Source organism: Rahnella aquatilis CIP 78.65 = ATCC 33071 (genome assembly GCF_000241955.1).
Taxonomy (GTDB): Bacteria; Pseudomonadota; Gammaproteobacteria; order Enterobacterales; family Enterobacteriaceae; genus Rahnella; species Rahnella aquatilis.
The window spans coordinates 288,358-346,028 of the sequence record NC_016835.1 but is presented as its reverse complement, the minus strand read 5'-3'; the positions used below and the strand labels follow the sequence as shown (position 1 = coordinate 346,028).

The 57,671-nt window shown below is 51.8% G+C and carries 52 protein-coding genes and 1 pseudogene (2 of these 53 only partly in view); 17 read left to right on the top strand and 36 right to left on the bottom strand.

The genetic code is table 11. The features are described 5' to 3' along the window. Positions 1 to 219: the beginning of a metal ABC transporter substrate-binding protein gene (locus RAHAQ2_RS23555; RefSeq protein ID WP_014341892.1), read on the bottom strand. It extends 723 nt beyond the left edge of the window; only the first 219 of its 942 coding nucleotides appear in the window; the start codon lies at positions 217 to 219; its stop codon lies beyond the left edge, outside the window. A gap of 187 nt (positions 220 to 406) precedes the next feature. On the opposite strand from RAHAQ2_RS23555, the gene mntR reads away from it, so the two are divergent. The 3 genes from mntR (at position 407) to RAHAQ2_RS23540 (ending at position 2,013) form a co-directional block, all read left to right on the top strand. Then, on the top strand, positions 407 to 850 hold the full coding sequence (mntR, locus tag RAHAQ2_RS23550) for a manganese-binding transcriptional regulator MntR (protein WP_013578199.1): 444 nt from the start codon (positions 407 to 409) through the stop codon (positions 848 to 850). A gap of 258 nt (positions 851 to 1,108) precedes the next feature. After that, positions 1,109 to 1,459, top strand: coding sequence for a hypothetical protein (locus RAHAQ2_RS23545; protein WP_014341891.1), 351 nt, complete (start codon positions 1,109 to 1,111; stop codon positions 1,457 to 1,459). Between the two features lie 14 nt (positions 1,460 to 1,473). Continuing rightward, a complete protein-coding gene (locus RAHAQ2_RS23540) occupies positions 1,474 to 2,013 on the top strand; it encodes a glycine zipper family protein (RefSeq protein ID WP_014341890.1) in 540 nt (179 codons plus the stop codon). Positions 2,014 to 2,077: 64 nt separating this feature from the next. On the opposite strand, the gene RAHAQ2_RS23535 is transcribed toward RAHAQ2_RS23540, so the two are convergent. From RAHAQ2_RS23535 to RAHAQ2_RS23520, 4 genes are all read right to left on the bottom strand, one after another. Then, a complete protein-coding gene (locus tag RAHAQ2_RS23535; RefSeq protein WP_014341889.1) occupies positions 2,078 to 2,905 on the bottom strand; it encodes a Cof-type HAD-IIB family hydrolase in 828 nt (275 codons plus the stop codon). Positions 2,906 to 2,934: 29 nt separating this feature from the next. Beyond that, complete coding sequence (locus RAHAQ2_RS23530) at positions 2,935 to 4,107, bottom strand: MFS transporter (RefSeq protein WP_014341888.1); 1,173 nt, start codon at positions 4,105 to 4,107, stop codon at positions 2,935 to 2,937. An 88-nt stretch (positions 4,108 to 4,195) separates the two neighbouring features. Next, positions 4,196 to 5,194, bottom strand: coding sequence for an ROK family protein (locus RAHAQ2_RS23525; RefSeq protein ID WP_014341887.1), 999 nt, complete (start codon positions 5,192 to 5,194; stop codon positions 4,196 to 4,198). A 184-nt stretch (positions 5,195 to 5,378) separates the two neighbouring features. After that, positions 5,379 to 6,266: a serine hydrolase domain-containing protein gene (locus tag RAHAQ2_RS23520; protein WP_014341886.1), complete on the bottom strand. Its 888-nt coding sequence runs from the start codon at positions 6,264 to 6,266 to the stop codon at positions 5,379 to 5,381. Between the two features lie 388 nt (positions 6,267 to 6,654). Between RAHAQ2_RS23520 and RAHAQ2_RS23515 the strand changes: the two genes are divergently transcribed. Next, complete coding sequence (locus tag RAHAQ2_RS23515; RefSeq protein ID WP_014341884.1) at positions 6,655 to 7,452, top strand: hypothetical protein; 798 nt, start codon at positions 6,655 to 6,657, stop codon at positions 7,450 to 7,452. A gap of 45 nt (positions 7,453 to 7,497) precedes the next feature. On the opposite strand, the gene kup is transcribed toward RAHAQ2_RS23515, so the two are convergent. From kup to tssB, 18 genes are all read right to left on the bottom strand, one after another. Continuing rightward, the gene (kup, locus tag RAHAQ2_RS23510) at positions 7,498 to 9,372 is read right to left on the bottom strand and encodes a low affinity potassium transporter Kup (protein WP_014341883.1); all 1,875 of its coding nucleotides are present in this window, start codon (positions 9,370 to 9,372) and stop codon (positions 7,498 to 7,500) included. A gap of 162 nt (positions 9,373 to 9,534) precedes the next feature. Next, on the bottom strand, positions 9,535 to 10,290 hold the full coding sequence (locus RAHAQ2_RS23505) for a M35 family metalloendopeptidase (protein WP_014341882.1): 756 nt from the start codon (positions 10,288 to 10,290) through the stop codon (positions 9,535 to 9,537). A 70-nt stretch (positions 10,291 to 10,360) separates the two neighbouring features. Beyond that, positions 10,361 to 11,698: a VasL domain-containing protein gene (locus tag RAHAQ2_RS23500; protein ID WP_014341881.1), complete on the bottom strand. Its 1,338-nt coding sequence runs from the start codon at positions 11,696 to 11,698 to the stop codon at positions 10,361 to 10,363. Between the two features lie 20 nt (positions 11,699 to 11,718). After that, the gene (gene tssH / locus RAHAQ2_RS23495) at positions 11,719 to 14,289 is read right to left on the bottom strand and encodes a type VI secretion system ATPase TssH (RefSeq protein ID WP_014341880.1); all 2,571 of its coding nucleotides are present in this window, start codon (positions 14,287 to 14,289) and stop codon (positions 11,719 to 11,721) included. Between the two features lie 45 nt (positions 14,290 to 14,334). After that, the gene (locus RAHAQ2_RS23490; protein ID WP_014341879.1) at positions 14,335 to 17,772 is read right to left on the bottom strand and encodes a type VI secretion system protein; all 3,438 of its coding nucleotides are present in this window, start codon (positions 17,770 to 17,772) and stop codon (positions 14,335 to 14,337) included. A gap of 3 nt (positions 17,773 to 17,775) precedes the next feature. Then, positions 17,776 to 18,399 (bottom strand): DotU family type IV/VI secretion system protein, encoded by a 624-nt coding sequence (locus RAHAQ2_RS23485; RefSeq protein WP_014341878.1) that lies wholly within the window; start codon positions 18,397 to 18,399, stop codon positions 17,776 to 17,778. After that, on the bottom strand, positions 18,396 to 19,790 hold the full coding sequence (tssK, locus tag RAHAQ2_RS23480; protein ID WP_014341877.1) for a type VI secretion system baseplate subunit TssK: 1,395 nt from the start codon (positions 19,788 to 19,790) through the stop codon (positions 18,396 to 18,398). Before tssK ends, RAHAQ2_RS23485 begins: the two co-directional genes overlap by 4 nt. Further along, positions 19,790 to 20,365 carry a type VI secretion lipoprotein TssJ gene (locus tag RAHAQ2_RS23475; RefSeq protein ID WP_049796162.1) on the bottom strand — a complete coding sequence of 192 codons (576 nt, stop codon included), beginning with the start codon at positions 20,363 to 20,365 and terminating at the stop codon, positions 19,790 to 19,792. Before RAHAQ2_RS23475 ends, tssK begins: the two co-directional genes overlap by 1 nt. Continuing rightward, complete coding sequence (tssA, locus tag RAHAQ2_RS23470; RefSeq protein WP_014341875.1) at positions 20,362 to 21,426, bottom strand: type VI secretion system protein TssA; 1,065 nt, start codon at positions 21,424 to 21,426, stop codon at positions 20,362 to 20,364. The genes RAHAQ2_RS23475 and tssA overlap by 4 nt, the downstream gene beginning before the upstream one ends. Positions 21,427 to 21,437: 11 nt before the next feature. Continuing rightward, positions 21,438 to 21,737, bottom strand: a complete 300-nt coding sequence (locus tag RAHAQ2_RS23465) for a PAAR domain-containing protein (protein WP_014341874.1) — start codon at positions 21,735 to 21,737, stop codon at positions 21,438 to 21,440. Then, positions 21,737 to 22,252, bottom strand: coding sequence for a DUF6931 family protein (locus tag RAHAQ2_RS23460; protein ID WP_014341873.1), 516 nt, complete (start codon positions 22,250 to 22,252; stop codon positions 21,737 to 21,739). Before RAHAQ2_RS23460 ends, RAHAQ2_RS23465 begins: the two co-directional genes overlap by 1 nt. Before the next feature lie 13 nt (positions 22,253 to 22,265). After that, positions 22,266 to 24,179, bottom strand: a complete 1,914-nt coding sequence (locus tag RAHAQ2_RS23455) for a type VI secretion system Vgr family protein (protein ID WP_014341872.1) — start codon at positions 24,177 to 24,179, stop codon at positions 22,266 to 22,268. A gap of 3 nt (positions 24,180 to 24,182) precedes the next feature. Then, positions 24,183 to 25,130, bottom strand: coding sequence for a type VI secretion system baseplate subunit TssG (gene tssG, locus RAHAQ2_RS23450; RefSeq protein WP_014341871.1), 948 nt, complete (start codon positions 25,128 to 25,130; stop codon positions 24,183 to 24,185). Continuing rightward, positions 25,121 to 26,923: a type VI secretion system baseplate subunit TssF gene (gene tssF, locus RAHAQ2_RS23445; RefSeq protein ID WP_014341870.1), complete on the bottom strand. Its 1,803-nt coding sequence runs from the start codon at positions 26,921 to 26,923 to the stop codon at positions 25,121 to 25,123. The genes tssG and tssF overlap by 10 nt, the downstream gene beginning before the upstream one ends. Positions 26,924 to 26,935: 12 nt before the next feature. Then, complete coding sequence (locus RAHAQ2_RS23440) at positions 26,936 to 27,352, bottom strand: GPW/gp25 family protein (protein ID WP_014341869.1); 417 nt, start codon at positions 27,350 to 27,352, stop codon at positions 26,936 to 26,938. A 53-nt stretch (positions 27,353 to 27,405) separates the two neighbouring features. Continuing rightward, positions 27,406 to 27,900 carry an Hcp family type VI secretion system effector gene (locus RAHAQ2_RS23435; RefSeq protein ID WP_014341868.1) on the bottom strand — a complete coding sequence of 165 codons (495 nt, stop codon included), beginning with the start codon at positions 27,898 to 27,900 and terminating at the stop codon, positions 27,406 to 27,408. A 24-nt stretch (positions 27,901 to 27,924) separates the two neighbouring features. Then, entirely contained in the window at positions 27,925 to 29,406 is a 1,482-nt protein-coding gene (gene tssC / locus RAHAQ2_RS23430; protein WP_014341867.1) for a type VI secretion system contractile sheath large subunit, read from the bottom strand. Next, complete coding sequence (gene tssB, locus RAHAQ2_RS23425) at positions 29,403 to 29,882, bottom strand: type VI secretion system contractile sheath small subunit (RefSeq protein WP_014341866.1); 480 nt, start codon at positions 29,880 to 29,882, stop codon at positions 29,403 to 29,405. Before tssB ends, tssC begins: the two co-directional genes overlap by 4 nt. A gap of 502 nt (positions 29,883 to 30,384) precedes the next feature. Between tssB and mntP the strand changes: the two genes are divergently transcribed. Beyond that, positions 30,385 to 30,960, top strand: coding sequence for a manganese efflux pump MntP (gene mntP, locus RAHAQ2_RS23420; protein WP_014341865.1), 576 nt, complete (start codon positions 30,385 to 30,387; stop codon positions 30,958 to 30,960). Between the two features lie 33 nt (positions 30,961 to 30,993). Here mntP and RAHAQ2_RS26065 read toward each other — a convergent pair. Both RAHAQ2_RS26065 and RAHAQ2_RS23415 read right to left on the bottom strand, forming a co-directional pair. After that, positions 30,994 to 31,182 (bottom strand): annotated as a pseudogene (locus RAHAQ2_RS26065) (hypothetical protein); the annotation flags it as partial. An 80-nt stretch (positions 31,183 to 31,262) separates the two neighbouring features. Further along, complete coding sequence (locus RAHAQ2_RS23415) at positions 31,263 to 32,198, bottom strand: LysR family transcriptional regulator (protein WP_014341864.1); 936 nt, start codon at positions 32,196 to 32,198, stop codon at positions 31,263 to 31,265. Between the two features lie 95 nt (positions 32,199 to 32,293). Between RAHAQ2_RS23415 and RAHAQ2_RS23410 the strand changes: the two genes are divergently transcribed. Next, complete coding sequence (locus RAHAQ2_RS23410) at positions 32,294 to 33,154, top strand: aldo/keto reductase family oxidoreductase (protein WP_014341863.1); 861 nt, start codon at positions 32,294 to 32,296, stop codon at positions 33,152 to 33,154. Positions 33,155 to 33,242: 88 nt separating this feature from the next. On the opposite strand, the gene RAHAQ2_RS23405 is transcribed toward RAHAQ2_RS23410, so the two are convergent. After that, complete coding sequence (locus RAHAQ2_RS23405; RefSeq protein ID WP_014341862.1) at positions 33,243 to 34,157, bottom strand: LysR family transcriptional regulator; 915 nt, start codon at positions 34,155 to 34,157, stop codon at positions 33,243 to 33,245. Between the two features lie 118 nt (positions 34,158 to 34,275). Between RAHAQ2_RS23405 and RAHAQ2_RS23400 the strand changes: the two genes are divergently transcribed. Further along, positions 34,276 to 34,719: an ester cyclase gene (locus RAHAQ2_RS23400; protein WP_014341861.1), complete on the top strand. Its 444-nt coding sequence runs from the start codon at positions 34,276 to 34,278 to the stop codon at positions 34,717 to 34,719. Positions 34,720 to 34,761: 42 nt separating this feature from the next. Here the strand turns inward: RAHAQ2_RS23400 and RAHAQ2_RS23395 are convergent, their stop codons facing one another. The 3 genes from RAHAQ2_RS23395 to RAHAQ2_RS23385 all read right to left on the bottom strand — a co-directional run bounded on the left by RAHAQ2_RS23395 (position 34,762) and on the right by RAHAQ2_RS23385 (position 38,431). Further along, complete coding sequence (locus RAHAQ2_RS23395) at positions 34,762 to 36,420, bottom strand: mechanosensitive ion channel family protein (RefSeq protein ID WP_014341860.1); 1,659 nt, start codon at positions 36,418 to 36,420, stop codon at positions 34,762 to 34,764. A 323-nt stretch (positions 36,421 to 36,743) separates the two neighbouring features. Beyond that, positions 36,744 to 38,009: a Y-family DNA polymerase gene (locus RAHAQ2_RS23390; RefSeq protein ID WP_014341859.1), complete on the bottom strand. Its 1,266-nt coding sequence runs from the start codon at positions 38,007 to 38,009 to the stop codon at positions 36,744 to 36,746. A gap of 2 nt (positions 38,010 to 38,011) precedes the next feature. Then, the gene (locus RAHAQ2_RS23385; RefSeq protein ID WP_037041002.1) at positions 38,012 to 38,431 is read right to left on the bottom strand and encodes a translesion error-prone DNA polymerase V autoproteolytic subunit; all 420 of its coding nucleotides are present in this window, start codon (positions 38,429 to 38,431) and stop codon (positions 38,012 to 38,014) included. Positions 38,432 to 38,856: 425 nt separating this feature from the next. Between RAHAQ2_RS23385 and RAHAQ2_RS23380 the strand changes: the two genes are divergently transcribed. After that, the gene (locus tag RAHAQ2_RS23380; protein WP_014341857.1) at positions 38,857 to 39,507 is read left to right on the top strand and encodes a hypothetical protein; all 651 of its coding nucleotides are present in this window, start codon (positions 38,857 to 38,859) and stop codon (positions 39,505 to 39,507) included. Positions 39,508 to 39,744: 237 nt separating this feature from the next. After that, a complete protein-coding gene (locus tag RAHAQ2_RS23375; protein ID WP_014341856.1) occupies positions 39,745 to 40,224 on the top strand; it encodes an Hcp family type VI secretion system effector in 480 nt (159 codons plus the stop codon). 4 nt (positions 40,225 to 40,228) lie between these two features. Here the strand turns inward: RAHAQ2_RS23375 and RAHAQ2_RS25640 are convergent, their stop codons facing one another. After that, positions 40,229 to 40,462 (bottom strand): hypothetical protein, encoded by a 234-nt coding sequence (locus RAHAQ2_RS25640; protein WP_037041005.1) that lies wholly within the window; start codon positions 40,460 to 40,462, stop codon positions 40,229 to 40,231. A 294-nt stretch (positions 40,463 to 40,756) separates the two neighbouring features. Between RAHAQ2_RS25640 and RAHAQ2_RS23370 the strand changes: the two genes are divergently transcribed. Genes RAHAQ2_RS23370 through yjiA form a run of 3 tightly spaced genes read left to right on the top strand, consistent with a single transcriptional unit; the run spans position 40,757 to position 44,192 of the window. Next, positions 40,757 to 42,910: a carbon starvation CstA family protein gene (locus tag RAHAQ2_RS23370; RefSeq protein ID WP_037041008.1), complete on the top strand. Its 2,154-nt coding sequence runs from the start codon at positions 40,757 to 40,759 to the stop codon at positions 42,908 to 42,910. A gap of 59 nt (positions 42,911 to 42,969) precedes the next feature. After that, on the top strand, positions 42,970 to 43,173 hold the full coding sequence (locus RAHAQ2_RS23365) for a YbdD/YjiX family protein (protein ID WP_014341854.1): 204 nt from the start codon (positions 42,970 to 42,972) through the stop codon (positions 43,171 to 43,173). A gap of 47 nt (positions 43,174 to 43,220) precedes the next feature. Continuing rightward, on the top strand, positions 43,221 to 44,192 hold the full coding sequence (gene yjiA, locus RAHAQ2_RS23360; RefSeq protein ID WP_037041032.1) for a GTPase: 972 nt from the start codon (positions 43,221 to 43,223) through the stop codon (positions 44,190 to 44,192). A gap of 21 nt (positions 44,193 to 44,213) precedes the next feature. Here yjiA and btsR read toward each other — a convergent pair whose 3' ends face one another. From btsR to RAHAQ2_RS23345, 3 genes are all read right to left on the bottom strand, one after another. After that, positions 44,214 to 44,933, bottom strand: a complete 720-nt coding sequence (gene btsR / locus RAHAQ2_RS23355; RefSeq protein ID WP_014341852.1) for a two-component system response regulator BtsR — start codon at positions 44,931 to 44,933, stop codon at positions 44,214 to 44,216. Then, positions 44,927 to 46,615 carry a sensor histidine kinase gene (locus RAHAQ2_RS23350; RefSeq protein WP_014341851.1) on the bottom strand — a complete coding sequence of 563 codons (1,689 nt, stop codon included), beginning with the start codon at positions 46,613 to 46,615 and terminating at the stop codon, positions 44,927 to 44,929. The genes btsR and RAHAQ2_RS23350 overlap by 7 nt, the downstream gene beginning before the upstream one ends. 397 nt (positions 46,616 to 47,012) lie before the next feature. Beyond that, positions 47,013 to 48,119, bottom strand: a complete 1,107-nt coding sequence (locus RAHAQ2_RS23345) for an ABC transporter substrate-binding protein (protein ID WP_014341850.1) — start codon at positions 48,117 to 48,119, stop codon at positions 47,013 to 47,015. A 306-nt stretch (positions 48,120 to 48,425) separates the two neighbouring features. Between RAHAQ2_RS23345 and RAHAQ2_RS23340 the strand changes: the two genes are divergently transcribed. The 3 genes from RAHAQ2_RS23340 (at position 48,426) to treY (ending at position 53,057) form a co-directional block, all read left to right on the top strand. After that, positions 48,426 to 48,617 carry a hypothetical protein gene (locus RAHAQ2_RS23340; RefSeq protein ID WP_014341849.1) on the top strand — a complete coding sequence of 64 codons (192 nt, stop codon included), beginning with the start codon at positions 48,426 to 48,428 and terminating at the stop codon, positions 48,615 to 48,617. A gap of 145 nt (positions 48,618 to 48,762) precedes the next feature. After that, the gene (gene treZ / locus RAHAQ2_RS23335; RefSeq protein ID WP_014341848.1) at positions 48,763 to 50,550 is read left to right on the top strand and encodes a malto-oligosyltrehalose trehalohydrolase; all 1,788 of its coding nucleotides are present in this window, start codon (positions 48,763 to 48,765) and stop codon (positions 50,548 to 50,550) included. Next, entirely contained in the window at positions 50,547 to 53,057 is a 2,511-nt protein-coding gene (gene treY / locus RAHAQ2_RS23330) for a malto-oligosyltrehalose synthase (RefSeq protein WP_014341847.1), read from the top strand. Before treZ ends, treY begins: the two co-directional genes overlap by 4 nt. Before the next feature lie 33 nt (positions 53,058 to 53,090). Here treY and RAHAQ2_RS23325 read toward each other — a convergent pair whose 3' ends face one another. After that, positions 53,091 to 54,284, bottom strand: coding sequence for a zinc-dependent alcohol dehydrogenase (locus RAHAQ2_RS23325; RefSeq protein ID WP_014341846.1), 1,194 nt, complete (start codon positions 54,282 to 54,284; stop codon positions 53,091 to 53,093). A gap of 165 nt (positions 54,285 to 54,449) precedes the next feature. On the opposite strand from RAHAQ2_RS23325, the gene RAHAQ2_RS23320 reads away from it, so the two are divergent. Together RAHAQ2_RS23320 and RAHAQ2_RS23315 are read left to right on the top strand one after the other, a co-directional pair. Then, on the top strand, positions 54,450 to 54,968 hold the full coding sequence (locus RAHAQ2_RS23320; protein WP_014341845.1) for a hypothetical protein: 519 nt from the start codon (positions 54,450 to 54,452) through the stop codon (positions 54,966 to 54,968). A 12-nt stretch (positions 54,969 to 54,980) separates the two neighbouring features. Next, positions 54,981 to 55,427 carry a DUF421 domain-containing protein gene (locus RAHAQ2_RS23315; protein ID WP_014341844.1) on the top strand — a complete coding sequence of 149 codons (447 nt, stop codon included), beginning with the start codon at positions 54,981 to 54,983 and terminating at the stop codon, positions 55,425 to 55,427. Positions 55,428 to 55,537: 110 nt separating this feature from the next. On the opposite strand, the gene RAHAQ2_RS23310 is transcribed toward RAHAQ2_RS23315, so the two are convergent. Together RAHAQ2_RS23310 and RAHAQ2_RS23305 are read right to left on the bottom strand one after the other, a co-directional pair. After that, positions 55,538 to 56,650, bottom strand: coding sequence for a mechanosensitive ion channel family protein (locus tag RAHAQ2_RS23310; RefSeq protein WP_014341843.1), 1,113 nt, complete (start codon positions 56,648 to 56,650; stop codon positions 55,538 to 55,540). 349 nt (positions 56,651 to 56,999) lie between these two features. Further along, on the bottom strand, positions 57,000 to 57,671 hold the end of the coding sequence (locus RAHAQ2_RS23305; protein WP_014341842.1) for a pyridoxal phosphate-dependent decarboxylase family protein. It continues 801 nt past the right edge of the window; the window shows 672 of its 1,473 coding nt (coding positions 802-1,473); its start codon lies off the right edge, out of view — the gene reads right to left on this strand; the stop codon is at positions 57,000 to 57,002.

Below are 57,671 nucleotides of genomic sequence, written 5' to 3'. Positions count from 1 at the left end.
AGGTTTGGTGATTGATTCCACCGTGGCGGCATCACCGGCAACATTCTGCGCGATATTCTGAATCACCGTGAACGTGGTGACGATTTTAAACTTCTTTTTGTCTTTTTCAGCCGCCTGCGCGTTTCCGGTGATCAGCGCCACGATCATGCCGACCAGCATCAGCCGCAAACGAAACGGCGAATAGCTGAATAATTTTAAGATGTTTTGTCCTTTTCCCATGAAATCTCTCCTGTCACTCTGCGCATTAACCGGCGGTTTATTACTCAGATATAGCACAGGCTATACTCCATAGCCAAGGCAAAGTTTTCAAAAATTGGTAGATGTGTGCACTTGGTTTACAATGCGTGAGTTGCCGTGGTGTCCGCGGCGGCGGTAAAAACCGTTGAGCAAGAAAGAGGCAGGCGTAGTGAAAGAAAAAAAAATAAATCCATTACTGGATGTGGAAGAACATGCTCAGGGTTTTTTACAGGTGCGTGAGGCGCATCGCCGGGAATTAATGGACGATTACGTTGAGTTGATTTCAGACTTAATCCACGAATTTGGCGAAGCGCGTCAGGTCGATTTGGCCGCGCGTCTGGGGGTTTCCCAGCCTACCGTCGCAAAAACGCTCAAACGACTGGCCAATGCCGGGCTGGTTCATCAGTTGCCCTATCGCGGCACCTTCCTGACACCTGAAGGCGAGCGACTGGCAGCAGAAAACCGCGAGCGTCATAACGTCGTCGAAGCTTTTTTTATTGCGCTGGGGATCAGCCCCGAAACCGCGCGCCTCGATGCAGAAGGTGTTGAGCATCACGTCAGCGATGAAACGCTTGAAGCGTTCAGACGTTTTACGGCTGAAAAAAAATCCTGATGTAACGCCGCTTTTCATCCGCCGCCGGGTTGGTTGTTAGCAACACCGGGCGGTTCTCCCCGAGATTCCTGCGCCCTGACCTATGTTCGTAAATTAATCTTTTCCCGTGAATTTTTTGCTCACAATTGCTGGCATTAACTTGTCAGATTCCCCCCGATCTCCCGCCAACCTTTTCCCTCACCCAGGCGTATCGTTACGCTCAGAAATGGCGATGCTTATGCCATTCCCTGCATCCGGTCATTGCGCTCAGAGGTTGTTATGAAAAGGTTGTTGTTGCTGATGCTGACCGCTGGCGTACTGATGTCTGCCAGCTTTGCATCGTCTGCCTATGGCTATTACGGGCATGGTTATTATGGTCACGGCTACTATCACGGCGGATACGGTGGCCCGCGCATTATCGTTGGTATTCCATGGGGGCCGCCACCGCCTCCGGTGTATTACGGCCCGCCGCCGGTGGTCTACGTTACGCCTGCACAACCGCAGACATATGTTGAGAAAACCCCTGATTATGCCTATTACTGCCAGAATCCTGCGGGCTACTATCCGCATGTGCAGCGCTGTCCACGCGGCTGGATGAAGGTAGTCGTAGGTGATTCCGCACCGCGTTAACAGGCGATAATTTCATGAAAAGGTTCACTCCGCTGGCGGTTGTCGCCCTGGCTGCAGCACTTTCCGGCTGCGTTTCTCCTCCCACCCGGCCCGATGTGATGGTGTTACCCGGCACCGGCAAGGATTATCAGCAATTCCGTATGGATGAAATGACCTGCCGAAATGATGCCTACAGTCGTGTTAATGGCGGTGCGCAGACAGCCAATAATAACGCGGTCAATACCGCTGCGGCGGGCACCGTTGTGGGCGCTGCGGCGGGTGCACTTCTGGGTGCGGCGTCTCATCAGGCTGGTGCAGGCGCACTGGTTGGCGCAGGAAGCGGTTTGCTTATCGGCAGCGCGATGGGCAGCAACGGCGCAGGTGCCAGCAGTGGCAATTTGCAGGATCAGTACGATACCGTCTACACCCAGTGTATGTACGCCAAAGGCAATAAAGTACCGGTCGATGCCAGCTATGGTTACCGTTCGCCACCTCAGGCGCAGTCAGAGGTGCCACCGGACTACTATCCGCCACCATCGGGAAACAATGACGTTCCTCCGGATTACGTGCCTTAAGCTTTTACACAATTAAAAAAGGCTGCCTGTTATCTGGCAGCCTTTTGTTTCAGTTCACTTTTCTTCAGTTATGCGTCGTGCAGACAAATGGCGCACGATCATTAAGCACATCATCGATAACTTTCAGCACGCCCTCATTGCTGTTTGAGGGTGCCGTGTATTTTGCGGCCGCTTTGGCCGGTGCCGAGGCGTTTTCCATCGCAAAACCAAATCCGCAATAGCTGAGCATTTCGAGATCGTTTCCGCTGTCGCCGAAGGCCAGCACTTCCTCATCACGGATACCGTAGATTTTCTGGATTTTTTGCAGGCCGCAGGCTTTGTGATTCCCGCTGATGATAAGATCCACCGAGCCGTGTCCGCTGGTAACCGGTGCAACAATATTGCCCAGATGGCGGGTAATTTCGCCCATCAGCGGATAAACGTCATCCTCCCTATAGCTGAGCGCGAATTTGAAAATCGTGTCGTTGATTTCGGCATAATCGCTCACTTTGCTCAGACGGTGATAGTAACGACGCATCCGGCGGATAAAGACGTCGTCGGTGCCGTTCAGCACATACGCGCCATTTCTGCCGCAGACGATAGTGTTAATGCCAGGTGTCCGGCTGATCCAGTGTAAAACGTCAGCGACCTGTTCAGGTTCGAGTTTGCCGCAGTAAATTTCTTCTTTTTTGTCGACAACATAACCCCCGCCTTCCGCCACGTAGGCAATCTGTTCATCGATGTCATCGAAGAAAGATTTCAGCTGGTAATACTGATTGCCGCTGGCTACCACAAATTTGATTTCGCGTGCCAGCAGTTGCTGATATTGCTCACGAAAACGGGTTTTATTATATTCGTGTTGCGGGTTCAGAAAGGTTCCATCCATGTCTACGGCAATAAGTTTTACGGCCATCACAGCTCCTTACAGGTCTTAGATAATCATCAATATTTCAGTTTGTATGCACCCAACGTGATGATAAGAAACGCGGCGGCCACGACTGAAAATGCAACATACAAACTGGATAAATGCGCGATAAAGCCAATCACCGCCGGGCCGCCAAGCACACCGAGATACCCGAGCGTGGCGACCATCGCCACAGACATATTTACCGGCATCACTTTCTCCTGACCGGCGAGCGTAATCAACACTGGAACGATATTTGCCGCTCCGATGCCGACCAGGGCAAATCCGCATAATGGCAGGATCCAGCCCGGTAACAGCACCACCATCAGGTAACCTGCAATCCCCAGAACGCCGCCCACCACCAGTATACGTTTACGCCCCAGCGCACTGACAATCGCGTCGCCGGTCAGGCGCATCAGCGACATCGTGACAGCAAACACCGCAAAGCCCCAGCCCGCGTGTTCCAGCGCCAGTCCGCGTTCACGGGTCAGAAATACGCCGCCCCAGTCGAGCACCGCGCCTTCGGCCATAAAGCAAATCATCGCCATCACGGCCATCAGCACGAGACGAAAATTCGGCCTCGCTTTGGGTTTGCCCTCAGCCCCTTCTTCCTCATGCGCACCAAACGGTAACATGCCGCGAAAAGACCAGGCGGTCACCAGGGCGACCAGCGCCACGGCAAAAAACGTGCTGCCGAGCGGCGTGATGCCAGCACTGAGCAATAACGCTCCGCCACCGGCTCCGGCAATACCGCCAACGCTCCACAGGCAGTGAAAGCCAGACATCAGCGGTTTATCCGCGGCCTGTTCGACCAGCGTCCCCTGTACATTGACCGCGACATCCGCCAGACCAATACCCATGCCAAAAATAAACAGGCTCAGTGCCAGCAGCCAGATAGCACTAAAGACTGCCAGCAACGGCAACATCAGGCAATACAACACCACGGCAGCCACAATCACCGCACGGCAGCCGAACCGGCCAATAATTCGCCCGGAACCGAGCATCGACAGCAGTGACCCCGCGCCCAGGCACAACAGCAGTAATCCGAGATCGCCCGCTTCGGAGTGTGTACGCAGTTGCGCGTAAGGCACCAGCGCCGCCCACAACCCCATTGCCATGCCGGTAACAAAAAAGATAGCCCGCGTGGCGACACGTCGGGCTGGACTTCCGGCATGCGCGTCTACGCTTTCCATTTCAGATGACAGTGACATCAGGTTCTCCCGGCAGGTAAATTAATTATTAAAAGACTTTTAATAAGTGGCGAGTATAACGATGAGAACAAAAAAAAGTCAACGCGGATTACTCGCCGAAAGCGACATGCAGATTGTAATTATGCAGGGTCAGTTCAGTGATCCCCTGGAGATAATCCTTACGCATGGACGGGCGATACGTCAGTTCAGGCATATGTTGCGCAGGAATATACTGCTGGCAAAGCGCCGTCAGTTGCGGGATCAGCGCTTCGCTGATTTTAGGGCCGGAGAGCGCAATGGTGACCGGGTTGATAATCGCCGTCAGCGAGACAATCACTTTAGCCATCTCCTCGGCCACCGGCAGCTTATTGAGATGTTCAAACGGCAGGTTGGAGACTTCACCGGCGAACTGGCTCGCGCCCTGCAATACCTGCCCGTTAATCACCATCCCGCACCCGAGACAAGGAACATCAGGCTTAAAAACGTAGGCAACCGGCGCGGTAACGCCCGCACAACTGCTGCGGTAAAAACCCCAGGCGGTGTAGTTCATGTCGTTATCGACCTGCACGTACAGGCCAAAACGGTCACGCAACTGTTGCTCGATGGCAATACCGGCAAACGCCGTGATATCACAGGTCGCGACGGTGCCTTTCACTACCACACCCGGCAATCCCACGCCGAGCGCTTTGATATTCGGGTAATCCGCCAGCAGGGAGGCGATCTGCTGATAAAACGTGGCCAGCGTCAGCGGCAAAAAACGGACCTCACCCTGTGCCAGACTTTCACCCGTGGCTGAATTCACCGACCAGATAATTTGCGCCGCCGCGTCACTGCCCTGCGCATACAGGCTCAGTACAGAGAAGAAATCCGCATTATACGCATAGCGCTGCGCCGGTCGCCCGCCGCGCGAAACCTCCATTTCCAGCGCCAGCACCTCATGACGCAGACTCAGTTCATTGAGCACCGCACCACACGTCGCAATACTCAGACCGGTAGCAACCGCTAAATCTGCTTTCGTTGCCGACCCCAGTGATTTCAATGCATCAGTGACCAGCACAACATTGTTAATCTTCATTTCACGGGTGGTACGGTTTAGCGGAGTGAACATGTTGCCTCGGGGAATACGGGTAAGAATGAGGGGTAATTTAGCACAAAGACGAATAATGCTCCGGTTGTCTGAATACAAAAGCCAGCACGCGATGTCATAACCGGCTATATAAAGAGTTCAGTTTCAACGGAGACACCCATGATTTCTCACATCTGTATCGGCGTTAACGACGTCGGGCGCGCTTTCAGGCGAAGTTTTGCACCAGTCTGCCGAGTTCAGTCTCGGCTTCCCCTTCGTAATATCCGTCAGTAAAGCAGGCACCGGTCACAGGTTCGCTGAGATCAGGGAAGTGATAGACCGCATTCACGCACGACGGGCCGCCGCCTGAGTGACCTGCCGCCGCCCCCGCTTTTCCCATTGCGCCGCTCATCAGCCCCAGCGCATAGCCGCAAGCAGTCCACGGACGCCCTTCCAGGGCACCGCCGAGCGGGTATGCCACCCGCATTTCAGCCAGTGACGCCGGGCTGAGGAGTTTGCCGGTGAACAAGCCGTGCAACAGTCTGGCGGCGTCCCGCACATTTCCTGCCAGACAACCGTGATATACCCAGCCCGGATGGTACTTTCCGGCAGCTTCACAGTGAAGTTCTGCAAATTGTTCACGCGTGGTGACCTGAGAAACACTGGTCAGCCCGAGCGGTGTCGTGATGATGTCTGCCACCAGTTGCGCGAAATCAAGCCCTGACGCAGCCTCAATGTGTTCGCGTGCCAGCATATAACCGACATTGGAATAGGACCATCCTTCGCCTGGCGCAAACAGCATGCCTTTCGCTAAGGCGGCACTGAGTAATTTTTCGCGTGACCAGGGTTGCTCACCGGCGGCAACAGCGTCGTGATAGGCTTTCAGGGCACCGTAATCCGGCAACCCTGCGGTGTGATTGAGCAGTTGTCGCAGCGTATAAGCCGCGCCGTCAATACAACAATCCAGATCCACAAACCCGTTTTCACTGAGCTTCAGCGCACAAATTGCTGTCGTGGTTTTGGTGAAACTCCAGTAAGGGAAACGGGCATCAAAATCCCCGTCTCCTCTTTCTTCCCCTGACGCTGAAATACAATAAGAATGGAATTTATGCATGACTAACCTCACCACAAGAATGAATGAAAGCAAGCAGCCGGTGAAAATTAATGCCTTCGGTGTAACTGTTATTTTATGCTCTTGATTTACATGAAAATACCCAATTCAACGAAGCGCTTCAACCGAAAGTTATCTTTCAGGTGACCTCTGTAAGGTCTTTTCCAATGGCTTTTACTGTCTGGCGGGGCACAATTCAGCATACCTGTTATGATGAGGGCGGGTGAAGTTAACCGCTTTGGGCGGAGATCATCAGCAATTTCGTCACTAAAACGGAGAAAAGCGGGTAACAGACTCCTCTGACTTCCCGGCATGCGCATTCATCTCTCACCGCAGATCGGGTATATTAGTGCACAGATCACAAAAATCCCTTAAAGGAAGACGTCGCACTATGAGTTATCGTTTCACCCTGGCTGCCGTGGCAGCCGTTTTAACACTGACAGGATGCGCAAAATCGAAAACGGCCGAACAGGCACCGGCATTCGATTTTGGCTCCACGCGGGTGACCGTGACGCACATCCCGACGAAAACTGATGATGGCACCAAACTGTATGTGACCATCGATGGTAAAGATGCCGGTACCCTGGGGATTGGTGAGAGCATGGAGGTACAACTTCCGGAGGGCAAGCATAAAGTCGGTGGCTATGCACGTTCACTGATTGGCCGCGTGACCATTTCGCCTGTCGAAGTCGCAACTTCGCGGGATGTGATCAGTCACGTGACCTATTCGGTTGCAAACCTCAAACCGACATTCCTTGTTCGCGCTTCAACGCCGGTTCCGAAACCTAAGTCAGAATCGATCCCGGCAGAACCCGTTCCGAGCATGCCGAAGCAAATTGAAGCGCCTGCCGCAGCAGAACAGGCGCAAGCCGCAACACCTGCCGCGCCGGTAACGGCTCCGCAAACACAAGCCGCAACGCCTGCCGCGCCGGTAACGGCTCCGCAAACACAAGCTGCAACGCCCGCCGCGCCGGTAACGGCTCCGCAAACACAAGCTGCAACGCCTGCCGCGCCGGTAACGGCTCCGCAAACGCAAGCTGCAACGCCTGCCGCGCCGGTAACCCCGCAGGAGACGCAGACGCCAAAAGTCACCGAACTGACGCCGACCACTCAGTCGCAAACATCACAAGCGACGCAGGGTTCTGCAACGCCTGTAATCACTGATCTGACTTCCGCTCCGCAAACGTAATCCGCTTTTCACCGCCGGTGTCTGATGTACCGGCGGTGATCTTCCTCAATATTTCACCACCGCGCCCAGCTCAATCACCCGGTTTGGCGGAATATGATAATGTTCCGGCGCACGCAGAGAATTTCGCTGCAATACCTGGAATAGCTTTCCACGTGCCTTCAGATACCACGGACGCGGTTCGCCAAGAATAAAAGTGTCGCGCGACATAAAAAATGAGGTTTCATTCATGTTGCTTTGCAGCCCTTCCAGCCCGCAGCGATACAGAATATCCGTCACATTTGGTTTTTCACGCCAGCCATAACGGGCGATAACCCGCCAGAATGTCGGTGAAAGCGGCTCGATAATCACCCGCTGTACGTTGTGTACATACGGCACATCCTCCGTCACGATGGTCAGCAAGACCACGCGCTCATGCAAAATCTTGTTGTGCTTAAGGTTGTGTAGCAACACCAGCGGCACTTCATATTGCCCGCGCGACATCACCACGGCCGTTCCCGGCACCCGTTGTGGTGGCGATTTTTCAAGTGAAGTAATCAGTGCCTCCAGTGCTTCCGGATCCTGTCGCAGGCGGCGCAGCAACCGCGAACGTTCCGTTTTCCAGGTCAGCATGATCACCAGAATAGTCAGTCCGATCGCCACCGGCAGCCAGCCACCTGAGAAAATCTTGCTCAGGTTGGCGGCAAACAACGGCACATCAATCAGCAACATGGCCGTGATCACCAGGCCACCCGCCCAGCTTTTCCATCCCCAGTTTTTGATCATCACAATGCCGATCAGCACAGACGTGATCACCATCGTACCGGTGACTACAATGCCGTACGCCGAGGCCAGATTGCTGGAATGTTTGAAGCTGACGATCGCAATCAGCACGGCGGAATACAGCAGCCAGTTAACGACCGGAATGTAGATCTGACCGGACTCCACATCGGAGGTGTAAATAATGCGCATCGGGGGCAAATAGCCCATACGTACGGCCTGACGCGTCAGAGAGAACACGCCGGAAATCACCGCCTGCGAAGCAATGACCGTCGCCAGCGTGGCCAGTACCAGCAGCGGAACCAGCGCCCAGTCAGGTGCCAGCAGGAAAAACGGATTCTTAATGGCCGCAGGCTGGCTGAGTAACAACGCGCCCTGCCCGAAATAATTCATCACCAGTGAAGGCCCGATCAGCACAAACCAGGCGATACGGATGGGTTTCTTACCAAAATGTCCCATATCTGCATATAGCGCTTCGCCACCAGTAACTGAAAGCACCACCATGCCGAGCGCGAAAAAAGACACGGTTTTGAATTCCACAAAGAAATGCATCGCCCAGTAAGGGTTGAGCGCCTGCAAAACGTCCGGATTGCGCAGGATGCCGCCGATGCCCAGCGCACCGATGGTGATAAACCATACGACCATCACCGGGGCGAAAATTTTCCCCACGCCGCCGGTACCGTTTTTCTGGATAAAAAACAACAGCGTCAGTACGGCAATAGAAAACGGAATAATAAAGCGATCTAATGACGGCGCAATAATTTCCAGCCCTTCAATCGCCGATAGCACCGAGATGGCGGGCGTGATAACCCCGTCACCATAGAAGAAACTCCCTCCGACCAGCCCGATAAACATAATGCACGGGATCCAGCGCGGATTAAGATTGCGGATAGCCAGCGCCATCAGGGTCAGGATCCCGCCCTCGCCGTCGTTATCAGCCCGCATGACGAAGCTGATGTATTTAACGGAGACGACCAGCATCAGCAGCCAGAAGATCAGTGACAGAAAGCCGAACAGCGCACTTTGTGTCACGGCAATGCCCGCCTGTCCGGTCAGGCATTCACGCAGGGTATACAACGGGCTGGTACCGATATCGCCATAGACGACACCGATACAGGCCACGGTCACAGTAAGCAGCGATGATTTATTTTTAGTTTGCTTCATGAGTGGCTTCACAATTTCCGGGGCGACGTTGGTGCCCTTTGAAGAGAGTATAGACGTTCCTCATGAATGACTGAGTTGCCAGAGCAAGAATTCTGGCCGCTGATTTTTAGGCTCATAAATTCGCCCGACGTTTGATTATCTCCTTGTTAACTACATGACAGATTAAATCACGACATGTCCGTTAACGATGCGTAACTTATTAGATTTTCTTGCTAACACCGGACTGGATATTCTTGGGTTTTGACCGGGTTCCATACGATGGAATGCCAGAATTTTATTATCTCCTGATTCCCAATATAAAGCATATGCTTTTTTATAAGCAGCTAACTTACTTACTGAAAAATATATTAACAACACGATCCTTGACAAAGTTTCAGCATTATTCAAAGGATTGCTATTTTTTCCTCTGGCATAGCTATGCAACTCTTTAACCGACCATGGAGTGAACAAACCTGATGCCTGCTTACTCATACAGATAGAATATGCGTGATCCTCTGTATTAAGGATTAGATGACTTAGCTCGTGAATAACAGTCGCCGCAATATCATCAACATGCATGCGACCAGTATGTATATAAGATAATGCGATATATTTTTTGTTAGTTCCTTTTTTGAAGTCTTTTGCATCTGTAGCCTTAACATATCCTATAGTATCCCCTCCCGCTTCATATAACTCTTCTGCAAGATCAAAATGCTCTGGCGCTAAACTCGTCATCCTTCTTCTGATTTTATTTAAAGAATGGGTGAGTTTCTTCACCGTTGCAGAATCATCTTCATTCAATAATTCTTTTAGAATTTTTCTTGTGTCATCCGATAATTTACGCCGCTCCAGCGCCTCGAGAGCGACATTAACCTGCTGTTTAGCCGTCGTAATGATAAATGGCAAGAGTCTTTTTAATCTTTCCTCAGCTGGATGCATAATTCCTATTCCTATTAATTACACTATCGTGCATACATTTTTATTATCCCAAAGCTCAGGGACTTAATAATTACTCATTCGCAAACCGGTACGCATTTAATGCAACGGTTCTTTGCGTAAATTGTTTTAACAGTGCCGGATTCACCTCCCGGTGATTTTCCTTATCCTGCTGCATCATCCACAATAACGTTTCAGCAGTGGTTCCATTACGCTGTAGATCTTGTCGTATCTGATATACCGCCGTTTTTAATTCCGACACGGTCATATATTGGCTGTGCTTCTTTTCGGCATTCAGCAGGCGGATTTCAAGCTCATCCAGATGCTTATTTGCAAGAATAAAACCATCCAGCGCCGGAATATCCCCCGCCTTTTCATCTAATGTACGCCGCCATTGCAGGCTGTATTCATTGCCCGGATATGCCTTTTCCAGATGGTCAGACAATATTTCACCGTGGCGCAGCAGGATATCTGCCGGTTGCTCACTGATCCACGTCAGAACAGGCGCAGCATCGGCTAATACCGCCTCTTTTTGCGCACTCAGTTCAGATTCTTGAACGTTATTCCAGGCATCATTCAACTGACGTTCACTTCGCTGCAATGCCAGTAACGGCGCGCTCAGCTTTTCACTTAAACTGCGTGTCTGTGATGAGAACCAGAACGCCGCTGCCACGGCACAAACTGCTATGCCCGCTGCCATTCCACCGAGTCCCCATAATAACGGGCGCAGGCGCGGTGCCTCAGCCAGCTGAATTTCCGGGGCCTGGACATGGGGCATAATGTCGTCGGTCACCGCTTCAGAGGCTTTTTTATCATTGGCCGGTTGTGACGTATTTTCCACCGCGACCGGCAAGGGTTTTGTGACTTTGAGTTGTACCGGGTAAGGCACGGAACGGCAGCGAACTTGCAGGAAATAATGCAGATTGTTCAGGGAATCATGGCTGCGTGATTGCAGGTTTTTAGACTGACCGCAGAGTATGCCGATACTTCTCTCTACCTGACGCATCTCCCCACTGTTTTCCGGCCCGTACTCCAGCGTATAAATATGCGTCGCCACATTGGCATTGAACCAGTCGATCAACTGCTGACGCTGCTGAACGGCGGCTACCGGCGGCCAGCAGCGCTGGCTGTTGTGTGTAAATGCCGTCGACAGCAGATCGAGCGCCAGCGCCAGCCCTTTCCAGCTTTTGAGCCGCAGATTGATGAGACAAAACCACATGCCGCTTTGCAGGTCATAACCGTATTCATGAAATAGCTGAAAACAACGTTCTTCCAGTGCATTCCAGTCCAGTCTCGCTGGCAGGCTTCCGCTCAGGTGGCTCAGCTCACTGCTCAGCAACAGGAACGATTTGCTGAGACGCGGATCATGTCCGTTAATTTTTAGCGCACGTAAATTCACCCGGTTTTTCATGGTTATCCTTTTCCTGCCATTCAGACGGATTGTTTAGCCACTGAGTTTTTCGCGGCAGGCTGTTTGATCAACGTAAGCTGACCTTTACTGACCCCAAGCTGCAGGCGAATAGCGGTTTTGTTTTCCAGCGCCAGTAAACGGTCAGTCAGTAATGGCAGTAATTCCCGATTCAGTACGGCATCAATTTCGCGGGCTCCGCTTTGCTCAACCTCACAGCGGCTGGCAATGAACTCCACCACTTTTTCGCTGTAGCTCAGTGAGGAATGACCTTCACCAGCACCGCTAAAGCGTTTGCACACTTTATCGATTTTGAGACGGATGATTTTGGCCAGTGTTTCGCCCACGACGGGCAGATAAGGGATCAGTTGCAACCGTCCCATTAGCGCCGGACGGAAAAATTGATCGAATTCAGGCCGCAGAAGCGCCGTCAGTGATTTCTGATCAGTGTTTCCTGAGGCGCAGGCGGTCATCACCCGATCGCTGGCCAGATTACTGGTCAGAATAATCAGGGTGTTGCGGAAATTAATCAGCTGGCCTTCGGCGTCTTCCATCACACCTTTGTCAAATACCTGATAAAAAATTTCCATCACATCCGGATGGGCTTTCTCAATTTCATCGAGCAGGACGACGCTGTACGGACGACGGCGCACCGCCTCGGTCAGCACACCGCCCTGCCCGTAACCCACGTACCCAGGCGGAGAGCCTTTCAGGCCGGACACGGAATGGGCTTCCTGATATTCGGACATATTGATGGTAATTAGACTTTGTTCGCCGCCGAAAAGCAGCTCAGACAAGGCCAGCGCGGTTTCTGTTTTCCCGACGCCGGAAGGCCCGGCCAGCATAAAGACGCCGGTCGGTTTAACCGGATCCGCAAGATTGGCGCGTCCGATGCGGATTTGCTGCGCAATGTCCGCTAGTGCATGGGATTGCCCGATCACCCGGCTTTCCAGACGAGCGACCAGATCACCGAGTTGTTGCTGCTCTTTTTCCATCATCCGGCCCAGAGGAATACCGGTCCATCCAGCCACCACATCCGCCACACAGGTTGCATCCACACAGTCATACACCATCGCCTGTTCTTTATGCATCTCAGCAAGTTGCAGACGTAAAGCGGCAATCTGCGCGACATCCTCAGTACGATTAATCTGCGCCACAATCTGCTGTTGCTGACGCCAGAGCGGCAGCAGTGCTTCTAAACTTTGCATCAGTTCGCTTTCACGTTGATCGAGCCATTTAACCCGTGAGAGGTTATCGCCCTCTTTCAGTAAACTTTCCCGTTCAGTGTGGATGTTGGCGATCATCGCATTGAGATCTTCGATCTCTTTGGGCTCATGACATTGTGAAATCGCCACACGGGCGCAGGCGGTATCCAGCAGGCTAATGGATTTATCCGGCAACTGGCGGCCAGAAATATAGCGGCTGGAGAGACGCACAGCGGCCACCAGCGCACTTTCGAGGATCTGCACGCCATGATGTTTGCTGAGGGCAGGTTTCAGTGAACGCAGCATGGCGGTGGCGCTCTCTTCGTCAGGCTCCGCCACTTTGATCACCTGAAAACGGCGTGCCAGAGCGGCATCCTTCTCAAAGTATTTTTTGTATTCTGCCCAGGTGGTCGCTGCCACCACGCGCATTTCTCCTCGCGCCAGCGCCGGTTTAAGCAGGTTAGCGGCATCGTTCTGACCTGCCTGACCGCCCGCACCAATCAGCGTATGCGCCTCATCAATGAACAGAATAACCGGAGACGGGTATTCTTTTACTTCACGCAGCAGGGTTTGCAGACGGTTTTCAAATTCCCCTTTCACGCTGGCGCCGGCCTGAAGCAACCCCATATCCAGCGACAAAATCTCCATCGTCTTCAACGCTTGCGGTACGGTGCCATCCGCAATACGTTGTGCCAGCCCTTCAACCAGCGCAGTTTTCCCCACGCCCGGCTCACCGGTCAGCACCGGATTGTTCTGACGGCGGCGCAACAGCACGTCGATCAGCTGACGTATTTCCTGCTCGCGCCCCAGCGCAGGATCCAGTGACGCATTACGCGCCTGTTCAGTCAGGTTACGGGTAAATTTCATCACCGCAGAATCAGTATTGTGGCGGGTTGCAGCAGGATGATTCGTGGCCTGTGCTGGTGCGCAGGCATCGTGCAACAACCGGTCAGCGCGATCGGTCTGACACAGCAGCGCCTGCTGTAAGGCTGATGACAGATGGATCTGATTGTCTTTTTCACTGGCAATCAGGCTGCCCAGAAAGGCCTGTACAGGCAGTTGTGTTTGCTGCCAGCAGGCACTGGCGTGCAGCCAGGATTTCTCCAGATGTTCGACCAGCAATTCAGACAATACCGGGCTGCGGGTGTTGCCGCTACGCAGGTGATTGAGGCTGATTTTCAGCGCATCAATCAATGTATCGCCCCGCAAGCCAGCACTCAGACAGAGTTGCTCAATCAGCGCAGGGTTGCGGGTCATCAGGGCAAGCAGTAAATGCTCGACGTCTACTTCGTGATGCGTACGGCTGACGGCCAGGCTGATCGCGGCGTCAAGACACTCGCGCGCTTCGACATTCATTTTCTCAACAATTTGCTTCAGGTAGTTACCCATAAATAATCCTGCTTAATTTTTACAATCGGTGTCCTGAACGGACGTTCAATGACATTCGGTGATACGGACAGGCAGTTGTGAGAACGCGCTCTTCAGTGCCGTTGGTCGTTTTTTTTCCGCGTTTCTGCTGCCGGCTTCCTGCTGCGCCTGCGCATTATCATTCAGTGCCTGACTGAGCGCCTGCCACTGGTGCCAGCTATCCTGGATCAGATTCTGTGCAGCGGACTGATAACGAACCATGACTTCTTTTATGCCCAGAGCCGCCAGTTGTGCTGCCTCATCAGGAAAATCCTCGGCTTTGAAGCGGTGTTGTCCGTCTGAGATATCGTGCAGGAAATCCGGCCAGGCAGCGTCACCAAAGTATTCATAAGTCAGGTCGAAACCCGGGAAATTGATCATCAGCGTTGCACGACTGCAATGGCCCGGACGCCAGTGAAACGTCGCCTGTTCGCTGAAGTTCATGCTGTTGAGTTTCCACTGTTGCTCATCACAGAACAGCGTCAGGCGGGTGCCCACCGGCATCAGTCGTGCCCCGCCCGGAATGGTGGCAGGCAGGCTTTTGAGTGTCAGTTCCAGCGGTTTGGCTTCCAGTTCCGCCATCTGCGCCTCCAGCTCGCTTTGTTCATCTTTCAGCGCGGACAGCGCATCGTCATTGCGGGTACTTTCACGTTCAGGCATCGCCAGCACATCATCCGGGCGCAGAACGTGATTAACCATCCGCAGGAATTCCGGTGTCAGTCCCGGCGTCTGCCCGTTGAACTCGCCTGCTTTTGGCCCGTTATCTTCCACCACCAGTACACTTTTTGCCGGTCCGCGGATAAAGTCAGACAGGTATTGCCACGCCAGATCCTGTTGGTCGTCGTACTCCAGACGGCTGGCGTTATTTTCCATCGGCCACAGCACCCGGCTTTGCCATTGCTGCTCAAGCCAGCAGGCAGAACGCTGCATGGCATGCGCCACCAGCCAGCGTGCATCGTTCTGATACAGTGCCCACACGGCGTTGATGGCAAAATCATCGTGTTCCGCTGACAAACTTTTACGCATCACATTGAAACGGCTATCAAGCAGTTGCAAAGGATTGCTGTCTCCGGCAGCGCCGGTCTGGAACAGCCCGCGGGTCAGCCGGTCGCTGCTTTTCGGCGTGGCAAACACGTCCGCAACCGCTGCATGCAGGCTGGTTTGCCAGGCATTCCAGTTTTTGATATTGAGATCGGAAACCACCGGCTTCAGCGTTTTGCTGTCGATTTTCAGCCATGTTGCAATTTTCTTCTGAACAGACTGCTGGAACTTACTGATGCGCGGTACCAGCGCACCCGGTACCGACATGGCCTGTAACTGATTCAACCGGCGCAGTTCGCGCAGCCAGCGCGCGGCGTCATGAGCGCTGATGTCCTCTAGCTGTTCATTGATGTAACGGGCAAATTTCATCGACGGGCTGTTACCCTGATCGAGCGCAATCAGTGCGGTTTGCCACTGTTCGTGAGTCAGAGCCGGAGCCGATTGCTGATCCATCGCCAGCATCATCGTCATCCATTGCGTCTGACGCAGCGCAGGCCAGCGCTGTTCAAAGGCAGCCAGTTCAGGCATAGGAACCTGCTGACTGCCAGCGCGGCGGATCTCCTCCAGCCAGTTCTGAATTTGCGCGGTGCCCTGTAGCGTCCACAGCCCGCTGATCTGGGTTTTATCCTCAGACCAGGGCAGGAAATCCGTCAGATTCACCGGCGTCAGATCGTCTGAAGGTGCCACCAGCCATGCCATCTGCGGATCACTGTTGACCAGACGTCCCAGCAATTCACGCAGTACCGCAAGTTGTTCACCACCTTCCGGCAACTGTAACAACGCGCGTTGCAGCACCACATCCTGCTGAGGGGGTAAAGGCACCGTTGCCCCTGTCATGCTCAGCGCCGCCGGAACCGGTGCCCGTTTTACCAGCGCACTGACAGGCTGTTTTTCCCACATAGCCTGTTTGGTGATAAGTGTGCTTGCCAGGTCCAGGATCAGGGCGCGTTTTTGCTGTGGAACAGCGTCGTTGAACTGCTGCTGGTAGTTATCTGCTATCTCATGCAGGTTCACCTTGTCGCGCGGGGATGCCGCAAGAATGCTGGCCTCAAGCTGCGCATGGCGATGGTTGATAACAGGAACAAAAGGTAAATATTTCAGCGGATGCGCGTTCCAGCCCTCGATGTTTTCAAGCTGCTGTACCTGCGCCATGATATCCATTTGCGTGGGCGTGCCGTCAGTGAGGTGGCGGGTGAAATAACCGGAAACCAGCAGATACATTATCGCCAGCGCACTGCAGGTCATCGCGCCCCATTTGTGCAGATAGCGACGGCCAAACCCAACAGGTTCAATATCTCGCTGGCGGCTTAGCGCAGGCAATAACCGGGTCATCAGATCATGGATAAAGAAAGCCTGACGCGAAGCACTGTTTTTGCTGACGGGTTCAGTGGCGGTAAACCAGATGCCACCCAGTGCCGCAGGCTGAAAGTAAGCGTCCGGTTCGCACAGGGCGGCCAGATAACGCTGCATTGCCGGTTGCAGTTGCGGCAGTTGTTCCGGGAAATCCATCAGCGCCAGCGTTTCGCCATCCGGTTCACCACCGGAAAGCATGCTCACACGCACTTTATCCAGGCCGTCCTTCACGCACGCAAACAGCGGATCCAGCAAGGCCGGATCTTTCCCGTCGACGACAGGCGAGTCGCGCCAGTAGTAACCCAGCGGTTGCTGACGTTGTACTGCTGAGAGTTTATTAGCCCAATGGCTGAAGCCAGGCATCCGGTCACAGCAGGTGATAAACAGATACACCGGCAGACGACGTCTGACTTTACTCACCAGCGGTTCGATCTGCGTGCGGATATGCCGCGCATGCAAATGCAGTTCCGCATCATCTTGTTCAAGCAACTCACTGACCGACACGCACACCACGATGCCAGCTGGCGCAGGCAGACGGGCGCACCAGTTCACCAGCCGCAACCAGCCGCGCTCGAAGGCCGGGGTTTTACTCAGAAAATGGCTGGAGAGATCGAGAAAACCTGCAGAGCGAAAAAACCACCAGCGTAGGGTGCGGGTCGGCACCACCAGAGAGCTTTCCGGTTCATTGGAAAACAGCGGTAATCCTGCACCGGCCATCAGCGTCGTTTTACCACTTCGCCCGCCAGTCAGGACAAACCAGGGTATTGGCTGTTTGCGTCTTCTGATACGCTTAATTACCGCGGCACCGGTTTTCCAGTGTTCGAATAAAACATATTCCAGCCGGGTAAGTTTAAATTTAGCCTTCAGCGAGGAAATATATTTCGCCTGCGCAATACCGGAAACTGATCCCCAGACAAACCGGGAGAATAAAACGACGACGATCAATATCAGCCACAAAATGAATGCATGCAGAAGTGTCTGTTCTAAAGCGACGGACATGACGACGCAGATAATAAGCAACAGGCACAGAAATAGTGTCCATGCGACAAAGGAAAGTAATTTTTTAAACATAATTTACCTGAAGAATATCCCTAAGCCGGTGGAAAGAATCACTAAATAAATGATCACAGGCAATGCAAGCAACAGCCCTTTACGCTGGCGTAATCTTTTCACTACCGTTTTATTTTTTTCACCGCCTGTGTCCTGTTCAACCAGCAAAGCATCATTCGGCCACTGACGCCAGGCCTGTGGCAAACACTGCCGCTCATCTTCGATGCGCTGTTGCAAAAGCTGCGCATCCTGTGAGGTGTATTTTCCGTGAAAACCCATCAGCAGACAGAACAAATACACCATTCTCAGCTGTATATTATTTTTATCGGTTTCATCCAGCCGGTCGAAAAATGCTTCACCACCGACAGAAATATCAAAATAATATTTCTGCAAAAGATCCCCCCGCCATTCTTTCACCCAATCCGCGCGGGATCGTAATACCCGCTCATCCACCCACAATACCACCGCAAAATAGGCATCCTCGCATTCGGTCGTTTCATGATGACGTTCTGATTCCAGCAGCGCCTGTTGTAATAAGGTAATGCTTTTTTCGCGAAACGCGTTGTAGTCCGGATATTCCTGCGGATGAATAAAAAACGCCGTCACATAACGAAACAACGGTAAATAACAATTGAGTAAACTCATCATGATGGCACCACAAATATAATCTGCACCTGAAGATCTTCCGGCATATCAGGCCAATAGAAGGAAATGCTGTTGTGCTGCCGGGCTTTATTCCACAATTCGCTGTCCTGCTCGACGAGGAAATAATGCGAATCGCTGCGGTTTGGCACGCCACGCGGTGGCTGTGGACAACGGATCACCGGGATGCCCGGCAGAGCATGCTGGATCAGCGGTTCGATCATTTTTGGCGAGGCCAGTTTGATGCCGCCCGGATTTTTGATCTGACGATTTTCCATCGGCATGCTGGCAGAACGTAACAGCAGCAGTACCGTTTCGGCATTTTTACTCTGCATGCTGTCAAAGTTTCCGGTGAACACGCCCTGAAGATCGTTTTCCAGTGTGATGTAGGTATTATCTTCAAGTACCAGACTGTTCAGCAGGGTAATCAGCGTCTTACGGGCACTCTCGAAACAACTCAGCAAATCATTGTGGTTGTAGGTTTGCAGCGGATTTTCGCCGTCATGCCACTCTCCCAGAAAGGAGCAGCTGTCATTGAATGAGGAAAGATCGCCCACCAGCTGGCACAGCATGTTATAGACCTGCCACGGATGAACCTGACGTGCCTGACAGAAATTTTTCAGTTGAGGCAATACCCGGTTGAGAGAGCGCATAGCTAACAACTGTGTCACCTGATCGCCACGCTCGGCATCGCTGACCAGTCGCTCTGAGCGTTTGTATTCTTCAAGCTTTCTGGCCCGCGCACTCAGTTCGAAATAGATAGTGTCAATCAGCTTGCCGAGGCTGAATGATCCAAAAAGCGTTACGGAAGGTGGCGAAAATGTTGGATCGAGGATCACCCGTTCGTTTTCATAACGCAGACGGGTGAGTGGAATGCATTCGCAATCAACCGCATCGTCTTTTTCAATGTCCGTCAGCAATCTGACGTTGTAGCACAAGCGGGCCACTGCGGCGTCCGGCGCATGGTCATAGACATCTTTCATCACCCGCTCTTCGCTGGTGTTGATCCAGCGCGTGACGGCGCGATCGTGCTCTTTTTCCAGCGTGGTGACATTGCTGTGCAGCGGATCAAAACGACGTACAGCCAGCCAGAGGGTCATTGGCTGATCGCGCTGTTTCCAGAAATCACGGAAGTTACGTTGTTCTACGCGGCTGTTACCGGGCTGAGACAGCAGAGTACCGCCGGGTAAAATACAACGGATCTGCTCGACACTGATCACATAATCGTTCAGTGCCGCTTCATTAATACTGACCTCAATCAGCCCGTAATTATAGGGCTGTGCCAGACGCAAATGCTCCGCGAGGTTCCATTCGTAATGCAGGTCAAGTGACTGAAAATGCTGCGGTTGCAGATAAAGCCCCGAATGCCAGTAAATCTGCTGTTGTTCTGGATACATTATTTTTTCTCTCCGGCAACAGGAACATCTGAACTGACAATGCTTTCACTGCCTAAGGTGACAGAAAGGGTGACCGGCGCTAAATGCGCCTGCCAGACTGGTTCCCACCAGCCTGTACTTTCAGACTCCACCGGCACCCCTGCGCTGACCATGTGTTTCTTCATCGGGAACGGATAATAGCCCGCCACCAGCGCCACATTGCGGGTATCCCTGGCGCGGTCGATATGCACTGTGTTGGTTTGTCCCGGCATCATGACGTAACGATCTACCTGCAAAACGTCGCCTTCGCTGCCGGCACCAGCAAACAAACTTTTCAGCGTCGCGGGGTTACCCAGAATTTTATCCAGCGTCGGTTTATCCCTGGCTTGCAGCAGTAATACCGTACAACTGTTGGGCATCTCATTGAGGCTGTTCAGCCCCGGTTCCGCCCGCAATTTCAGCGTGATAGCCCCGTTGGCGAAAGGCGCAGCCACTTCGCTGATCGCCTTCTGACGGCCCTGATCATTATCAGACGCACAACCTGTCAGCAGCATGACACCGAGCATCAGTGTGGTCAGTCCTGTTTTCCACCTCATTCTCTGCCGTGCCCTTTCAGTACTTTGTTGATATCACGCATACTGCTGTCGTCCTGCAACATCTCTTCCAGCCATTCCGTCAGTGTCATCGCTGCCCAGCGCGCCGCACGCTCCATCAGAAAAGGGACGGGGCTTGACGGTTCGGTCTGGCGGAAAAAATGGGCAATGGTCAGCATCTGGCTGATGGCCAGATCCCGTGACATCGTTTGTTTTTTAGTGTTATTCATCAGTGAGCTGACGTCAGTGCCCTGCTCATCTTCGTCAGGCGTTAATACGTTAAGGGTCATCACGTCGTCATAAGCCGGTGCCGCACGGTCAAACAGGCGTTTCACAAATTCCTGCATTTCAGCGGTTGCACTGCGCATCTGCCCCATCGCCAGAGAATCGGCCTGCGGATTCAGCTGACCATAGAGGGCTTCAAGCGTATCCAGCGTGGTCTCCAGTTGGGTTAACGCCTCGTTCTGCGCGATAACTTTCTGCGGATCCAGTGTGGCGGCCCAGCGGTTGAACGTATCCATAGAGAAATCATCGTCACTGCCTCGTTCGGCAGCGCTATCTGGTTTCATCGTCACCCGGTGTTCATAGGCGAGCACCTTACGCCAGTGATCCAGTGTGCTTTCCGGCTGCCCGAACAGAGGATGACAATGCATCATCTGCGCCAGCTGGCGATCCAGGCGATTGATCATGCCGTGGCGGATTACCGCGCCGTCCTCATCCATCTCCGGCCAGCCGTTTTGCCAGTAATTTTGTATAAACGGTATCAGAAAACCGATACCGCCCAGCAGGCCGCTGATCCCGTGCTGATGGCTCAGACCTTCAATAAGCCAGCAGGCCACCTGCAAATCCTTGCTTTCTTTCTGTAGCACTTGCGAGCTTAAGCGGACGACTTTGCTCCAGTCGGCTTTACGCAATTCAGTAGCCCATTCGCCCTGCGGCAAATAGTCAGGATCACTTTCCCGCGCCTCGCGGATTTCGTTATAGACCTGTTCATATTCCATGTTGCGGCCAGCAGGTTGTTCAGCGCTGACCGGGGCGAACAAGGGCTCAAAATTCATTATCATTTCAATGCACTCTAGGAAATTAATACGGTCGGACAACCCGCAACAATGGTTCCGCCATGCGCTGTGCTGTCGCCCATCCGCGCTGCAGGTTTACCGCCAATCAGCACTTTCGCACTGCCCATGACAACCGTATCCGGTGGCCCAACACACACTGCCATCGATCCCATAGTCGCAGCGGGCATACCTCCTATGAGCACTGTTGGCGTACCGGGTGTAGTCACCGGCCCGCCAACGTGTGGGATCGGGGGTAAGCCGGGCGTCACCATCGGGCAAACATGCATGTCACCAACGCGAGCGGCGGGTTGTCCCATCAGTCACCTCCACGGGCAGCGTGCCATTGAGAAAGTAACGTTTGTGCCCCCTTCAGTGGTGCGTCTTCCGTCGCGATCGCCACGCTGAGTAATTTCAGCGCACAATGGAGCATCAGGCGGGACAAATGGGGTTCCGGATACACCGCATCAAACTCTGCGGGAGTCATGCTGCCTTGCATCCAGAACAGGGATAAGCCGAGTGCGCCAACCGGGGTATCAAAACCGAGCCGTTCTGCCTGCTGGAAAATACGGAAACGCCGGTCATCATCAGGCTCTGCCAGCCACTGATGGATTTCACTGGCACATTGCTGCACCGCAGGTTCATGTGATTCCGGGCGGCCCAGCGCCTGTTGCAGCGTCCATGCCAGCAGTTTCTCCTGCACGGAATCAGCAACCACACTAGCCAGTGCGTCTTCCCAACGTTCTGCGATCATCAGCTGCGCCGCGTTTTCGGCGCCGTTTTGCAGCGGGTTATAAACAGCAAGCGCTTCTGGCGTGAGCAGTTTTTCTTTCATGTTATTCATTTCCTCAGCCAATCATCGTCACGCCGCCCTTGATCTGGGTCATACCACTACCCTGAACAGTGACCATCGCGCCTTTAAGTTCTGCCGTGCCCTTCCCTTCAATTTTGATCGTGGTGCCGCTCAGCGTAATGCCGGAAGGAGAAAGGGTAATTTTGCTGCTACCGACTTTTAATTCGATAGACTGGGTGGATTCAATAACGCAGGCTTTATCCGCTTTGACCGTGCTGCCGCCACCGCTGATGTTTAGCTGATGGTTACCGCTGGTCAGGCTTTCCTGCAGGTTGCCTTTAATATCCAGGACATAATCGCCCTGTTTGAGTGTCAGGTTTTCATTACCTTTGGTTAACTCGGTCGTGCGGTTCTCACCAATGGTTTCATTGACATTTTTGGTAATACGGGTGGTGACATCGTTTTTTACCGTCAGCAGCAGATCTTTTTGCGAGGTGATGAGCAGACGCTCTTCGCCTTTTTTATCGTCGAAGCGCAATTCATGGCCTTCTTCAACATTGCCATTGAGGGAACTGCGTGAAACGAATCCGGCATGATTTTTCTCTTCAGGCAGGCTCAGCGGCGGCTTGTTTTGCCCGTTGTATACCGAGCCGGTCACCAGAGGATAATCAGGGTTGCCATGCACAAAGCTGACGGTAACTTCGCTGTTGACGCGAGGCAGGAACATGGCACCGAAACGTCCGCCCGCCCACGACTGCGAAACCCGCACCCAACAGGAACTGCCATCGTCATGTTTATTTTCACGATCCCACGGGAACTGAATTTTGATGCGACCATATTCGTCCGTGTGGACTTCTTCTGACTTCGGTCCGACAACGATGGCTGTCAGAATACCGGCGATTTCAGGTTGTCTGGTGAGGCACGGCGGACGCCAGGAAAGGCTGTCCTTCAGTACCGTGAGCGCGCAGCCAAAATCAGGCTGCCCGTCATCAATGTTGCTTGATGCATGCATATGAACCGACTTGATTCGGTAGTTTCCCTGACAGGAAGGGTGTCCGCTCAGAAGGAATTTATCGCCGCAACCTAACCCCCACACGCTGGCCTCGGCGTAAAACAGCTGATTATCTGCCTCAAGCTGTTCCATCTTCAGCCGGGCTTCAGATTGCAGTAATTCGCGTTTTTCATGGCCGTGCGCATCCACATAGCTGACACCCGGCACGGAATAATCCGCGTCCACCGCTTTCGATTCGCCTTCCACACTGGCTGCCTGCACCATGTTAAAACCTTTAAGCATTACGGAAGAGGCTGCCAGCGAAGAACAGGCCACCCAGTTCAGGATACCGACACCATCGCCTCGCCCCTGCAGTGGCATAAAAGGTAACTCCGCCGTTTTACCCGACTGATGGCTGGACGGGTGATCAGCCAGTACCAGGGTATGTTGCCCGGCATCATGCTGGAAAAAGTAATAGATCCCTTCCTGCTCGAGAAGACGACTAATGAAGTCAAAATCGGATTCGCGATACTGAATACAGTATTCACGCGGCTGATAAGTCGCACGCAGGCGTAAATCAATGTGGCTGATGTTCTGCTGACGAAGCAGTTTGCACACTAAATCTGGCACGGTAATATTCTGGAAAACGGCCAGATTACGCCCGAGACGCAGCAGCGCCATTCGCGGTTCCAGCGTGCCGGTGAAGGTGCTGATGCCATTGACACTATTGTCTTCTTCAATGTGTGTCAGTACACCATGCACGTAGCGCTTTTGGTTGCCCCGGCCAATCTCACAGGCCATTTCATGCCCCAAAAAACGTCCCATCTGTGGAGTGATTAACGACGTGCGAAACCGGATCTGGTAGCTGAAGGTGTCAGAGAATTGTTCATCGCCTTCGATATGCATCAGCGTCAGTGAATCAGCGGCACTGCCAACGAAACGGATAAACCGGTTGTCTTGTCCTACTACGTTCGACATTTTTTATTTTCCTTCCCGGCAGACGGGTAAACGAATTTTATGCTGGCCTGCACCCCCGGAAGGCCCGAGGCAAATATCCAGCCCGAGTTGCCCGCTTCCCAGCGGGGTAACGACGTTCGCTGTATTGTCGATCAGCAGATCAATATCGAAATCCAGACCCTGACCAACATATTCGCGCAGATGCGACCACAAATTTTGGTAGTGCTTTCCCTTAGGCAAAAAAAGACCGGCGTTCTTCATCGGCACCGGCCCCAGCGTCACCGTAAAATGTGACTGCCGGTCCCAGTACACGCTGCCAAGCATGGGGGCTGCGGCCAGCGTTTGTGACGGTTCCCCCAACCGACAACACTGCGCCTGATCCATCACCTGCCATCCGCCGGTAAAAGGCGTGACTTTCGCCGCCACGGAAAAGCGGTGTTTTAACCAGGTTTCAACGTTGAGCATTGAGCGCACTGAATGCGCAAATAAATCCGCAAACTGCTCCTGCTGCTGAGATGGTGTACTGTTTGCCACACCGGATAATGCATGAATGGCCTGACTCAGCGGCCGTGTTGCACTGAATTCCGCCATGGCGTAATAGTGATATTTCTGCCAGGCGAGATAGCGCAGGCTATGCAACCTGTGATTAAAAATGTCCAGAAAAGCTTTGGCTGTTTTGTCGCCATGGCGGTAATAGCGGTCGATCATCCACTCGGTGTATACCGTCGGTAACGCGCCCAGTGCCCCTGTCAGTCCGTGGGCCGCTACTTCCACTTGCCAGCGCTGCTGATCCAGCGGGGTTATTGACGTAATGTCACCTTTCGGCGCATCCAGTGAGAGCGGCGAAATGAAATAAAGCTGCGTTTCCAGTGCCTGTTGGCTGTTTTTTCCCTGTGTTCTGGTCAGCCTGCGTAACATCAGCCTCACCTGCTGGAAAAAGTTATGCGGACTGAGGATATTACTTAGATCCATGACAGTCTTCCTGCCCGCACAGGCCATGTCCGTGCAGTTTCACCCGATGAGTCAATGCAGGTGATCACCCGAGTGAAACTATTAACCGGTGCGTACAACGCCAGGAAACAATCAATAAAGCGACACAGCAGGAAATACTCGACTTCTTCGGCCGCTTCGCTGGCAAAGGTAATGCGGATCTCAATCCCCCGCGCCATAGAACGGGGATCCAATGGCGCCAGCCGGGTAACGACCGGGCTGGAATCAACACGCAGGATCAGGTTAATTAAACGGGTAATACCTGGATTATCGACAAAGTTGTACAGCGCCAGTGACTCCCTGAGTACACGGGCTCCTTCCGGTCCGCTGATCAGCATATGGTTGAGTGAAAGCTGAGAAATCAAACGCCAGCGCGTAGCCTGTTTCACCGGCGGCCTGACCGGCAGCGTCGGGCGTGTCAGCGCGATAATTTTCATCCCCGCAATCGGCAGCTCTGATTCGAAATCGCCATCAGGATCGCCGTTGCGCATGGCTCCCGGAATATCACGATTGGTGCAGGTCAGATTCATGCTGACGATGTCGCAACCAGGCGCTAACGGGCTTTCTCCCCGGTCAGAAAAGGCGATAAATAACGATGTGGCGACACCGTTATTTTGGATGGTTTCGCGGCGCATACATTGCCAGAACAAACCGCTTTCACCGTCGCTGGCTGAATGGTCTAAACCAAACAACGGATATATCGGGCGGGACTGCGTTTCATTGCCCAGCTTGCGCATCGCCGACACGCTGTCTACAGACCAGACTTCCATCGCATCCTGATGACGAATGTCTGGAATAATCGGATACTCTGCTGTTTCGTGATCAGGTGAAATCGGTTCGGCCCGGTGGGCGAAAAGATTCACAGCAGGCGTACAGTTGAGCAGAAACAGGTTTTCGTTCACCGCACCGGCTATTTTCTCCAGTTGGCGCGCTATCATGCAGCGGTTAAATTTCACCACCAGTGAAAGCTCGCTTTGACTCCCCGCCACCATGCCAGCAGGCAGCGGTATATCAATAAAATGAAATTTTTGCGGAAAGAAGAAATAGTCCTGCAGCAAGCTGTGAGTGGGTGAAACCCGCGAATCACCGGCAAGCAGACTTTCATTTTCGCCGAAACCCACGGCACGGATAGCCTGCGCTGACAGCGTATAACTCTGCCCTTGCTGGAAAACTGTCAGTGATTCAACTTCGCTGCACAACAAGGTATAAAAGATGTTTACGATGCGACTGGCGCCGCTGAGATGCAACCTCAGAGAATCCGCCGCCAGTGTGGCACCAGGCCAGACCGACAACTGTATTTTCAGACTCCAGCTCATGTCATCAGCATCCAGATGCAGGCTGGCTTTATACAGACTGACAGGCTGAAGCGTAACCGGATAAATGGTGCGGAAACGGCAAACCTGCCCGTTCACCGGACGGGAATATAATGCCGTTCCGGCGTCAATGCGGTTACTGGCGGTCAGCGCACTGACTTTACTATCCGGCTGCATCTGTACGATGCAAACCGAAGGAAAAGGACGCAGAAATTGCGGGGCCAGCACCGTCAGTAATGCATCAGTCACTTCCGGCATATCCTCATCGAGACGTTGCTGAATCTGCGCCGTGACCAGCGCAAAGGATTCAATAATTCGCTCAATATGCGGATCTTCTGACGTGCCTTCTGACATTCCTAAACGTCTGGCGACTTTTGGAAAATGACGGGCGAACGCCTTTCCCTGCGTTTTGAGATAAGCGAGTTCATTCTGATAATAAGAAATTAATTTTTTCGCCAACATTATGAATACTCGTTAATCACGCAGAGAAAATTGACTGATAACATCGTCCCACATTAGTCGGTAGCGAACCTCACCATTGAGTGTTTCAGCATTAATAATGAATGAACATAGGCTTCCCAGTTCTTCACCGGGGGTCACGCAGACGTTTTTCAATCTTGGTTCAAAGCGTTGCAAGGCCATTTGAATACGTGATTGCATAATGGTATTGCGCTCAAGACGCGGTGTATCGCTGGAAAAAACATCACTGACGCCATAATTAAGTATCGACTCATTAATTAACGGAATATCGTCAATACGGTAACTTCGGGGGCGGGAAGACAAAAGCAGCAATATCTCATCAATTAACGTGCTGCTTTTGTCTTCTTCCTCAGAAATATCATTTTGGTCTTTCGGATTATTATCTGATAATTGCTGCAATAAACTTTTCATCCACAAACCTTAATACAGTGCACGTTTGCGGCGTGCACTGTTGTTTTGAAAAATTACAGCTTGGTGTTTTCTATGATATTCCAGCCTACCGGGCCATACTTCTTAGTTGTCCCACCGGGCTCGACCATTTGGGTTTCGAATTCAATGCGACCAAATACGAAACTCAGCGTCTCATGTGGGATCCCTCCGGCTTTGCTTGCACCGATTTGATGGCTGGTCAGTATGCAGTTCTGATAGGTCCAACGGACCATTTCATTATCTTTATTGTCCGTTTTAACATTCATCGCGACAATAATTTTTTTGATATTCGTTCCTTCAGCAACCATATTCATCAGATCAGTGGAAGTAGCGTCCATTTCTTTTGAGAATGAAACCTGCTCAAACCTAACGCCGTCGCTGTTCATTTGGCCAGTGCCATTATTGATTGCCGCTGAACTAAACACGCTATTACTCGTATAGTCAACAGCAATCCAGCCATTATATTTTTTATCACTTACGCAACCTGTAATACCCTCAATTTGCATAAATAAATTATCAGCATCTGACATTATTTTGTATCCTATTAATTAAATTTACGCATCCGTAGATGCTGGGAGTTCTGCTACCAAACGCAGTGACATACTGAGTCCTTCGAGCTGAAAATGAGGTTTAAGATAAGCGACTGCACGATAACTGCCTGGTGAACCTGGAACATCCACAACCTCAACAACAGCCTCACGTAACGGATGGCTCGCTTTAATTGCCGGGCCAACATTGTCAGAACCTACAACATATTGGTTGATCCAGTTTTGCAGGAAATTCTGGCATTCAGATTTGGACATAAAGCTGCCCACTTTATCGCGCACAATGGATTTCAAATAATGAGCAAAGCGCGATGTTGTCATAATATATTGCAGCTGACTTGATAATTTGGCGTTGGCATTCGCCAGCTCAGAATCGTACTTACGCGGTTTATTGGTCGACTGCACAGCGAAGAACGCCGCATAATCTGTACCTTTGCAATAAATGAGCGGAATAAAACCAAGCTCAGCGAGTTCTTTTTCACGACGATCAGAAATTGCCACTTCTGTCGGGCATTGCATGATCTTTTCGCCGGTCTGTGAAATGTAGTTGTAGGTCGGCAATGACTTCACTAAACCACCGCCTTCAACACCCCGGATCGCCGCGCACCAACTGTATTCTTCAAACGCCTCGACCATACGGCCTGCTAAATCATAAGCCGCGTTTACCCATAAATAGTTCGAGCCATCATTGTTTTCGTCGATTTTTTCTTCGAAATTAAACGCATCTACGGACACGGTTTTGGCACCGTAAGGCAGGCGGCCGATAACACGTGGCAATGTTAAGCCAACATAACGGGAGTCGTCGCTCTGGCGGAAGGATTTCCAGCGGGCATAGTCGGAGGTTTCAAACAGTTTGCCCAGATCACGCGGACGCGGCATCTCGGAGAAGGATCCCATCGCAAACATGCCAGGGTTCGCGGCACTCAGGAATGGCGCGTGAGCGGCGGCGGCAACATGTGAAATCTGTTCCAGCAGTTGCACATCTTCCGGCATGCAGTCGAATTCAAAATCACCCACAAAAGCAGAGTAAGGGTCACCGCCAAAGGTGCCGTATTCGCTTTCATAAATGCTTTTGAATAATGAAGACTGATCAAAGTCAGAGGCGGATTTAAAATCACGCAGCAGCTCTTTCTTTGTGCAGTTAAAAACGCGCACTTTGGTGTTTTCCGTGACGCTGCTTTGCACCAGCTTGTGCAAACCACGCCAGGAGGATTCCATACGCTGGAATTCAGGTGCTTGTATAATTTTGCTGACCTGAGAAGACAGCAATTCATCGATGGCGGCAATGCGCGCTTCGATGCTACCGACCAAATCATTGGAGACAATGACCGCACCCGATGCGACTTCCGACAGGAAGTTATCCAACTGACTTTTTACTTTATTACGATCGGATTCCCGGCGGATGGCCTGGGTATTATCAATAATCTGATCAAGATAATCGCCTGCCTGTTCAGCCTGGGCTGGAGCATTCATGACCTGGATATCACTCATTCTGCATCTCCTTTGGCAGGTTCCGCGTTTTTCGTCATACCCTCTAATAATTCAACCAACTGTTCTTTCAGGCGGTCATTGCTCGCCGTTCTGTTGCGCAAATCACTCAGTTGCTCGCGCAATTCAAGAAGTTTGCGCAACGGTTCCACTTGCATCGCCACGTTTTCAGGAGAGAAGTCATCCATAGAATTGAATTCCAGAGCAATAGCCATCTGGCCTTCTTTTTCTGGCAAGGTACTTTCAACCAACATTTCTACAGCCGGTTTCATTCCTTCCATAACATTATTGAAGTTGTCTTTATCAATGTGCGTAAAACGGCGGTCACGTAACGGCATGTCATCTTTGGAAAAATTCCCGATAACTCCCATCACCAGCGGTAATTCCTTTTTGGATTCAGCACCGCCAACTTCAACGTCGTACGTAATTTGAACGCGAGGGGGACGCGCCTTGCTCAACTTATATTGTGTATTGCTCACGGATAAATCACCATAATGTTAAAAAGGGAGAATTAATATGGCCGCAATAATAAACAGTAATTATTGTTTTTCACATATCTGATTGCTTACTAATACATTCACTTTTTCTAAATTATTTTAAATTTTGTTTTAAAAAACAAACTAATAGAGAGAAACCCTGATTGTTTTCATATAAAAAAAGAATTTATCGATATTTTATTTTCATATTCGTAATAATGAAGATTCTATTTTTTATAAGAACAAAAAAGTCCATTCCATATTAAATGATATTTATTGTTACATTTAATTTTTTTAACATTATGCGTTGAAAATTTATTTAAAAAAATGCCATGGAGGATGAAAAGTAACGATATTTCAATCAAATATAGCCTGTGCTAACATTCTTAACTAAGACTATAACACGTTGAAAATAAAGGTTTTTCTATTTTCTTTTTTGTGGCAAACTGCTCAACTCAATTAATAACTCGCCTTTTTGTTTCCAAAGGCCTGACTGGTCCGTTTTATGCAACTTTATACCATCCTCATTCTGGCGTTCGGTATGTCCATGGATGCTTTTGCGGCAGCGATTGGCAAAGGCGCTTCTCTGCACCGGCCACCGCTGAAAGAGGCGTTACGCACCGGGCTTATTTTTGGCGTAATCGAAGCGATTACGCCGGTGATCGGATGGGGGATCGGTCTGGCAGCCAGCCAGTTTATTATGAGTTGGGACCATTGGGTGGCATTCACCCTGCTGCTGATTCTCGGTATCCGCATGATCGTGGAAGCCTTCAGGAAAGGTCATGCGGAAGAAGATGCGCAGGCACCGCGCCGTCACGGCTTCTGGGTGCTGGTGACTACAGCTGTCGCAACCAGTCTGGATGCGATGGCCGTGGGTGTCGGACTGGCCTTCCTTCAGGTGAATATTCTGGTGATGGCACTGGCTATCGGTGCTGCCACCACCATCATGGCAACATCCGGTATGTTGCTTGGCCGGTTCCTCGGTGCTGCGATGGGTAAATGGGCTGAAATTCTGGGGGGCGTGGTGCTGATCGGTATTGGTACGTCGATTCTCGTCGAGCACCTGGGCCTGCTGGGCTGAGTTTTCTCCCTGCGTAAGGCAGCATCATTTTAATCACCGGAAACGCCATTGTATGCTTGACGCGAATATTGTCGGTGCAATGACTCCCGCTTCAATGGCAAAAAAGTCGGTCAGATTGTATTGAAGTGCGTGGTAAATATAAGGCGAAAAACCTATGCCGGTGACTTTTTTAAAATCAAGATATGACCCGTGACAGCCATAATCACTGAAAGCTTTTGCAAAGGCTAGCGTAAATATTATTTATGACTTATAGATAAACAGATCCAAAATTCATTATTCTCGCCTGTTATTTTAAATTTATGTTAAGGTTTTATAGATTCCACAGAGCAATTCCGTTTGAGATTATCTTCGCGCACAAAATCGATAAACGCCTGCAACGGCGCGGGGATCAGACGCCGGTCATTGTAGTAAAGATACGGCCCGGAAAACGACAGCCACCACGGCTGCAAAATGGCTTCCAGTTTGCCGCTGGAAATGGCCGGCCGCAGCCATTCTTCGAAAAGATAGATAATGCCAGCGCCCGCCACCGCCGTTTCCACGGCCAGATCCACCGCGCCACCGACGCTGACCACCAGCGGGCCGCTCACCTGCACGCTGAGACTTTCGCCCTCACGTTCAAACTCCCAGTCCGGCATGATCCCGCTGGCATAGCGGCCACGCAGACACCGGTGTTGTATCAGATCCCGCGGATGCGCTGGGCGGCCATGTGCGTTGAGATAATCCGGGGACGCCGCTGCGGCATAGCGCTGACGGTGCGGCCCGATGGGGATCGCCACCATGTCCTGCTCAAGGCGTTCGTCATAACGGATCCCCGCATCGCAGCCGTCACGAAATACATCCTGTACGTTACTCTCGGCGATAATCTCCAGCTGAATATCCGGGTAACGCCGGAGAAATTCCGGCACCAGCGCAGGCAAAACCAGACGCGTGGCACTGACCGGAACATTCAGGCGTAGCGTGCCACCGGGCGTATTGCGATAGTGGTTGAGGACATCGAGTGCCGCATCCACCTCATTCATGGCCGGGATCAGCTTCTCGAGCAATGCCCTGCCCGCTTCGGTCAGCACCACGGCGCGCGTGGTACGGTGAAACAGGCGGATGCCCAGTTGTTGTTCCGCGCGGCGCACCGCATCACTTAGCCGGGATGCATTGCTGCCCGTGACGCGCGCCGCCTCACGAAATCCCCCGGCTTTCGCCACTTCCACTACTGCGTGCAACAGCGCGATATCCATTGGCATTGTGCGTCACCCCGTACAGTTTGTCCTGATTTCACCGGATAGTTGCACAACCTGCCCGCAGCTACAATCCATGAACAATCACACAGGAGAATTCCATGTCACAACCCTCAATGACTTACCGCCTCGGCGACAGAGAAGTAGCGCGCTTAGGTTACGGTGCAATGCAACTGGCTGGTCCCGGCGTTTTTGGCCCGGTCAGGGATGAAGCACGGGCCATTCAGGTGCTGCGTGATGCCGTGGCATCTGGCGTTAATCACATCGACACCAGCGATTTTTATGGCCCTCATGAAACCAATAAGCTGATCAAAAAAGCCCTGTATCCGTATCCTGATAATCTGTGCATCGTGACCAAAGTCGGGGCACTACGCGATGAAAAAGGTGGCTGGTTACCGGCTTTCAGCCCGCAGGAACTGACGCAGGCGGTGGAAGATAATCTGCGCAATCTGGGACTTAATACGATGGACGTAGTGAATTTGCGCAGCATGTTCGATGTCCGTCAGCCAAAAGAAGGGTCACTGGAACCGCAACTGGAAGCACTGCTTATGCTTAAAGAACGCGGCCTGATCCGCCATATCGGCCTGAGCAATGTGACGGCAAAACAGGTCGCCGATGCGCAGAAACTGACGACGATCGCCTGCGTTCAGAACATGTATAACCTGGCAAACCGTCACGACGACGCGCTGGTCGACAGCCTGGCTGAACAGGAAATCGCGTATGTGCCGTTCTTCCCGCTGGGCGGTTTTTCGCGGTTGCAGTCAACGCAGCTTGATGAGGTGGCGGCACAATTGCAGGCGACGCCGATGCAGGTTGCGCTGGCCTGGCTGCTCAAACGCTCGCCGAATATCCTGCTGATCCCCGGCACGTCATCGCCGCAGCATTTACAGGAAAATCTGGCCAGTTCGAAGGTGATTCTGTCAGATGAAGTGATGGAAAAACTGAACGGAATGGCGGGTTAGCCATCCTGCATCCCCTGCACATCATGCGGGGGAATCTTTTCTCCGGCGGCTGAACCGACGCCCCGGCGTGTTGATGGTGCCTGACCACTCACAGCAATTCGCGTGCCTGCGCACAAATCAGTTTTCGCAGCCATTTCTGCCCGTTGCTGTCATCAGAACGCCGGTGCCACAACAGATAAAACGGGATCTCCGGCAACGCCACCGGTGGAGGCGTCATCAGGATATTTTGATGTTTCTCGCTGACAATCACACTGCGTTTGAGCACTGTCGCGACATATCCCGTCTGCTGCACTACACCGGCCACGCCAGCCATGGTTGGCAGCGTCAGGCGAAGTTCACGCGTCAGTCCCATTTTCCTCAGCTGTTCATCGACCAGACCATAATGATTTCCTTCCGGCGAGACCAGAATATGGCTCATCGCGAGATAGGCTTCTAACGTCATGCCATTTCGCGCCGCATCGCTGTCGCGGCGGATAAGCGTGACAAATTCATCACTGAACAGAGGCAGCGATAAGATGCGGTTTTCCGGCCGGGTAGGAGGAATGCCGATCACCAGATCAACCTCACCGGCATCCAGCATCGACACGGACGCATCACGGTCGATGAATGTCCGCACATGTAGCGTCACACCGGGTGCCTGTTCGCTGATCGCCCGCATAATGCCGGGCAGCAACACCATCAGCGGGTATTCTGATGTGCCGAGCGTAAAAGATATCTTTCTGTTTTCGGGCGCAAAATTGTCATCCGGAGCCAGCAGATGACTCAGTTCGTTAAGCGCTTTTGACACGTGTAAACCGATCTCTTTTGCCCTTGCGGTCGGCAGAAGACCGGAAGTGCTGCGGATAAACAGCGGATCCGCAAAATGCGTTCGCAGCCGGGACAATGCCGCGCTCATCGCAGGCTGACTGACCGCCGCTTTGCTGGCGGCACGGGTCACATTCCGCTCTTCCATCAGCGCATCAAACGCCACCAGCAAATTCAGATCGAGTCCCTTAAAATCCATAAAACGTATATTCCTCTATATGCTTTTCTTATTTCAATTATTACTGATACGAATGTGATACTCGCTGCGTGCACCACATTACCCCCCTAAAAATGCAATCAGCCAGAGGAATTTAGCAATGTCAGATAATAACGAGATAGCCAACCGTCTAATAGCGGAACGTAAAGCCGTTGAAAAAATCTATCAGGCTTTCAGCCTGCATAATCCGGACTTATTGGATGAGGCCGTCACGCAGGACTGGAACGATATCCCCCTGGCACCCGGCCAGGCCTCTGGCCCCGAAGGGCTGAAACCGATCATCCGGGGCTTCATTGAGGCTTTTCCGGACGTAAAAATCACCGTCCACGATCTCCTTCAGACGCCGGGAAAAATTGCCGTGCGCGCAGAAATTACCGGCACACATAACGGCAACTTTATGGGCATCGAACCTACCGGCAAATTTGTCAGCATCCGGCTGCATGAATTTCATGAGCTGAATGGCGAACGCGTCACCACCACCTGGCATCTGGAAGACTGGTTTGGTGCGTTCATGCAACTCGGGCAGTTTCCGCCGCAGGGTTAAAAAGGGACAATTAACGGCACCGGCTGAGCAGTTCCAGACGTCTCATGTCGGCTTGTCCGGCGGCGAGGCCGGTGCGGCGAACCAGTTGTCCTGAGCAACCCTGACCGCCGTTTCCGGCTGGTTCACAAAATTCGGCGACATGATCTGAACATTAAATTCGTTAAATACATCCTGAATGTGACTGTGTAATTCGCTTCTCACCGCAGCAAGAGATTCGCCTGCCCGGAGATGCACCTGCAATTCATAGGCAATATACCAGTCCATCAGGCTGAGCTGACGCACCAGCGGTTTATGCTGAAGATCAATACCCCGTGTGCGGCTGGCGGCCAGTTCCAGCATGGCATGCACCTGCCGCCACGGCGTGTCATAACCGATGGTGATGCTGGTGGTCAGATTGACGCCACCGCCCGGGTTTTGGGCACTGAGATTGGTGATTTTGCCGCTGACCACCACGGCATTTGGCACCGTGACAACGTAACTTTCACGGGTGATGATTTTGGTCGCCAGCATACCGATTTCACTCACCAGCCCTTCGTTATCGCCGATGCGGATCACATCGCCTTTACGCAGCGCCCGTGAATAAATCAGCACCAGTCCGCTCATGGCATGGTTCATCACGCCTGCCGAGCCCAGCGTGAGCATCAGGCCAAAGAATACGCTGACACCCTTGAAGGCCAGTGAATTCGCACCCGGCAAAAACGGATACGCTGCTGACAGCGCAAACAGCCAGATCATCACGGAAATCAGTTTTCGCGTCGCACCCACCGTTTCAGGGTGCAAACCGGGCACGTTAAGTTTTCGGGTTTCAACCCGTTTTAACATGATTTTCAGCAGCTTGAGAATAAACGCCGTGATGAGGAAAATGATCGCCACAATCATCAGTCCGGGGAACGCTGACACAATCGCTAATGCGATTTTCTGCATCACATTCACTGACCAGTCGCCCAGCGATTCGCCCCAGACACGCGTCCAGGGATATAAACGGAACAACCAGCTCAGCCAGAGATAGAACGCGACGATGCTCAGTAAAATCATCAATATGGCATACAAATGGACTTCAACCGCGCCCAGTAAGCTGCGCCACCGGTACGGGATCCACCCCTTCTTCAGCAAAATTCTTGCCGTGAAATAGGCTTTCACTTTGGCCCAGGATGTAAATGCAGCGTAATACAGCAGGATCAGCACAGCGGTGCCCGCCACCACTTTGAGTGTCGCGATCGTCAGATAGGTGGAAGAATACTGCTCTGTCAGCGAGATGCGCTGCGCATTGAAACGCGCCAGTACCCGTTGGGCGGCCTGATCGAGCGTCAGATCATCGCCTTCATCCAGATCACTTTCCGCCAGCAGCATCAGCGGCTTACCGTTGATCACCAACAGCCGTCCCTGCTGACCATAACGTTGCACAGGCAGGATCTGCACCGGATGGCGTATATCCTCTCCGCTCAGCGAACGCAGCGTATTACGGATGCGCAACACGCGTTCCTCCGGCGTCGACAAGCCGAATTTCGCCTGCAACATCACAACCGGCTGGTGAAAAATATAAACGGTACGGGCTTTTTCCTGATCAGACGGCATCTGCCGGGGTTCAGCCGCCTGCAGAAGAAAAGAGGTAAAAAACGATAGCCACACCAGAAAACCATACAGGCGGCCCTTTCTCAGCCAGGCCAGTAACGCCATCACCCTCAACCTGCTGTCACCCATCTACAGACTCCCAACACAAACACGGTAGGATCAAGAAGCTGACTTAAAAATTATCAAGATAAGTCATCGTGAAATAAGTCTTTTAATTAAAATCAATCTTGGATAAATGCTAGTTACTCAGGGAAATTTTTACTAGCGATCAGGCATCTTTTTTTATTAACTGCGCCTGACCTGCCAATGTCAGGTGTGACAGATGATATTGTTAAACGCAGGCGGCGGGCCTGCGGCAGTCACGGTATCTGCACCAGTAACCGCCCGCAGGTAAACGTGGCTATTTAAAATGCGAAGCAATAATATTTATTTTAAACGGGGCATGGCGGTAATTATTTAATAACGAGCAGATCCTGATATCGCGTCGTATATCTCGGCGAGAGCATTTCCCTTTTCATCTGCCATTGCTGTCGTATGCCCTGCCCGGCGAAATAAAGCGTTCCACGCCCCTTCTTCGCGTTCAGATAATCCAATACACCCATCAGTTTCTGGCTATTGTGCCGCGGTGGATTTTCGTCGAAAAGATTAAGCTGAGCCACGCCCTGACTGTAAAAATCACCCAACATGACCCCGGCTTTCTGGTAGCGATAACCCTCTTTCCAGATAGCCTCCAGACAGCGCGTCGCCGCAGCGATAATATCCCGGCTGTCCTGTGTCGGCGTCAGCAAATTAACGGATGAGCTGGGACCATAATAAGATTCGTTTACCCCAAAAGGTGAGGTTTTGATAAACGCCGAGATAAACCGGCAATGCTGATGCTCATGGCGGAGCTTCTCCGCCGCCCGGATAGCATAACTACAGATAGCCTGACGCATCTCCTCATATTCGGTGATCCGATCACCGAACGAACGGGAACAAACGATTTCCTGTTTTACCGGCGCAAACTCTTCCAGCTCAAGGCACGACTCACCGCGCAACTCCCGAACCGTTCTTTCCAGCACCACGTTGAAATGTTTTCTGATGAACCGGATATCGGTGTCTGCCAGCTGTAACACTGTTTTGATGCCCATTGAATCGAGTTTCTTCGCGATCCGCCGACCCACTCCCCAGACCTCACCAACCGGTAATGCCGCCATGAGTTTTCTTTGGTGTTCGACGTTTGACAAGTCAACAACGCCCCCCGTCTCACGTTGCCATTTTTTAGCCGCATAGTTCGCCAGTTTAGCCAGCGTCTTTGTTTGTGCGATACCCACGCCAACCGTCAGATGCGTACGCTGTAAGACTGTGGCTCTGATTTCACGCCCAAATTCTGTCAGATCACGACAGTGACGCACGCCGGTCAGATCGCAAAAAATCTCATCAATTGAGTATACTTCGCAGCGTGGCGACATCTCCTCGATAGTGGTCATCACCCGGTTGGACATGTCCGCGTAGAGTTCATAGTTGCTACTAAAACACACCACACCATGACGTCTGAACAGTTCTTTCTGTTTGAAATACGGTTCTCCCATTTTCGCAAATGCATTTGCTTCAGCAGAACGGGCAATGACGCACCCGTCGTTGTTCGATAACACCACCACGGGCCGCCCCTTCAGGTCGGGGCGGAATACAGTTTCACAGGAGGCATAAAAAGAGTTCACATCACACAGTGCAAACATGGTCAGCTCGCAGTTTTCACGATATAGGTCACCACGCCGAAAACCTCCAGGTTTTCTTCGCCTCCAATCATGATCGGCGCATAAACACTATTTTCAGGCTTAAGCATGACCACCGGATGCAACTGCAGGCGCTTAACCGTAAATTCACCGTCGACCGCCGCAATGACGATATGCCCATGCTCAGCCTTACGGGAGCTGTCCACCACCAGCAAATCGCCCTCGCCAATCCCGGCGTCAATCATCGAGTCACCCGTCACTCTCACGAAATAAGTGGCACTCGGGTGCTGAATCATCAGTTCATTCAGGTCAATGCGCCGTTCAACATAATCCTGCGCCGGACTGGGAAACCCGCAAGGGACAAGGTCGCTGAACAGGGGGAATGTGACGAACTGCCGTGGCTCGTTAGCCGTGAGGAACTGCATTGTAATCACCATCAGTTTAAGCTGTATGTATATACAGTATTATTTATCAATGATGGAAAGCAAGAAGCTTTAAAGGCGGCGGTGCTTCTGCTGCGTACAGCACTGAGTAAAAGCCTTTAAATTAAGGGCTTGCCAGACTGTAAATTTTTGGGATTTGAGGAAATTCTTAGCAATAGACATCTTCTGACCTAAATAGCATAAAAAACAGGATGACTATGGACACTCTACGATGAACTAACGTGTGAATTTAGCTTAATTATAAATTATGCCCATATTTTGTTGACTTATTATTTGTTCGATGAATTTTTCATAAAACAAAATCGAAAGTAAATCCTGAAAAAGAGAAAATATGAAGAAATTCTATTGCCCTTGTGATCATGGCAACATACTCTTACAGAAGGAATAGACTAATAAAAGGAATTAGCATGAACAGTTATGATGAAATTTCTACCCGTATTGCGGAAATCATTATCTCACCTGACAGCGCAATAGGATTTATTCATGGCATTCTTTCAGTTCCGGTAGACCTTGGTTATTTAGCCTACGGATATCTTAATACAGAATCCCGCTATTCCAACCAAACCGAAACGATAAGAATAATCCAGGCTATCGATAATGGCATTCTCAATTACGACCGGATTATTGAAGCGATACAGATAGTATTTAAACGATTCGATAAATACGTCTCAGAAAGCGAGAAAAATAAAATATATAGCCGCACTATTTTTTCAGTACTGGGACGAACAACAGCAAACTCTTTCCTATCCGGTAAGATAGCTACTGCTATTTGTGGGCAGGCATCTGTCTTCATCACATTGCGCGGTGGATTGATCGGCAATATTCTGCTCGCCGGAGGTATGACAGAACGGTGTATCAGGACTTCAGAAAAGCTAAGTGTTGATGAACCTGATGTATATGAACTTCTACGAGCAAAAAATTATGACTTACTCTATTTTATGTTCGAACCTGCACTTAAACCATTTGTTGATGCACTGACTGTGCGCAGAAATCAGGGGATATACGCTTTCAAGACGATCCTGGATCTTGTTGAATCTAAAGTGAATGGCTATGTTTAAACTCTCTTGGTTAAAACGAAAACTAGCAGATAACGTATTAGGTTTTCTGGGTGCCTTACTGGGAGGGGGAGCATTCTGGCTCTCTATGGGGTGTATTTTCTATTTTGATACCTGGCCTGGTCGAATAGTATCTATTATTATGGTCGTCTTAGTGGTTTATCTTTTGGCAAAATGGTTAAATAAATTTTATCCACGCTAAATATTAAAATCAACTTCATTAACTTATAAAGATGTAATATGTCAAATCCAGCATATATTTGGTTGGTCGATGAAAACGGATCACCTATTGTGGGAGATTCATTAGTCTCAGGCAGACTTGGTGCTATCGAGCTTAAGTCAGTAAATCATAATGTGAGCATCCCAACTGACCAACATACGGGCCGACTGACCGGGACTCGCGTTCACTCGCCGATATCTTTACAAAAGGAATTTGATAAAGCCACACCTATTTTATATCGCGCATTATGCCAAGGCGTGACGCTCCAATCAGCGACAATAAAAATGTATCAAATCACCGAAACCGGTACTGAGGCAGAATATTTCAATATTATTTTGGATAACGTAAAAATCGTGGCTATTACACCTAATTTATATCCTGGCGGCCAAACAGGAACGCACTTTGAAAATATTTTATTGCATTATGAAACGATTACATGGAAATACTGTGATGGCAACATCATATATAAAGATACTTGGAATAATCGAGCAGTGGCGTAATAAATTATATCCCGATAAAGCCATCTGCAAGGACAGGAGAGATAAAGTGCAGTTCGTCGGTCAGAGACTCTCCGGCGCGACTGGGCAATGAAACAGGAAATATTGTCACCGGCATATGCGATGCGGTTCGGGCCACGGGTGCAGGCGAAAGTACAGTCCGGGCATAACCCGGACTGTACTCAGGACTGGCCGGGGTATATCCCATCAGTTCCACGCCGTCTTTAATCGCTTCAGCCATCGCTTCAATGTGCCGGCGCAACTGTTACGGCAATGACCGGGCTTTCACACATCACCGAGCCAGTGATCTAAATCACAGATTTTGCTGCATTAATCGCCCCCGGAACCGCTTATCCCGCGTAATAACCGCTTATCCCCCTCTGTGACCGCTAACCAAGTTTCCCCCCTCCGCGTCTGCGAATTTGGCACCCTATGCAGGCAATAAAACAGGTCCCCTGCCTCTCTGAAAGCGATCCTTAATAAAGAAAACAGAGAAGGGTATTTCGTGAGTCCTTTTAAAATAACCGGGTTATTTATGAATAAAAAAGCATTATTCAAGCACATACCGTGGATGATTGTTGCCCTCCTCGGTGCCTGCTGTCTGGGCGTGGTTGCCCTGCGGCGAGGTGAGCATATCAGCGCTTTATGGATAGTCGTGGCCTCTGTCTCGGTCTATCTGGTGGCCTATCGCTATTACAGCCTGTATATCGCGCAAAAAGTCATGAAACTCGACCCTTCGCGCTCGACGCCTGCGGTCATCAACAATGACGGTCTGAACTATGTGCCGACCAACCGCAACGTGCTGTTTGGTCACCACTTCGCCGCCATCGCCGGAGCCGGTCCTTTGGTCGGCCCGGTGCTCGCGGCGCAGATGGGATATCTGCCGGGCGTCTTGTGGTTACTGGCTGGTGTGGTTCTGGCCGGTGCCGTGCAGGACTTTATGGTGCTGTTCATCTCTTCACGCCGTAACGGTGCGTCTCTGGGGGAGATGATCAAAGAAGAGATGGGGCCGGTGCCGGGCACTATCGCCCTGTTCGGCTGCTTCCTGATCATGATTATTATTCTGGCGGTGCTGGCCTTAATCGTGGTGAAAGCGCTGGCGGAAAGCCCGTGGGGAGTGTTTACCGTGTGTTCCACGGTGCCGATTGCCCTGTTTATGGGCATCTACATGCGCTTTATCCGGCCAGGGCGCGTGGGTGAGATCTCAGTGATTGGCGTTGTTCTGCTGGTCGCGGCTATCTGGTTCGGTGGCGTTATCGCCAGCGATCCTTACTGGGGCCCGGCGCTGACCTTCAAAGACACGACCATTACCTTTACCCTGATTGGTTATGCGTTCGTCTCGGCCTTGCTGCCGGTGTGGCTGATCCTGGCACCGCGTGACTATCTGGCCACGTTCCTGAAAATCGGCGTCATCGTCGGGCTGGCGATCGGTATCGTGATCCTCAATCCTGAACTGAAAATGCCTGCCCTGACCCAGTACATCGACGGTACAGGTCCTTTGTGGAAAGGCGCCCTGTTCCCGTTCCTGTTTATTACCATTGCCTGCGGTGCGGTGTCCGGTTTCCACGCGCTGATCGCCTCCGGCACCACGCCTAAACTGCTGGCCTGCGAAACCGATGCACGGTTTATCGGTTACGGCGCGATGCTGATGGAATCCTTTGTCGCCGTGATGGCGCTGGTGGCGGCCTCCATCATCGAGCCGGGTTTATACTTCGCCATGAATACCCCACCGGCCGGTCTGGGCATTACCATGCCAAACCTGCACGAACTGGGCGGCGATAATGCGCCGATGATCCTGGCACAGCTGAAAGACGTCACGGCGCATGCCGCCGCCACCGTCAGCTCGTGGGGATTTGTTATCTCGCCTGAGCAGATTATGCAGACGGCGAAGGATATCGGTGAACCGTCGGTGCTGAACCGCGCAGGTGGTGCGCCAACGCTTGCCGTAGGTATTGCGCATGTGTTCCACAAAATTATGCCGCTGGCCGATATGGGCTTCTGGTATCACTTCGGCATTCTGTTTGAAGCGCTGTTCATCCTGACCGCGCTGGATGCGGGGACGCGTTCCGGCCGCTTTATGTTGCAGGATTTGCTGGGTAACTTTATCCCGTTCCTGAAAAAGACCGATTCGCTGGTCGCCGGGATTATCGGCACCGCAGGCTGTGTCGGCCTGTGGGGTTATCTGCTGTATCAGGGCGTGGTCGATCCACTGGGCGGCGTAAAAAGTCTGTGGCCGCTGTTCGGGATTTCTAACCAGATGCTGGCTGCCGTCGCGCTGATCCTCGCCACTGTCGTGCTGGTGAAGATGAAACGCACGAAATACATCTGGGTCACCATGCTGCCTGCCATCTGGCTGCTTATCTGCACCACCTGGGCGCTGGGGATGAAACTGTTCAGCACTAATGTGCAGATGGAAGGCTTCTTCTACATGGCCGGTCAGTATAAAGCGCGTATCAGCGCAGGTGGCGCGAACCTGACACCAGAACAAATCAGCAATATGCATCACATTGTGATCAACAATTACACCAACGCCGGGCTGAGTATTCTGTTCCTGATTGTGGTGTACAGCATCATTTTCTACGGTATCCGCGCCTGTCTGCAGGCACGTAAAACCGACAAGCGTACCGATAAGGAAACGCCTTATGTGCCGGTTCCTGCGGAAGGGATAAAAATCTCCGCCGGGCACTAACCGTTTACCTGAAAGCCCCGCACACGCGGGGCTTTTCCACAGAATCTCAAGGAGTACGTATGTTTGACAACTTAGGTGCGGCGAAGAAATACCTCGGTCAGGCCGCACGTATGCTGGTGGGCATACCAGATTACGACACCTATGTTCTGCATATGCAGACCAACCACCCGGACACCACGCCGATGACCTACGAGGAATTTTTCCGCGAGCGCCAGCAGGCACGTTATGGCGGAGACGGTAAAGGCGGAATGCGCTGTTGTTAAGAAGATGCAGTTATGAAGAGGATGTTGTTATGAAGAACAATGAAACCATGACACCGATTGCAGTCACAGTATTAACAGGCTTCCTGGGTGCCGGGAAAACCACGCTTTTACGCCAGATTTTGCATACACAGCAACAGATAAAAATTGCGGTGATCGAGAATGAATTTGGTGAAATGCCCATCGACAACCAGCTGATTGGCGACCGGGCCACGCGTATCACCACACTGTCCAACGGCTGTATCTGTTGTACCCGTTCGGGGGAGCTGGAAGCGGCGTTGCTGGATCTGCTCGACAGCGTGGATAAAGGCGAGGTGCGGTTTGACCGGCTGATGATTGAATGTACCGGCATGGCTGACCCCGGCCCGATCCTTCAGGCGTTTTTCGCCCATGAGATTATCTGTGAGCGTTACGTGTTAGATGGCGTTATCACGCTGGTAGATGCCGTTCATGCCATGTCACAACTGGATCAGTTTCCGCTGGCTCAGTCGCAGATTGGTTATGCTGACCGCATCCTGCTGACTAAAACCGATGTGGCCGGTGAATGCCCTGAACTGGCGGAACGGCTGCAACGGATTAATGCGCGTGCACCGGTGTATAAAATGGTTCAGGGGGATATCGATCCGGCACTGCTGTTTGATACCCGCGGATTTATGCTGGAGGAAAACGTGGTCGCCGCCAGACCGCGGTTCCACCGTATCGCGCCGCAGCAAAACGCCGTCTCCTCGATTGTGGTGGAACTGGATTATCCGGTTGCGCTAAAGGCTATTTCTGCGGTGATGGAAGAACTGCTCGCCAGTTTTGCAGATAACCTGATGCGGTATAAAGGGATGTTATGGATAGCCGATCAGCCGTGCCGCCTGCTGTTTCAGGGCGTGCAGCGGCTGTACAGCGCCGACTGGGATCGCGAGTGGCAGGCGGACGAAACACCGCACAGTGCATTAGTTTTCATTGGTATGCAGTTGCCCGAAACCGAAATCCGCGAGGCCTTTGCGCGGCTGCGACCTGCCTGCTTAATCTGACCCAAAGAAAAGCGGCGGGGTTTACAGCCCCACCGTCTCTTTCAGCGATTTAAGATAGCGGCGGCTGACCGGCACAATCTGACCATCACGCAATAACAGTTCAGCCTGGTTTTTATCTTCCAGCCGGATTTCTTTCAGATAATCCATGTTCACCAGATACTGCCGGTGACAACGTAACAACGGCGTGCGGACTTCCAGCGTGCGTAATGTCAGTTCCGTAAACGTCTCTTTGCCATCCTGGCCGGTGACATACACCCCGCCGACCCGGCTGCTGACATAGGCCACATCTTCCATCTGCAACAGCCAGATACGGTTGCTGCTGATACACGGGATAAACTTCAGCGGCTGCTGATATTGCGGTAACTGCGAGACATCCTGCGTCTGATAGCCCAGACGCAATCTGGCCAGCGTTTTCTGAAGCCGCGCCGCCTGAATGGGTTTGAGCAGGTAGTCAAACGCGCACTGTTCAAACGCCTGCACCGCATACTCCTCGAACGCGGTGAGGAAAACGATGTGCGGCCGATGTTGCTGATCGAGCATGCCGACCATTTCCAGCCCGCTGATGCGCGGCATCTGAATATCCAGAAACACAATGTCGGGGCGGATTTTATGGATCACGCCGATCGCTTCAATCGCGTTGGTACACTCACCGACAATGTCAATATCACTTTCATCCTGAAGCTGTAAGCGTAAATTTTCCAGCGCCAGCGGCTCATCATCGACAATAAGAACTCTTAACATGTTGCTCCCTCAACCGGCAGGCGTAACGTGACGCGGGTGAAATCATCCGGTTTACAGCTAACCGTAATGCCATAATCATCGCCAAAGCGCGCCCGCAGGCGCTTATCGACCAGGCTCATACCTAACCCGTCACCGCTTTCTTCCGGCTGATATAACCCGGCGTTGTCTTCCACCTCGACGATCACCATTTCGCCCTCACTGTAGGCACGAATAATAATATTGCCATTGCTCAGCAACTGAGAAGTGCCATGTTTGATGGCATTTTCCACTAATGGTTGCAGGGTGAAAGCAGGCAGGCTCTGATCAGAAAAGGCCTCCGGCACCTGTAAATCCACCTTCAGTTGCGTCGGAAATCTTGCCAGCTCAATTTGCAGATAAGCATTCACATGCTCAAGCTCATCGGCCAGAGTGACACTCTCGGAGGATCGTTTGAGATTCTTGCGAAAGAACGTCGACAGATACTGCACCAGTTGTCCGGCCTTATCGCTGTCGTGGCGGATCACCGCCATCAGGGTATTAAGGGCATTGAATAAGAAATGCGGGTTTACCTGCGCATGCAAAAGTTTGATTTCAGACTGTGCCAGCAAAGCCTTCTGTTGCTCAAATTTACCGGCCAGGATCTGCGCCGACAGCAACTGGGCAATCCCTTCTCCCAGTGTCCGGTTAATGGAGCTGAACAGCCGGTTGCGGACTTCATACAATTTGATCGTGCCAATCACCCGCTGATTTTCGCCCCGCAGCGGGATCACCAGCGTTGAACCCAGCTTGCAGCTGGGATGCAGCGAACAGCGGTAAGGCATCTCGTTGCCGTCGGCATACACCACTTCATCGTTCTCAATGGCGCGCCAGGTATATTGCGATGCGATGGGTTTGCCCACCAGATGGTGATCATCGCCGATACCGGTAAAGGCCAGCAATTTATCACGATCGGTAATTGCCACGGCCCCGATATCCAGCTCTTTGAGCAGCACCTGTGCCACTTTCATGCTGTTCTCTTCGTTAAAGCCGCGGCGCAAAATACCTTCCGTCGAAGCGGCTACTTTTAGCGCGGTGGCCGAAAATGCCGAAGTGTATTTTTCGAACATTGCCCGCTTATCCAGCAGGATACGCATAAACATCGCGGCCCCGAGGGTATTCGTCACCATCATCGGCGCGGCAATACTGCTGACCAGATTAAGCGCATCGTGAAACGGACGGGCAATAAGCAGGATGATCAGCATTTGCAGTATTTCTGCGACAAAGGTGACACCGGCCGCGACCAGCGGATTAAATAACTTATCGATGCGCCCGCGTTTGATCAAAACGCTGTGTACCAGACCGCCTAATAACCCCTCAGCGATGGTTGAAATCATGCAACTTAGCGCGGTCATACCGCCCATCGAGTAACGGTGGATCCCGCCGGTCAGCCCCACTAATCCCCCGACCACCGGGCCGCCGAGTAACCCGCCCATCACCGCACCAATCGCACGGGTATTGGCAATAGAATCTTCGATATGCAGGCCAAAGTAGGTTCCCATAATGCAAAAAATGGAAAACGTGATATAGCACAACAGCTTATGCGGAAGACGCACCGTCACCTGCACCAGCGGAATAAATAACCGCGTTTTGCTCATCAGCCAGGCTATTACCAAAAACACGCACATTTGTTGTAACAGCAGTAATATTAAATTAAATTCGTACATTCCCGGGCATCCGAAATCTGACAAGCTGGCAATATATCGTGCTCAGACAAAATTTACCTTGAAGCCGCCAGAAGAATGGGAATATTTTTATTGACGAATTAAATTTAATATTCTTTTAAATAAAATATAAGAAGATGATTTAACGATACCGGCCAGTAAACGGTGATATTTATCAGGCGGGCACCGCGACCCGATATTTGCCGATGCAGGCTGTCGTGTTCATCGGTATGATCTGCCGGAGTTTGGCGCATCCGGGCACCCAGTGAAGACTGATACGTCGTTAGCCTCTTCCTGCTACGACTGCCGTACGGTGAGGGCACCTAAGCAAACGGCTCCCCGTCATGGAAGCCGTTATATTGCTAAAGTCTGCGGACTGTTCAACAGGAGAAATCCACGATCAGTGTGGCTCTCCGCTGGCCGATAATGCAAAGGTGCCCACCGGCATGACGGGCAGATATTTTTTATAATAATCGTGATAATTTTTCACCGGGTCAATATCCCTGAATAAATCAGGATAAAGGGACTTTGCAATAAACTGCACCATGGTGAAATCGACCAGCGTACGCGATGCCCCCTGATAAACCCCGAAGAGTTTGTCGTTTTTAATGGCCGGTAATGAACGCCAGCCGTCACGCTGAGCGAATCCGTTGAGTTTTGCTCTTGCGGTGGCTTCATTGACCCCGATGCCCATTTCTAACGCCGTATCGACTTTATTGTTCTCCCTGCCGGAAATAAAAATGACATCCGGTTTGGCGACCAGCAACTGCTCAGGGTTAATTTCACCCCACTGTTTAACGAAAGGTGCTGCAATATTTTCACCGCCAGCGAGACGCAACATTACGCCCCACATATTTTCGCCATAGGTAAATGAATACTCCGCCGGACCTTTATTGCCAAACTCAATATAGACTTTTGGCTTAGGCAGATTCGCCTGTCTGATCCTGTCTTCAATCAGCGTGATGTTATTTTTATAAAGCTGGGCAAGCTCATGCGCGCGGTCAGTCTGGCCGGTTAATATCCCGATGATTTCCGTGGATTTCACATGATTTTCCACCGTCTGATCATTGTAATCGAGCACAACCACCGGGATATTCAGGCTCTGAAGCTGGGTAACTTCATACTTCAGGGCAGCGTACTGCCAGCTGGCTAAAATAACCACATCCGGTTTCAGGCTAATCACTTTTTCCAGTGACACGTTGTGCAGGTCGATTTCGCCGATATCCGGAATGCTGGCGATGGACGGACGGTATTTAATATACATGTCCCAGTTCGCAGGAACCTTGCCATGCCAGGCTTCACGGGAGATACCGACAATATGATCAAACGCCTGTTCACCGCCGACCGCCATATAATCTTCAAAATAGAAACCTAATACCGCTCTTTTCACCGGGGTCTCTAAGGTTATTTTATTTCCGAGGACATCAGTCAGTGTGGTTGTTGCGGCACCGGACTGCCCGGTAATCACGACTGACAGCATAAAAAGCAAACCATGAAGTAACTTCATTTAATTCCCTTAGGTATTGTGTGATTATTATCTGCGGCTGAAATTCATTTTTTATAGAAACCGATTTGTTACACGGCTTATTTCACTTAAGTCACCGTAAAACCGGTAGTGCCACCGCGCAATTATCGCGGCGGTATATTATACGTTTGGTCGGCTGCATCAGTACAGTCAGAACTGCACACTGCGGCGGGTCGGGCAACACAGATCGCCTGAGATGAGTTTCAGTGATAACCGTGAATATCAATCGGAAAACGCTTCTCAGATGCTGAGCTATAATTAAAATTTATCGGTAAAAAGGAGAATTATATGGCTCCAGTCGCGAGTATATCAGGTGGCATTATATTTATTATCGTTGGCATTGTGATGCTGTGGCTATTGGTGAAGGCGCATAAAGGCAACACCAGCAAGAAGTTCTTTACTCCCCACAAATGCATGCTGCTCATCGGGACCCTTGTCTCTTTTGTTATTTCCATTGTATTTTTCACCTCTTCTTCTTGATGTCAGCTTAATCTTTGCCGTTAATGCCCCGGTTTTCACCGGGGCATAATAGCCGACAGACTCCTCTTCTGCTCATCCTCGTCTATCATTATTATTCGTTTGCTAACTGCCTGCTTTATCGCTCAATCTTTTGCGAGGTAAATCGATGCAACGCGATGCATTTATGACAAGCTGGGGGGCCAGTTTCATTTCCGCCGGGACAGTTCGCTTTCGGGTACGGGCACCCGGCCAGGACAAAATGACACTACGGCTTTCCGGCGAAAACAGGGAAATGCTGCCGACGGAAAACGGCTGGTTTGAGTTTGTGGCAACGGGTGTTTCTCCCGGTGAGGAATACCAGTTCATTCTGGCCGATGGCCTGCCGGTTCCTGATCCCGCCTCGCGCGCCCAACTGGCGGACGTCAACGGCCCTTCTCTGGTCACCTCGTCATCTGGCTATGCATGGCGAAATCACGACTGGAAAGGCCGCCCGTGGGAAGAAACGGTCATCTATGAAATGCATATCGGGACATTCACACCCGAAGGGACTTTCAGCGCCGCGCAGGCAAAACTCGCTTATCTGGCTGAAACCGGCATCACCATGATAGAAGTGCTGCCGCTCTCGCAATTTGGTGGCCAGCGCGGCTGGGGCTATGACGGTGTCTTGCTCTACGCACCTCACTCCGCTTACGGCTCGCCGGATGATTTCAAGGCGTTTGTCGATGCGGCGCACGGTGTCGGCATCTCGGTAGTGCTGGATATCGTGCTCAACCATTTTGGCCCGGAAGGGAATTATCTGCCGCTGCTCGCGCCGGATTTCTTCGATTCACAACGCATGACAGCCTGGGGGGCGGGCATCGATTATCAAAACGACGCGGCCCGTTGCTACATTGTGGAAGCGCCGCTGTACTGGTTAAAAGAATATCGGCTTGACGGCCTGCGCTTTGATGCCATCGACCAGATGCAAGACACCTCTTCCCCGCATATCCTGATTGAAATCGCCGAACGAATTCGCGAAGAGATCACCGACCGCCCGGTGCATCTGACCACTGAAGACAGCCGCAACGTCACCTTTTTGCACCCGCGCAATGCCGACGGCACCGTGCCGCTGTTTACCGCCGAATGGAATGATGATTTCCATAATGCCATCCATGTTCTCAGTACCGGTGAAACGCACGCCTATTATCAGGATTTCGCGCAAAATCCTGAGAAACTGGCTGCACGCGCATTAGCAGAAGGTTTCGCCTATCAGGGCGAAAAATCGCCGCAAACAGGTCAACCGCGCGGAGCGGTCAGCCGCAGGCAGCCACCGGTGGCCTTTGTTGATTTCATTCAAAATCACGACCAGATTGGCAACCGTGCACACGGCGACCGGCTGCTCACCCTGGCTGGCGCTGAACGAACGCACATTCTGCTTGCCGCTTTACTGTTATCGCCGCATATCCCGCTGCTGTTTATGGGCGAAGAATATGGCGAAACCCATCCGTTCCTGTTCTTCACCGACTTTGAAGGGGAACTGGCGCAGGCAGTCCGCGAGGGCCGGGCCCGTGAATTTGAAGGGCACAGCGGTTACGGCAGCCAGGCGGTACCCGACCCTAATGCCCTCAGCACGTTCGAAAACTCGAAACTTGACTGGCAAAAGCTGACATATCCCGAAAGCCAAAACACGCTGGCGTTGACCCGCAGGCTGCTGGCGCTGCGCCGGAAACATATTGTGCCTTTACTGACGCCCGCCAAAGGCGAAGTCGGCCAGATCGTGGAAACCTCAGCCGGTTTTCTCGCGGTTAAATGGGTATTCCCCCGTGGCACACTTTCGCTGGTACTTAATATCGGCAAAGACACGCATCCGCTTCCTGAACTGCCGGGAGAAACTCTCTTCGCCTGGCCGCAGGATGCGGCGATTTCAGCGCCCTGCTCCCTTATTGTCCGTCTTGCGCCAGGAGTCATACCGTGAAAATCCCTACTGCGACTTACCGCATTCAGTTCCGTAATGGACTGGACTTTGATACCGCGACAGGGCTTATCCCCTATTTAAAACAGCTTGGGATCAGCCATCTTTATGCTTCCCCGGTGTTTACAGCGACCTCTGGCTCCACACACGGCTACGATATTACTGACGCCAACGAAATTGACCCGTCAATTGGCGGGCGCGAAGGTTTCGACCGTATGGCACAGGCGCTGAAAACAGCGGGGATCGGGCTGATCCTCGACATTGTGCCTAACCATATGGCGGCTTCCCTGGAGAATCCATGGTGGCGCGACGTCATTGAACACGGCGAAAAAAGCCGTTATGCGCGGCATTTTGACATCGACTGGTCGCGTCGGCTGACGCTGCCTTTTCTCGGAGATTCGTTTGAGGAGGCGCTGGAAAAAGGCGATATTACGCTCAAGTCTGATCCCAAAACCGGTCAGCCCACTTTCGCTTATTTCGACACGTATTATCCCGTTGCGCCCGGCACCCTCACGGCGGTGAGAACAGGCGGCCTGAGCAAAACAGAACTGACTGAATTACATGAGCGCCAGCCCTACCGGCTGATGTGCTGGCGGGATGCGCCCCGCGAACTCTCGTACCGGCGCTTTTTCGAAATCACCGGTCTCGCGGGTGTGCGCGTGGAAGACGACGGGGTTTTCGATGATACGCACCGGCTGATCCTCGAACTGGTCCGCTCCGGTGTGGCCGATGGCCTGCGGGTCGATCATGTGGACGGTCTGGCCGATCCCAAAGCGTATCTTGAACGCCTGCGGGAGAAAGCCGGGGCAGACTGCTATATCACGGTAGAGAAAATTCTGGGCAAAGACGAGCGCCTGCCGCCGGACTGGCCGGTCTCCGGCACCACCGGTTATGAGTTTATTGCCTCGCTTTCGGATGTGCTGGTCAATGATGAGAATATGGCGGTGCTGAGTGAGCTTTACGACAACGTGGTCGGCAAGCCGGTGGACATACGCAACGAACTGCGCGCGGCCAAGCTGATGATGGTGGAGAAAAATTTTGCAGGCGAGTTCACCACGTTGTGGAAACTGGCTACCGGCATCGCCGCGACCGAAGGCACGGGGTATGACGAAAACGATGTCCGTACCGCCCTGTGCGAATTACTGATCGCATTTCCGGTGTACCGCACTTACGGCACTGAACAGGGGATGCCCGCGGAAGACTCTACGCTTTTGCACAAGATCCAGCGCAAGATCAGTACCTCACCCCTTGCCGTTCAGCCTGAAATCCTCGCGTTTCTGGTGCGTATTCTTTGTGGGGAAACCTCCGCAGTATCATCATCGCAGGCCGGTTTATTCCGCACACGTTTCCAGCAACTGACCGGACCGCTGATGGCAAAATCGGTGGAGGACACGCTTTTCTTCCGCCAGAACATGGAACTGGCGCTGAATGAAGTGGGCGCTGAACCGTTAATTCGTACCTTCTCCCTCAGCCGCTTCCATACCGGGATGATAAAACGTCGCGAAGAACAGCCGGAAGCGCTTTCCGCGACATCCACGCATGACACCAAACGGGGTGAAGATGCCCGCGCCCGACTGTTTACGCTGACTGAAGCGCCGCAAGAGTGGGCCGCATGCGTGAAACGCTGGCACCGGATGAATGAGTCACACGTGATGATGCTTGCCGATGGCCCGGCCCCGCGCCCTGCGCTGACATGGATGCTGTATCAGGCGCTGGCGGGCGCATGGCCGGCCACGCTGACACCGGAAGATGCACAGGGTTTACAGGAACTCGACGAGAGATTTCAGAGTTTCGTCGAAAAAGCGCTGCGTGAAGCCAAGCTGCGTACCAACTGGGATGACAACAACGAAGACTATGAAAAGGCAGTGCTGGACTACGCGCATCACCTGCTTTCACCGGAAAACCGGTTATTCCTGCAAGATTTTCACGCGTCGATCCAGCCATTTATCCATGCCGGTCTGGTGAACAGCCTGACCCAGACGGTAATCAAACTGATGGCACCGGGTGTACCGGATATCTATCAGGGCAGCGAAGCGCTGAATTTCAGTCTTGTTGACCCGGATAACCGCCGTCTGCCGGATTTCACCGGGCTGGAACGGCTGTTAATGCAGGATAAAAAACCGGCGGGGGACAAGCCAGAAAGCTGGCTGAACGGCCAGCTGAAGCAATACCTTGTGTCGGCACTCGCCGGGCTTCGCCAGCAAAAGCCCGCGCTGTTTCAGCAGGGCGACTACGTTCCGCTCAGTGCAAGCGGGGATCACGGCGAAAACGTCATCGCGTTTGCGCGTGTGAATAATGATGACGCCGTGATTGTTGTGGCACGGCGTCTGGTGCTGGGTTTACAGGCGCAGACGTTCCCGCAGACGGAGATCGTATTGCCGCCACAACTGGCTTACCGGCACTACCGCGAACTGTTCAGTAATAAAGAAATGACGTCCGCTGGCCGGTTAGATATGGCGGCATGGCCGGGTTTCTCCCCCGTCATCCTGATAGCCTCATCCCCTTCTTAAAGGAAAGAGGAACTTCACATGACCAGGGCAGATCTATGCTGCTGATACGCGGGAAGGTGTGCCGGGTAACAGAATGATTTTCCGGCAATCTTCCTGACGTTTCTCGAAGAGGCTATACCCTTTCGCGGCATCTTCCAGCGGCATATGGTGAGTAACAATTTCTTCAGGTTTCAGTTGCCCGCTTTCAATTAACATCAGCAGATCAGGAAGATAAGCATGAACGTGGGTCTGTCCCATTTTAAAGGTCAGCCCTTTATCAAAGGCATCGCCAAATAAAAAACCGTGGATAAATCCGGCGTAGACGCCCGGTACGCTGACAATCCCGCCGCGGCGTACCGCAGCAATACACTGGCGTAACGCTTTCCCGCTGCTGCCTTCAATTTTCAGATTGCTCAGAATGGTTTCGGTGACACTGCCTTTGGCTTCAAAACCGACAGCATCGATTACTGCATCAACACCGCGATGCCCCGCGGTATGCTCAATAATCCAGGCCGCCGCATCGTCATTTTCATCGAAATTAATCGGGATCACCCCGTATCGTTCCTGAGCAAATGCCAGCCTGTACGGATGATGGTCAATCATAAATATCTGCTCAGCGCCCGCCAGCCGGGCACAGGCGGCACTTAACAACCCCACTGGTCCCGCCCCGAAGATCGCCACACTCGAGCCAGGCATCAGTCCGGCGTTTTTAACCGCCTGCCAGGCTGTGGGTAATATGTCGGATAAAAACAGCACTTTTTCATCGGCTAATCCATCCGGGACTTTGAAAGGTCCTGTATTGGCTTTCGGCACGCGCACATATTCAGCCTGTCCGCCCGGAATTCCACCGTACAAGTCGCTGTAGCCAAACAAAGCCGCCGGAGGGGTAATTTTTTTGGGATTGAGTGCCGCACCTTTGCCACTGTTAGTGGTTTCACAGGCGGCATACTGATTCAGTTTGCAGAAAAAACATTCCCCGCAGGCAATAACAAAGGGAATAACGACGCGGTCACCTTTAGCGACGGCAGTCACATCCGATCCGGCTTCGACCACTTCGCCCATAAATTCATGACCAAATATATCACCATGATGTGTACCCGGTATTTTTCCGCGGTAGAGATGCAGGTCGGAACCACATATCGCCGTTGCCGTTACTTTCAGAATAATATCATCGCTGGCCTGAAGTGTCGGGTCAGGCATATTATCAACACTGACACGGTAGGGACCGTGATAAGTCAATGCTCTCATGAGTAATTTTCCTTTCAGATCTTATCCAAACGGGTTGAGATAATAGTAAAATAATTATCAACGAGAGTATTAAGTTTAGTGCCCTCTCAGAGAGTGTCAAAAATGGCAAAACCACGGGAACAGACACTATAATTTAACGCAACCTCTTAAACAGAGAGAAGCGACATGGATAAAGACAATCAGAGTCAGTTTGAACCAAGAACCACCCCGGTTGAAGAAAACATCGGGTGGATCAAAACCGCGTGGCGGCTTGAGCGCATTGGTTTTTTTCTGCTTGGCTTGTTTATTCTTTATGCCTTGCTGGGAGGGTTTTCTCAGGGCTGGCTGAGCGATTCACGCTACCAAAACGAAGAAAAATCGACACAAATCACCTATGAGAAATATCTGCGCAGTGACACCGAATCACCGCTGATTATCGCCTATCCCCTTAAGGAAGCGCAAAGCGATCATATAACCCTCAGTGGTAAATTCGTGAATGAATATGACATTATTAATGTCAGTCCGGAAAGTGCCGTGATACATCGCAGCCCCGGCACAATGATTATCTATCCGAATAATACCGGCGTTACGAATGCGGGCAATGTGCAACTCACACTCAAGCCAAGAAAATTTGGGATCTACACACTTTCTGTTGCTGCCAATAATGATTCGCCTTTTATTTTCAAACAGATTGTTTTCCCTTAAAGGAGAATTAAAATGGAAAACGTCCTCAGAGCGGCCATTATGTATGTCTTCCTGTTTATTATTTTTAAAATTTCAGGACGTAAGACGCTGCTCGAAATGAACATTTTTGATTTTATTCTGGTGCTGATTATCAGTGAGGCCACGCAACAGGCGTTGCTTGGGGAAGACTTCTCCCTTATGGGCGCGATGATCACTATCGGGACATTGATTTTCATCGATAAAAGTTTAGGATTCCTCGAAAATAAAAGCCCTACGTTTAATTTATGGCTGAATGGCTCGCCGATTATCCTGATCGAAAATGGCAAGATCCTGGATCAGAGGTTGCGTAAATGCTCCCTTACGGAAGATGAAATCATGGTAGTGGCTCGTCAGCAGGAAGCAATAGTGAGTATGGATGAGATTAAATTCGCCATACTAGAAAAGAATGGAAAAATATCGATTATTCCTTACAAGAAATAATGCGGTGGCAACATGCCTCCGGGGCGGTGCTCACTGTCCGTGATTTGCACCGCCCGCATTATGACCGATGTGACAAAGATGCGTTTGCTGTGACCCGGTGAACTTGCGGATTACGCCTGCCCTTTTTCACGGGTGCTTTCCCCTGCGCCTTCTTCACGTTCTGCCTGCGTTTTGATAATCATATTCGGCAATGCCATTTCAATCCCCTGCTCGATCAGCTTTTCAATAATGCGGATATTAATTTCCTGCTGGATATCCATGTATTTATTGTAATCGGCAGTATTGACGATATGAACTACTTCGATATTCAGACGGTCGGTACCAAAGCCCAGCAAGTGCGCACGGTCAAATTTCGTTTCACCGACATCAATAATGATTTCCTTTACCATGTCACCGATAATACGCAGCTTTTCCGGCGGCGTATTAATCGCGATGCCAAAATTGAAAACAATGCGGCGGGTCTGCATGCGTTTGTAATTATGCAGCGTTTGCTGGAGCAGAATAGCATTACCGCAAACGATCTGTTCCCCGCTCAGGCTGCGTATCCGGGTCGTCTTCAGACCAATATGTTCAACAGTACCGGCAACATCATTAAAAACGACAAAATCACCTATTTCGAAAGGCTTATCGAAGCCGATAGATAATGAAGCAAATACATCGCTGAGAATGGTCTGGATCGCCAGTGCGATAGCGATACCGCCCACGCCCAGGCTGGCAACCAGCGCGGTAATGTTCACGCCCACATTCGCCAGTATCGACAGCAGCATCACCGACCAGACTACCGCGCGGAAAATCAGCCCGGTGATCACCAGCGTTACCGGATTTTTGTTCATCCCGGGCTGACGCATAATATGACGTAACCACGAGACCACGGCCTGATCCAGCCACAGCGCCATCTGAAACGCCAGCACCAGAAACCACGCATGACTGATGGTGTTGTAGAGATTATCGGGCAGATTAACGAACCGCAGACTGAACAAAAAAGCCGCAATGAAAATCAGCAAATTGCTCGTCCGGTCGAGGATCTCGCCCAGAATAAAACGGATCCGGTGGCTGGCCTCATTAACCTCCCCCCAGCGTTTTACGCCCTTGCGCAAAAACGAGACCAGCCAGCTCAGCAACCAGTACGTGACAAGCGTGACCACACACATCGTCGCAACACCCATCCAGAACACCGGCGTCATCATCAGCGCGATAACATCGAAATGTGATAGAAAATTCATCTTCCCTCCCGGAATTAATCACAAACTCCCAGTATAGGAAACGCTTCAGCGCGGGGCTCCAGAATAGGAAAGTTCGGTAAACAGCAGGCTTGCGGCACAGGCAAAATCACTTGAACAGCACAGGGGTCTGGGATTATTCTTAGATTAGCTGCCGAAAGAGCAGTAGACAGTAAGCACCATACCCTTAAATAGCCCACCCATAAAGTGGGTTCTTTTTTGCCTGCCGTTTAGCATTGAGAATTGTCCGGGTTCGGCAATCGTTCAGACGTAAAAAAGCCGGTGACACTTTCGTATCACCGGCTTTTGCAGCAGGTTAACCCCGCACGAAACTTATGCGTTCAGTGATGGCTTATGCGTTCAGCAATTGCTGTGCGGTTTTCTCAACCAGCGCCAGCAACACTTTCACATCTTCCAGCGTAACCGTCGGGTTCAGCAGGGTCAGTTTCAGACAGGTAATGCCGTTATGCTCGGTCACACCCACGTTGGCACGACCGGACTCCAGCAACGCATCACCGATTTTCTGGTTCAGCAGTGCGATGGCCGCATCACTGCTGCCCGCCAGTTGCGCCGGACGATAGCGGAACAGCACGCTTGCCAGTTGCGGCTTCATCACCAGTTCCAGCGCGGCTTCAGAGCCCACGTATTGCGCGACGTCCTGCGCCAGTGTCACACCATGATCAATGATCGCGGCATACTGTTTCTGTCCTAACGCTTCCAGCCCCATCCACAGTTTCAGCGCATCGAAACGACGGGTGGTTTGCAGGGATTTGGAGACCAGATTCGGTACGCCAGCCGCCTCGTCAAACTCAGAGTTCAGGTAAGCCGCCTGATAACGCATCAGCTCGTAATGACGCTCTTCTTTGAGCAGGAACGCGCCGCAGCTGATGGTCTGGAAGAACTGTTTGTGGAAGTCCAGCGTAATGGAATCCACCAACTCGATGCCGTCCAGATAGTGGCGATATTTTTCAGACAGCAATAACGCCCCGCCCCACGCCGCATCCACGTGAACCCAAATCTGATG

Excerpts from the sequence above, each read along its gene's own strand:
- RAHAQ2_RS23345 (WP_014341850.1), bottom strand. The coding sequence starts at position 48,119 with ATGAAGTTACTTCATGGTTTGCTTTTTATGCTGTCAGTCGTGATTACC.
- btsR (WP_014341852.1), bottom strand. The coding sequence starts at position 44,933 with ATGTTAAGAGTTCTTATTGTCGATGATGAGCCGCTGGCGCTGGAAAAT.
- RAHAQ2_RS23320 (WP_014341845.1), top strand. The coding sequence starts at position 54,450 with ATGGATAAAGACAATCAGAGTCAGTTTGAACCAAGAACCACCCCGGTT.
- RAHAQ2_RS23485 (WP_014341878.1), bottom strand. The coding sequence starts at position 18,399 with ATGATGAGTTTACTCAATTGTTATTTACCGTTGTTTCGTTATGTGACG.
- RAHAQ2_RS23505 (WP_014341882.1), bottom strand. The coding sequence starts at position 10,290 with ATGCATCCAGCTGAGGAAAGATTAAAAAGACTCTTGCCATTTATCATT.
- RAHAQ2_RS23440 (WP_014341869.1), bottom strand. The coding sequence starts at position 27,352 with ATGAAAAGTTTATTGCAGCAATTATCAGATAATAATCCGAAAGACCAA.
- tssA (WP_014341875.1), bottom strand. The coding sequence starts at position 21,426 with ATGATAATGAATTTTGAGCCCTTGTTCGCCCCGGTCAGCGCTGAACAA.
- RAHAQ2_RS23315 (WP_014341844.1), top strand. The coding sequence starts at position 54,981 with ATGGAAAACGTCCTCAGAGCGGCCATTATGTATGTCTTCCTGTTTATT.
- tssG (WP_014341871.1), bottom strand. The coding sequence starts at position 25,130 with ATGGATCTAAGTAATATCCTCAGTCCGCATAACTTTTTCCAGCAGGTG.
- RAHAQ2_RS23490 (WP_014341879.1), bottom strand. The coding sequence starts at position 17,772 with ATGTTTAAAAAATTACTTTCCTTTGTCGCATGGACACTATTTCTGTGC.
- RAHAQ2_RS23500 (WP_014341881.1), bottom strand. The coding sequence starts at position 11,698 with ATGAAAAACCGGGTGAATTTACGTGCGCTAAAAATTAACGGACATGAT.
- RAHAQ2_RS23525 (WP_014341887.1), bottom strand. The coding sequence starts at position 5,194 with ATGTTCACTCCGCTAAACCGTACCACCCGTGAAATGAAGATTAACAAT.
- RAHAQ2_RS23370 (WP_037041008.1), top strand. The coding sequence starts at position 40,757 with ATGAATAAAAAAGCATTATTCAAGCACATACCGTGGATGATTGTTGCC.
- RAHAQ2_RS23405 (WP_014341862.1), bottom strand. The coding sequence starts at position 34,157 with ATGGATTTTAAGGGACTCGATCTGAATTTGCTGGTGGCGTTTGATGCG.
- RAHAQ2_RS23395 (WP_014341860.1), bottom strand. The coding sequence starts at position 36,420 with ATGGGTGACAGCAGGTTGAGGGTGATGGCGTTACTGGCCTGGCTGAGA.
- RAHAQ2_RS23365 (WP_014341854.1), top strand. The coding sequence starts at position 42,970 with ATGTTTGACAACTTAGGTGCGGCGAAGAAATACCTCGGTCAGGCCGCA.
- treZ (WP_014341848.1), top strand. The coding sequence starts at position 48,763 with ATGCAACGCGATGCATTTATGACAAGCTGGGGGGCCAGTTTCATTTCC.
- RAHAQ2_RS23340 (WP_014341849.1), top strand. The coding sequence starts at position 48,426 with ATGGCTCCAGTCGCGAGTATATCAGGTGGCATTATATTTATTATCGTT.
- RAHAQ2_RS23410 (WP_014341863.1), top strand. The coding sequence starts at position 32,294 with ATGTCACAACCCTCAATGACTTACCGCCTCGGCGACAGAGAAGTAGCG.
- mntP (WP_014341865.1), top strand. The coding sequence starts at position 30,385 with ATGCAACTTTATACCATCCTCATTCTGGCGTTCGGTATGTCCATGGAT.
- RAHAQ2_RS23310 (WP_014341843.1), bottom strand. The coding sequence starts at position 56,650 with ATGAATTTTCTATCACATTTCGATGTTATCGCGCTGATGATGACGCCG.
- tssF (WP_014341870.1), bottom strand. The coding sequence starts at position 26,923 with ATGTTGGCGAAAAAATTAATTTCTTATTATCAGAATGAACTCGCTTAT.
- RAHAQ2_RS23390 (WP_014341859.1), bottom strand. The coding sequence starts at position 38,009 with ATGTTTGCACTGTGTGATGTGAACTCTTTTTATGCCTCCTGTGAAACT.
- tssH (WP_014341880.1), bottom strand. The coding sequence starts at position 14,289 with ATGGGTAACTACCTGAAGCAAATTGTTGAGAAAATGAATGTCGAAGCG.
- RAHAQ2_RS23520 (WP_014341886.1), bottom strand. The coding sequence starts at position 6,266 with ATGCATAAATTCCATTCTTATTGTATTTCAGCGTCAGGGGAAGAAAGA.
- RAHAQ2_RS23535 (WP_014341889.1), bottom strand. The coding sequence starts at position 2,905 with ATGGCCGTAAAACTTATTGCCGTAGACATGGATGGAACCTTTCTGAAC.
- yjiA (WP_037041032.1), top strand. The coding sequence starts at position 43,221 with ATGACACCGATTGCAGTCACAGTATTAACAGGCTTCCTGGGTGCCGGG.
- kup (WP_014341883.1), bottom strand. The coding sequence starts at position 9,372 with ATGAAGCAAACTAAAAATAAATCATCGCTGCTTACTGTGACCGTGGCC.
- RAHAQ2_RS23350 (WP_014341851.1), bottom strand. The coding sequence starts at position 46,615 with ATGTACGAATTTAATTTAATATTACTGCTGTTACAACAAATGTGCGTG.
- RAHAQ2_RS23530 (WP_014341888.1), bottom strand. The coding sequence starts at position 4,107 with ATGTCACTGTCATCTGAAATGGAAAGCGTAGACGCGCATGCCGGAAGT.
- RAHAQ2_RS23325 (WP_014341846.1), bottom strand. The coding sequence starts at position 54,284 with ATGAGAGCATTGACTTATCACGGTCCCTACCGTGTCAGTGTTGATAAT.
- RAHAQ2_RS23380 (WP_014341857.1), top strand. The coding sequence starts at position 38,857 with ATGAACAGTTATGATGAAATTTCTACCCGTATTGCGGAAATCATTATC.
- RAHAQ2_RS23435 (WP_014341868.1), bottom strand. The coding sequence starts at position 27,900 with ATGTCAGATGCTGATAATTTATTTATGCAAATTGAGGGTATTACAGGT.
- RAHAQ2_RS23545 (WP_014341891.1), top strand. The coding sequence starts at position 1,109 with ATGAAAAGGTTGTTGTTGCTGATGCTGACCGCTGGCGTACTGATGTCT.
- tssK (WP_014341877.1), bottom strand. The coding sequence starts at position 19,790 with ATGTATCCAGAACAACAGCAGATTTACTGGCATTCGGGGCTTTATCTG.
- RAHAQ2_RS23465 (WP_014341874.1), bottom strand. The coding sequence starts at position 21,737 with ATGGGACAACCCGCCGCTCGCGTTGGTGACATGCATGTTTGCCCGATG.
- RAHAQ2_RS25640 (WP_037041005.1), bottom strand. The coding sequence starts at position 40,462 with ATGGCTGAAGCGATTAAAGACGGCGTGGAACTGATGGGATATACCCCG.
- RAHAQ2_RS23455 (WP_014341872.1), bottom strand. The coding sequence starts at position 24,179 with ATGTCGAACGTAGTAGGACAAGACAACCGGTTTATCCGTTTCGTTGGC.
- RAHAQ2_RS23385 (WP_037041002.1), bottom strand. The coding sequence starts at position 38,431 with ATGCAGTTCCTCACGGCTAACGAGCCACGGCAGTTCGTCACATTCCCC.
- RAHAQ2_RS23415 (WP_014341864.1), bottom strand. The coding sequence starts at position 32,198 with ATGCCAATGGATATCGCGCTGTTGCACGCAGTAGTGGAAGTGGCGAAA.
- tssC (WP_014341867.1), bottom strand. The coding sequence starts at position 29,406 with ATGAGTGATATCCAGGTCATGAATGCTCCAGCCCAGGCTGAACAGGCA.
- RAHAQ2_RS23375 (WP_014341856.1), top strand. The coding sequence starts at position 39,745 with ATGTCAAATCCAGCATATATTTGGTTGGTCGATGAAAACGGATCACCT.
- RAHAQ2_RS23515 (WP_014341884.1), top strand. The coding sequence starts at position 6,655 with ATGAGTTATCGTTTCACCCTGGCTGCCGTGGCAGCCGTTTTAACACTG.
- RAHAQ2_RS23400 (WP_014341861.1), top strand. The coding sequence starts at position 34,276 with ATGTCAGATAATAACGAGATAGCCAACCGTCTAATAGCGGAACGTAAA.
- RAHAQ2_RS23540 (WP_014341890.1), top strand. The coding sequence starts at position 1,474 with ATGAAAAGGTTCACTCCGCTGGCGGTTGTCGCCCTGGCTGCAGCACTT.
- RAHAQ2_RS23460 (WP_014341873.1), bottom strand. The coding sequence starts at position 22,252 with ATGAAAGAAAAACTGCTCACGCCAGAAGCGCTTGCTGTTTATAACCCG.
- RAHAQ2_RS23475 (WP_049796162.1), bottom strand. The coding sequence starts at position 20,365 with ATGAGGTGGAAAACAGGACTGACCACACTGATGCTCGGTGTCATGCTG.